Origin of the sequence: Xanthocytophaga agilis, from assembly GCF_030068605.1 — a bacterium.
GTDB lineage: Bacteria > Bacteroidota > Bacteroidia > Cytophagales > 172606-1 > Xanthocytophaga > Xanthocytophaga agilis.
Window position 1 is genome coordinate 1 of record NZ_JASJOU010000024.1, and the last position, 57671, is coordinate 57671.

At 39.6% G+C, this 57671-nt stretch carries 39 protein-coding genes and 1 tRNA gene (1 of these 40 running past the window's edge); 23 read left to right on the forward strand and 17 right to left on the reverse strand.

All coding sequences use genetic code 11. The features are described 5' to 3' along the window. The first annotated feature begins 11 nt into the window (after positions 1-11). The 4 genes from QNI22_RS37920 (at position 12) to QNI22_RS37935 (ending at position 13296) form a co-directional block, all read left to right on the forward strand. Complete coding sequence (locus QNI22_RS37920; protein ID WP_314519532.1) at positions 12-7046, forward strand: T9SS type B sorting domain-containing protein; 7035 nt, start codon at positions 12-14, stop codon at positions 7044-7046. A 387-nt stretch (positions 7047-7433) separates the two neighbouring features. Then, a complete protein-coding gene (locus QNI22_RS37925; protein ID WP_314519533.1) occupies positions 7434-10793 on the forward strand; it encodes a T9SS type A sorting domain-containing protein in 3360 nt (1119 codons plus the stop codon). A gap of 11 nt (positions 10794-10804) precedes the next feature. After that, positions 10805-11824, forward strand: a complete 1020-nt coding sequence (locus tag QNI22_RS37930; RefSeq protein WP_314519534.1) for a T9SS type B sorting domain-containing protein — start codon at positions 10805-10807, stop codon at positions 11822-11824. 53 nt (positions 11825-11877) lie between these two features. After that, positions 11878-13296, forward strand: a complete 1419-nt coding sequence (locus QNI22_RS37935; protein WP_314519536.1) for a PorP/SprF family type IX secretion system membrane protein — start codon at positions 11878-11880, stop codon at positions 13294-13296. Between the two features lie 62 nt (positions 13297-13358). Here QNI22_RS37935 and QNI22_RS37940 read toward each other — a convergent pair whose 3' ends face one another. Next, positions 13359-14372 carry an acyl-CoA reductase gene (locus QNI22_RS37940; protein ID WP_314519537.1) on the reverse strand — a complete coding sequence of 338 codons (1014 nt, stop codon included), beginning with the start codon at positions 14370-14372 and terminating at the stop codon, positions 13359-13361. A gap of 189 nt (positions 14373-14561) precedes the next feature. Here QNI22_RS37940 and QNI22_RS37945 point away from each other — a divergent pair, with 189 nt between their 5' ends. Together QNI22_RS37945 and QNI22_RS37950 are read left to right on the forward strand one after the other, a co-directional pair. Beyond that, positions 14562-14906: a 4Fe-4S binding protein gene (locus QNI22_RS37945; protein WP_313989801.1), complete on the forward strand. Its 345-nt coding sequence runs from the start codon at positions 14562-14564 to the stop codon at positions 14904-14906. Between the two features lie 120 nt (positions 14907-15026). Next, a tRNA-Glu gene (locus tag QNI22_RS37950) sits at positions 15027-15098 on the forward strand. Positions 15099-15260: 162 nt separating this feature from the next. Here the strand turns inward: QNI22_RS37950 and QNI22_RS37955 are convergent. The 5 genes from QNI22_RS37955 to QNI22_RS37975 form a co-directional block, all read right to left on the reverse strand. After that, the gene (locus QNI22_RS37955) at positions 15261-15836 is read right to left on the reverse strand and encodes a TetR/AcrR family transcriptional regulator (protein ID WP_314519539.1); all 576 of its coding nucleotides are present in this window, start codon (positions 15834-15836) and stop codon (positions 15261-15263) included. Positions 15837-15984: 148 nt separating this feature from the next. Continuing rightward, on the reverse strand, positions 15985-16731 hold the full coding sequence (locus QNI22_RS37960; RefSeq protein WP_314519540.1) for an SDR family NAD(P)-dependent oxidoreductase: 747 nt from the start codon (positions 16729-16731) through the stop codon (positions 15985-15987). 32 nt (positions 16732-16763) lie between these two features. Continuing rightward, positions 16764-17726: an NADP-dependent oxidoreductase gene (locus QNI22_RS37965; protein ID WP_314519542.1), complete on the reverse strand. Its 963-nt coding sequence runs from the start codon at positions 17724-17726 to the stop codon at positions 16764-16766. Between the two features lie 395 nt (positions 17727-18121). Next, on the reverse strand, positions 18122-19930 hold the full coding sequence (locus QNI22_RS37970) for a hypothetical protein (protein ID WP_314519544.1): 1809 nt from the start codon (positions 19928-19930) through the stop codon (positions 18122-18124). 247 nt (positions 19931-20177) lie between these two features. After that, positions 20178-21788: a GAF domain-containing protein gene (locus QNI22_RS37975; protein WP_314519546.1), complete on the reverse strand. Its 1611-nt coding sequence runs from the start codon at positions 21786-21788 to the stop codon at positions 20178-20180. A gap of 362 nt (positions 21789-22150) precedes the next feature. On the opposite strand from QNI22_RS37975, the gene QNI22_RS37980 reads away from it, so the two are divergent. The 9 genes from QNI22_RS37980 to QNI22_RS38020 all read left to right on the forward strand — a co-directional run bounded on the left by QNI22_RS37980 (position 22151) and on the right by QNI22_RS38020 (position 39489). After that, complete coding sequence (locus tag QNI22_RS37980; RefSeq protein WP_314519548.1) at positions 22151-25165, forward strand: SusC/RagA family TonB-linked outer membrane protein; 3015 nt, start codon at positions 22151-22153, stop codon at positions 25163-25165. 44 nt (positions 25166-25209) lie between these two features. After that, complete coding sequence (locus tag QNI22_RS37985) at positions 25210-26598, forward strand: SusD/RagB family nutrient-binding outer membrane lipoprotein (RefSeq protein ID WP_314519550.1); 1389 nt, start codon at positions 25210-25212, stop codon at positions 26596-26598. 161 nt (positions 26599-26759) lie between these two features. Further along, positions 26760-28253, forward strand: coding sequence for a P-loop NTPase family protein (locus QNI22_RS37990; RefSeq protein ID WP_314519552.1), 1494 nt, complete (start codon positions 26760-26762; stop codon positions 28251-28253). Positions 28254-29057: 804 nt separating this feature from the next. Beyond that, complete coding sequence (locus tag QNI22_RS37995) at positions 29058-32255, forward strand: SusC/RagA family TonB-linked outer membrane protein (RefSeq protein ID WP_314519554.1); 3198 nt, start codon at positions 29058-29060, stop codon at positions 32253-32255. 26 nt (positions 32256-32281) lie between these two features. After that, complete coding sequence (locus QNI22_RS38000; RefSeq protein WP_314519556.1) at positions 32282-33916, forward strand: RagB/SusD family nutrient uptake outer membrane protein; 1635 nt, start codon at positions 32282-32284, stop codon at positions 33914-33916. 53 nt (positions 33917-33969) lie between these two features. Then, positions 33970-35214 (forward strand): glycan-binding surface protein, encoded by a 1245-nt coding sequence (locus tag QNI22_RS38005; RefSeq protein ID WP_314519558.1) that lies wholly within the window; start codon positions 33970-33972, stop codon positions 35212-35214. 316 nt (positions 35215-35530) lie between these two features. Next, on the forward strand, positions 35531-37927 hold the full coding sequence (locus QNI22_RS38010; protein ID WP_314519560.1) for a glycoside hydrolase family 31 protein: 2397 nt from the start codon (positions 35531-35533) through the stop codon (positions 37925-37927). A gap of 161 nt (positions 37928-38088) precedes the next feature. After that, positions 38089-38682, forward strand: coding sequence for an SGNH/GDSL hydrolase family protein (locus tag QNI22_RS38015; RefSeq protein ID WP_314519562.1), 594 nt, complete (start codon positions 38089-38091; stop codon positions 38680-38682). A 63-nt stretch (positions 38683-38745) separates the two neighbouring features. After that, positions 38746-39489, forward strand: a complete 744-nt coding sequence (locus tag QNI22_RS38020) for an esterase family protein (protein WP_314519564.1) — start codon at positions 38746-38748, stop codon at positions 39487-39489. Here the strand turns inward: QNI22_RS38020 and QNI22_RS38025 are convergent. Further along, on the reverse strand, positions 39481-41214 hold the full coding sequence (locus QNI22_RS38025; protein WP_314519566.1) for a tetratricopeptide repeat-containing sensor histidine kinase: 1734 nt from the start codon (positions 41212-41214) through the stop codon (positions 39481-39483). The two genes, QNI22_RS38020 and QNI22_RS38025, sit on opposite strands and share 9 nt — an antisense overlap. 82 nt (positions 41215-41296) lie before the next feature. On the opposite strand from QNI22_RS38025, the gene QNI22_RS38030 reads away from it, so the two are divergent. After that, positions 41297-41938 (forward strand): response regulator, encoded by a 642-nt coding sequence (locus QNI22_RS38030; protein WP_314519568.1) that lies wholly within the window; start codon positions 41297-41299, stop codon positions 41936-41938. Between the two features lie 86 nt (positions 41939-42024). Here the strand turns inward: QNI22_RS38030 and QNI22_RS38035 are convergent, their stop codons facing one another. After that, positions 42025-42441: a DUF4870 domain-containing protein gene (locus tag QNI22_RS38035; RefSeq protein WP_314519569.1), complete on the reverse strand. Its 417-nt coding sequence runs from the start codon at positions 42439-42441 to the stop codon at positions 42025-42027. Between the two features lie 214 nt (positions 42442-42655). Continuing rightward, on the reverse strand, positions 42656-43381 hold the full coding sequence (locus tag QNI22_RS38040) for a DUF3891 family protein (RefSeq protein ID WP_314519570.1): 726 nt from the start codon (positions 43379-43381) through the stop codon (positions 42656-42658). A 75-nt stretch (positions 43382-43456) separates the two neighbouring features. Here QNI22_RS38040 and QNI22_RS38045 point away from each other — a divergent pair, with 75 nt between their 5' ends. Next, positions 43457-44662: an NAD(P)/FAD-dependent oxidoreductase gene (locus tag QNI22_RS38045; protein ID WP_314519571.1), complete on the forward strand. Its 1206-nt coding sequence runs from the start codon at positions 43457-43459 to the stop codon at positions 44660-44662. Positions 44663-44979: 317 nt separating this feature from the next. Here the strand turns inward: QNI22_RS38045 and QNI22_RS38050 are convergent, their stop codons facing one another. After that, complete coding sequence (locus QNI22_RS38050; RefSeq protein ID WP_314519573.1) at positions 44980-45801, reverse strand: hypothetical protein; 822 nt, start codon at positions 45799-45801, stop codon at positions 44980-44982. A gap of 27 nt (positions 45802-45828) precedes the next feature. Next, positions 45829-46593 (reverse strand): hypothetical protein, encoded by a 765-nt coding sequence (locus tag QNI22_RS38055; protein ID WP_314519575.1) that lies wholly within the window; start codon positions 46591-46593, stop codon positions 45829-45831. Between the two features lie 151 nt (positions 46594-46744). On the opposite strand from QNI22_RS38055, the gene QNI22_RS38060 reads away from it, so the two are divergent. The 5 genes from QNI22_RS38060 (at position 46745) to QNI22_RS38080 (ending at position 51274) form a co-directional block, all read left to right on the forward strand. Continuing rightward, on the forward strand, positions 46745-48325 hold the full coding sequence (locus QNI22_RS38060; RefSeq protein WP_314519578.1) for a phytoene desaturase family protein: 1581 nt from the start codon (positions 46745-46747) through the stop codon (positions 48323-48325). Positions 48326-48350: 25 nt separating this feature from the next. Continuing rightward, positions 48351-49004, forward strand: coding sequence for a bifunctional 4-hydroxy-2-oxoglutarate aldolase/2-dehydro-3-deoxy-phosphogluconate aldolase (locus tag QNI22_RS38065; protein ID WP_314519579.1), 654 nt, complete (start codon positions 48351-48353; stop codon positions 49002-49004). Between the two features lie 88 nt (positions 49005-49092). Then, entirely contained in the window at positions 49093-49866 is a 774-nt protein-coding gene (locus QNI22_RS38070) for a helix-turn-helix domain-containing protein (protein WP_314519581.1), read from the forward strand. 49 nt (positions 49867-49915) lie between these two features. Next, on the forward strand, positions 49916-50473 hold the full coding sequence (locus tag QNI22_RS38075; protein ID WP_314519583.1) for a Crp/Fnr family transcriptional regulator: 558 nt from the start codon (positions 49916-49918) through the stop codon (positions 50471-50473). Positions 50474-50542: 69 nt separating this feature from the next. Then, entirely contained in the window at positions 50543-51274 is a 732-nt protein-coding gene (locus QNI22_RS38080) for an SDR family oxidoreductase (protein WP_314519585.1), read from the forward strand. A gap of 313 nt (positions 51275-51587) precedes the next feature. Here QNI22_RS38080 and QNI22_RS38085 read toward each other — a convergent pair whose 3' ends face one another. Then, entirely contained in the window at positions 51588-52205 is a 618-nt protein-coding gene (locus QNI22_RS38085) for a hypothetical protein (protein ID WP_314519587.1), read from the reverse strand. A 75-nt stretch (positions 52206-52280) separates the two neighbouring features. Next, complete coding sequence (locus QNI22_RS38090; RefSeq protein WP_314519588.1) at positions 52281-53279, reverse strand: hypothetical protein; 999 nt, start codon at positions 53277-53279, stop codon at positions 52281-52283. 171 nt (positions 53280-53450) lie between these two features. Here QNI22_RS38090 and QNI22_RS38095 point away from each other — a divergent pair, with 171 nt between their 5' ends. Further along, positions 53451-54179 (forward strand): hypothetical protein, encoded by a 729-nt coding sequence (locus tag QNI22_RS38095; protein ID WP_314519589.1) that lies wholly within the window; start codon positions 53451-53453, stop codon positions 54177-54179. Here QNI22_RS38095 and QNI22_RS38100 read toward each other — a convergent pair. From QNI22_RS38100 to QNI22_RS38115, 4 genes are all read right to left on the reverse strand, one after another. After that, positions 54134-54871: a BAR domain-containing protein gene (locus tag QNI22_RS38100; RefSeq protein ID WP_314519590.1), complete on the reverse strand. Its 738-nt coding sequence runs from the start codon at positions 54869-54871 to the stop codon at positions 54134-54136. The two genes, QNI22_RS38095 and QNI22_RS38100, sit on opposite strands and share 46 nt — an antisense overlap. Before the next feature lie 895 nt (positions 54872-55766). After that, entirely contained in the window at positions 55767-56723 is a 957-nt protein-coding gene (locus tag QNI22_RS38105) for a HEAT repeat domain-containing protein (protein WP_314519591.1), read from the reverse strand. Between the two features lie 123 nt (positions 56724-56846). Further along, positions 56847-57494, reverse strand: coding sequence for a response regulator transcription factor (locus QNI22_RS38110; RefSeq protein WP_314519593.1), 648 nt, complete (start codon positions 57492-57494; stop codon positions 56847-56849). Continuing rightward, positions 57491-57671 carry the 3' end of a sensor histidine kinase gene (locus QNI22_RS38115; RefSeq protein ID WP_314519595.1) on the reverse strand. It continues 614 nt past the right edge of the window, so 181 of the gene's 795 nt are visible here — the last part of the coding sequence; its start codon lies off the right edge, out of view; the stop codon is at positions 57491-57493. The genes QNI22_RS38110 and QNI22_RS38115 overlap by 4 nt, the downstream gene beginning before the upstream one ends.

The following is a 57671-nucleotide window of genomic DNA, read 5'->3' on the forward strand; positions in this document are numbered from 1 at the left end:
CAATCGGTAGTGTGACATTAACAGCCGTTCCATTGACAGCAACCGTGACAGGCAATGATCCAAGTGGCTGTTCAGCTACCAACGGATCGATTGTGATTACCAATGTAACAGGAGGAACTGCACCATATACATACTCAATTGATGGCGTGAATTATGTGTCAGCATCCACATTCAGCAATTTGTCCAGTGGCAGTTACACTGTCTTCATTCAGGATGCCTCAGGTTGTGTGATCAGTTCGACTCAGAGTCTGGCAGCTACAGGGGGTATATTAAGTGTTCAGACTACAACCATATCTGAATCAGGTTGTTCGACCAAAGATGGTAGTATCACAGTGACCAATGTGGTAGGAGTAGGAGGACCTTATACGTACTATATCGATGGAGTGATTAATCCGGCAGGAGCAAGCAACAATGTTCTGTCAGGTTTATCTTCGGGAGCCCATGTAGTGCGAGTGGTGGCATCGAATGGTTGTGATTACACAGTGAATGTGATTGTGGGTAGCAACTGTTCCAATACATGTACCTTAAGTGCTTCAATCGGATCTAAGAGTAATCCAACCTGTGCAGGCAACGATGGCTCGATCAGTGTGAGTGCGATCAATAACACAGGAACGATACAGTACTCAATAGATGGAGGCACAACATATGTGACAGGTAGTGTGTTCACAGGTTTGAGTGCAGGCAACTACACAATCCTTGTGAAGGATGCTTCAGGCTGTCAGACCAGTGTAAGTGCAGTATTGAGTTTGCCAGCAGCTATTACAGCGACAATAAGTGGAAGTAATCCAACCAGTTGTACTACAACAGATGGTTCAATCACAATCAGTGCTGTTGCTGGCGGCACAAGTCCATACAATTATAGTCTGGATGGTGTAACTTTCACCAATACAACAGGTGTGTTTACAGGTTTAACCGCTGGTAACTATACCATATATGTAAAAGATGCTGCAGGTTGTAGTGCAACATTTGCACAAACGATCACCGCGCCAAGCGGAATCACAGCAACAATTGCTTCTACCAATGAAACAGCATGTAATGCAAACGATGGTTCAGCAACAGTATCTGTATCTGGTGGAACAGCTCCATATGAATATTATATCGGAGGAGTGGCAAATCCAGCAGGTCTGAATAATAGTGTGTTCGTATCTCTGGCACCTGGATCGTATACAATCCTGGTAAAAGATGCAGCAGGATGTGAGTTTACTACAACAACAACAGTAACTAAGTTTACTTGCCCTCCAGTTTGTAATCTGACAGCGACTGCAAGTGGAGCCAATCCAACTAGTTGTACCACAACAGATGGTAGTGTGAGTGTGAGCAATGTAAGTGGTGGAACATTGCCATATCAGTACTCAATAGATGGTACAACATTCCAGTCTTCAGCAAGCTTTACCGGATTAGGTGCAGGAACTTACACGATTACCATTAAGGATGCAGCTAACTGTAGCATCACTCTAACACAGGTGATTACAGCACCGAGCGGAATCACAGCGACTGTTGCTTCTACCAATGAGACAGCATGTAACACAAATGATGGTTCGGCAACAGTAACAGTATCTGGTGGCACAGCTCCATATCAGTACTTTATCAATGGAAGTGTGAATCCGGCGGGTGCTAATAATAATGTGTTTGCATCGTTAGCTCCTGGTTCGTACACACTTAAAGTAGTAGATGCTAATAATTGTGAATTCACAGTGACTGCAACTGTAACCAAGTTTACTTGTCCTACTTGTACACTGGCTGCTACAAACACATCTGTAGCTCCAACTTGTAGTAATGTAAGTGGTGGTTCAATCACTGTGACTCCTACAGGTGGTACAACTCCATATGAATACTCAGTAAATGGCGGCGCATTTGCAGCAGGAACCGGGCAGTTTACTGGACTGACTGCTGGAACATACAGTATCATAGTAAGAGATGCAGCTGGTTGCCAGGTTACATTAACTCCGGTAACTTTTGCTAACCCTGCTATCACATTGTCAGCTACTACAACAAACCCTAGTGCGTGTGGTGTAGATGATGGAACAATCAAGGCAACTGTATCAGGAGGTACTTCTCCATATAGCTATAGCCTGGATGGTACTAACTTCATCAATACAACAGGTAACTTTACTGGTTTGTCTGCTGGTTCGTATATAGTGTATGTACAGGATGCAACGGGTTGTATAGTAAATACCAATGTTACTATCACAGTACCAACAGGTATCACTGCCATGACAGTAACTCCAACTTCTGAAACTGCTTGTGGTAAAATAGACGGAACTATCACAGTAAGCGGAATAACAGGTGGATCTTTACCTTATCAATATTATATCAATGGTGTAGTCAATCCGGATGGTATCAATAACAATACCTTCTCAGGCCTGGCTGCTGCTAACTATACAATAAGAGTAGTAGATGCAAATGGTTGTGAGTTTGTCGCAACTGCAACAGTATCTACGACATGTCCAACCTGTCAGTTGACCGCAACGATAACTTCGGCTAATTCGACAAGTTGTGCAGGTAATGGAACCATCACAATTAGTGGTGAAACCAATGGAACAGCTCCGTATCAGTATTCAATAGATGGAGTGAACTTCCAGTCAGGTGCTTCATTCACAAATCTGGCAGGTGGTAATTATACAGTAGTAATAAAAGATGGCAATGGTTGTACCTTCAGCAAGTCTGTTGTAATTACAGCACCGAGTGGGGTAAGTGCAACAATCTCATCAACTAATGAGACAGCATGTAACACAAATGACGGATCTGCAACAGTAACAGTTTCAGGCGGAACATCTCCATATGAATATTATATCGGTGGAGTGGCAAATCCAGCAGGTCTGAATAACAATGTGTTCGCATCTCTGGCTCCTGGATCTTACACGATCCTGGTAAAAGATGCAGCAGGATGTGAGTTTACTACAACAACAACAGTAACCAAGTTTACTTGTCCTCCAGTTTGTAACCTGACTGCAACTGCAAGTGGTACTAACTCAACTAACTGTACGACTCCAAATGGATCAATAAATGTAAGTGGAGTAACAGGTGGAACACTGCCATATCAGTACTCAATTGATGGCACAACATTCCAGTCTTCAGCAAGCTTTACTGGATTAGGTGCAGGAACTTATACAATTACCATTAAGGATGCAGCTAACTGTAGCATTACTCTAACACAGACGATTACAGCACCGAGCGGAATCACAGCAACACTTGCTTCTACAAATGAGACAGCATGTAATGCAAACGATGGTTCAGCAACAGTATCTGTATCTGGTGGAACAGCTCCATATCAATACTTTATCAATGGAAGTGTGAATCCGGCTGGGGCGAATAATAATGTATTCGCATCGTTAGCTCCTGGGTCTTATACACTTAAAGTCGTAGATGCTAATAACTGTGAATTTACTTCTGCAGTAACAGTAACTAAGTTCAACTGTTCAACTTGTAACATTGCCGCTACATTTGTTCCAGTTGTTTCAACTAGCTGTACACTTCCAAATGGTAGTATCGCAGTGACTGCAACAGGAGGCACAGCGCCTTATCAGTACTCAATCAATGGATCAGCGTTCCAGAATGGAAATGTTTTTGCAGGCTTGAGTGGTGGCAATTACACAATTGTTGTAAAAGACGCAACGGGATGTTCAGCAAGCTTTAATCAATCACTTGCTTTACCAAATGGATTTGGTGCTAGTGCAACTATCTCTAATGAGCAATCATGTAAAGCGAATGATGGACGAGTAACTGTAACTGCAACAGGAGGAATTGCACCATACGAATTCTATATCAATGGTGTACCAAATCCGGCAGGCATCAGCAGTGGCAACTTTACAAATCTTGCTCCTGGTAGTTACACGATCCTGTTAAGAGATGCCAACAGATGTGAAATAACCATTGTATCGACAATCTCTCAGTTTAATTGTACAGGAAGTTGTAACCTAACAGCTCAGGCATTTGCAAGTCCGGTATTGTGTAGTGGTGTAAATGATGGAAGTGCTATCCTGGTCAATGTGTCTGGTGGTAGTGGTAACTATGAGTATAGTATCGATAATGGTCTGACGTATCAGGTGAACCCTCAGTTTACAAGTTTAGGTGCAGGTAATTACAATATATTTGTGAGAGATAGAGCAAATCTGGCTTGTATCGCTTCATTCCCGGTTACTGTTACAAGCAAGTTTAATGTAGCAGGTATCATAATCGTGAATCAGCCGAAGACATGTGGTGATAAAGGAACGATTACCTTTACCAATGTATATGGTGGACAAGCTCCTTATCTGTTCAGTGTGGATGGAACTACCTTCGTATCAGATACAGTCTTTACAAACCTTAATCCGGGAGCATACAAGGCAACTATTCGGGATTCTAAAGGTTGTCAGTTCTCTGCAACAATTAATGTGATAGGAGGACAAGCTATTACAGCTACAGTATCTGAAGGTACACAAGCTTCTTGCGGTAAGTCAGATGGTACAATCCTCATCACAAATGTAAGTGGTGGTTCAGGTGTGTTTGTTTACTCTCTGGATGGAACAAACTTCTCAGGTACTACTACCTTCACAGGATTGGCTGCAGGAGCATATACAGTATATATTAAAGAACAAAATGGTGCTTGTGTCGCTACATTCCCTGTTACTGTGACTACAGGAGAATGTTGTAAACTGACTGCTACTACCTCTTCAACACAGCCAACGGGTTGTTCAAGTTCAGACGGTAGTATCACAGTGAACGTAACAGATGGTGTGGCTCCATTGACCTATAAGCTTAACAATGGTACAGCTCAAAGTAATAATGTCTTCAGTGGATTGGGTAACGGAAGTTATACGATCACTGTGACAGACGCTAACAACTGTACTATTACAGTAACAGCTACATTGGTTTCTCCAAATTCAGTAACGGCTCAGGCAGAACAGGTACAATCAGCATCATGTTATGGTAAATCAGATGGTGCAGCTCGTCTGATCAATGTAAGTGGTGGGTCCGGAAGCTATGAGTATTCAATAGATGGAACAACTTATCAAGCCAGTGTGCTGTTTACAGGATTAAAAGCGAATGTGTATCTGTTATATGTAAGAGATAAAGTGAACGGTTGTGTAGCTTCTTATCCTGTAACGATTACGGAGGCTAGCCAGATAACAGCAACTGTGACTCGTGTTAATCCTTCTACTTGCAGCACAACTGACGGATCAATTTCAATTACAGGTTTGGTAGGTGGAGTAAGTCCTTATCAGTTTAGTCTGGATAGTCTGGCTGGTTACCAGTCAACTGCACAGTTTACTGGCTTAGGTAATGGAACTTACAAAGTATATATTAAAGATAGCCGTGGTTGTATGGCTGTATACACTATGACTCTGAGTTCACCAAATGCTGTAGTGGCCGGTTCTCCTACATTAGTTAACCCAACTTGTCAGGGATCTAACAATGGTGAGATTCGTATGGGTAATATAACAGGTGGAACAGCTCCTTATCAATACTCAATCAATGGAGGCGCATATCAGGTGTCTGGAATATTTACTGCCTTACCTGCAGGTACACACATCGTGAGAATCAAAGATCAGACAGGTTGTGAGTATTCATTCACCTATACACTGACTGAGCCTGCTGCAATCACATTTGATATAGCGCAGACAAAAGAGGCAACATGTACAGATCCAACAGGAACAGTAGAAGTACAGAATCCGACAGGAGGTATCACTCCATACAAGTATAGTCTCAACAATATTGACTTCCAGTCTTCACCAATATTCGAAAATCTGGATCCGGGAGATTATATCATGTATGTACGTGATGCTACCAAGAATACGTGTGCAAGTACGAAACCATTCACAATTCGTGGTGCGAAGAGTGTGGCATACGAAATTGCTGTAAGTAATATCGGTTGTTCTACATCAGAAAAAGGAAGCATCACCATCTATAATATTACAGGTGGAATAGAAACGGGTGCTACAGTAGAATACGGAATCAGTATCAATGGAGGAAAAACATTCCGTTACATTAATACAGATAGCACTACATTTGAGAATCTGGACGCTGGTACATACAATATAGTTATAGAGTATGGATCAGGTTGTACAACAACTGCTCAGGTGGCAACTATCAGTGCAGGATCTCTAACATTCACTGTAAGCTCAACAGCTGCAACATGTGGTGCTAACAATGGTTCTGCAGAAGTAACAGTTGTTAACCCGGTTGCTGGTAAGACATATTACTACTCACTGGATAATGTGAACTTCTTCACTACTCCAATCTTCTCTAACCTGTATTCAGGAAGTTATAAGATGTATGTGAGAGAAAGTATGGCTGATGTTTGTCCGAATATCAAGGACTTCATAGTGGCAGGACCAGATTCAGTACGTTATGTAATACGTCGTCAGGATTGTAACACTGTAATTGTAGATAGCCTGCGTGGTGGTATTGCTCCTTATATCATCCATATTACAGGAGCCAAAACAATCAAAACTGGTGAATTGTTTACAAATAGCTTTACGTTCACTGACTTACCAGATGGAGATTATGCAATGGTTATCACAGACAGTAAAGGATGTAATACATTGCCTTATAACTTCCGTGTAGGAAATGCAATCAGATATAAGACCAAAGTAACAGCTTCTGTAATTGAAGAGCCAACTGGTAAAGTATTGATCTACGATATCACAGGTGGTCAGCCAGCTTATGAAGTGAGTGTAGATGGTCAGACATGGACGAAAATAAAAGATACGTCTATTCCGATAGATACGTTGGTTGAAAAACTGCCTGTTGGATTAGTGACTATTTATGTTCGTGATGCCAATGGTTGTATTCAGTCAACAACAGTAGAGATACCAGAAATGAAGTTTGTTGTACCAAATATCTTTACACCAAATGGTGATGGTATTAACGATACATTCTTTATCACAAAACTACCTACCAATACCTTTGTAACAATCATAGATCGTTGGGGTAGAGTAGTATTCCAGTCTCGTGATTACAAAAATGATTGGGATGGTGGCACATATCCGGATGGTATTTACTACTATACTATTGATATAGCTGGTGAAGAAACGTATAAAGGCTGGGTGCAGATCTGGCGATAAGCGAAAAAAAGCCTGTAAAGAGTGATTCTTTACAGGCTTTTTTCTTTTATGAGTAATTTTTTGCAAAGGGACATTTTAACAAAAAAATGTCATAATACATATAAAGCATGCACAATGCCAGAAGAATATGCGGGTGTGTCTGAAAATATAAATAGTAAACAGAAGAAAGTAACTTAATGATAACGTTTGAGTTAATCGACGAATGCTCGAAAATATTCGATGAATGAAGGGAAAAGTTTGATAAATATTACACTGTACACTAACAATAGAATACAGAAAGCATGCTAATAGAAATATAGCGACCTTTACTTTGCTGGAAAACCTATTTTGTTGAGCAATGCTCTGTCATAATATTTCTCCGGGAGTAAAGTATTATTCGCTACAGCTATGAAAAAAAAATTTACTATTCAGAAGATTTTCGTTTTTCTTCTTTTGAGCTGGATGGTAATTCAGCAAAGCAAAGGCCAAACATCAGTCTTCAAATCCACATCCCGAAAAATCGTGTATGCCTATGAAGGGTTCGATTACTTCGGGAGTGTCAGAGTACCGGGGCAGTTTGGGCAGGCTCCTTCTTCTTTAAATAATCCGCTGACGCCTGGAGTATCCAGAGCAACAGAAGCTTCACAGGCAAGTGCAACGGGATTAAATCTACACAATATCAATACAAATAAATCCAACACCAATTCTGCTACAGCGTTGGGATGGGCAGGAGACTGGGTTGCTTCTAATGGGGCGAGTACTCCTTATGAGCTGAGTACTACTACATTAGAAAATATAGTCAATAGTCCGAATTCTGCTCCTGCCCCAAATACATCCAATGAGAAGTTTAGTCTGATTAATTCAGGATTCTATGCTACAGTTGGTGCCAGTGGCGGAGGGACTATTGGTCGGAGGTTACAGACTAGTACAGGAGGGTATTTTTATGAATATGAGATATTTGATGAAAACAATCAGAACAATCGTTTAGATAACTCCTATACAAATGCCTATTGGTACAATGCAGGTATTAATGCAAGAGATCGTTTTGTGAGAACTTTATCTGAAAGTACTATTCGGACATTGGGTTCCAGTAACGCTGCTATCCATAAGGTTTCAGAGAGAACAGGGCCTTTACCTACCTCAGGTACAGATCCTGAGGGTAGTGGAAACAAATATACTGGTAAGACTTATACAGCCAATACCAGTATTGGAGCCAATGGAAGTACCATCTGGTTAGGCTTTCTAATGCGTTTGAGTAGTGATGCTGCGAATAATGAAGATGCCTTTGTTAATCTTCATCTTAATAATAATCCGTATCAGGTAGATAATAATAAAGTGTCTATTGGGTATTTTGGAACTACTGATCCTGCAAGTTTTGGCATAGGTGCTACCAAGCGTTGGGGTTTACGGATAGGTTCTACATCCTATGTAAGTCCTTTGGCAATAGGTGATGTGGCAGATAGTTCTGCTGTTGTACCAGGTAAATTTACTTTGTTGGTAGTAAGTATAACTTTCAATTATAGTGGCAATAATACAGTGAACTTTTTTGTCATTAATGATAACAGCAAATATTATGATGATATTACGGGTGATGGTATCATTGATGCACCTACACCTATTGGAACATTTTCAGTGCCAGGTGATTTGTCATTTCATTCACTTGCTTATGAAGGTGGAAATACCATTGGAAGAAGTGATATAGATGAAATTAGATTTGCCAGGAGCTATGATTTGGCAGCATTGTCATCGCAAAGTGTTGCAATGGTACGTGACTTGTGTGAAAGCGATATGAATGGTGATGGAGATCCTGACGGGCAAGCAGGAATCAATGTGAATCAGGGGGGTGATTTAGGCTATTCAAATGTAATAGATGCAGATAGCGATGGAAAATATGAGGTATCAGAAGTTCCAGGAACAGAGACAGTAGGTACTACAGGACCATATAATAGTACATATGATGTTTCTAATCCAGGAAATGATGCCACCAGTGCCGAAGACAGAGTTGTATTCATGAATGGAAATAGTACATTATATGGAACTCGTTTTGATGCATTAGCTCCAGGATTTACATATAATATAAACAATAACTCACAACCCAATGATGGGAACTACTATATAGGGACACAAAGCCGGAATCCTTTTGGGCAGGAAGGAGGATGGCCGGTTTGGATTAATGCGTACGATAATAGTGGGGACAAATTGGGTAATATGATGGTTTTAAATGCAGCCTATAGCCGAAATCTTTTCTTTCAGCAGGAGGTTTCCGGTATTTGTCCAGGTACACAATACGAATTCTATGCAGATATTCTGAATTTATTTAACCGTCAGATTAAATCAGTAACTAATCTGTCTGCCTCAAAACAAGACTACAGCTGCGGTTGTTACCCTTCTTTGGAACCAGGATGTGGCCAGTTTAGTGCTGCTGGTACGGATCAGGCTTTGTCTGATGGTTTAGGTGGAGCTACCAGGACTGGAGACTGGGATCTTCCTTCAGGTGTAACAGCTACTCAGGAATGTTTCGGATTGAATCCGGAGATAGAATTCCTGATTGATGGTGTTCCGGTTTATATTCCTCCAATCTCTATAAATAATGATGAGAAGTGGCATAGAGTAGGATTTACATTTATCACCAAAGACCCTCCTTCCGGAAAGATTACCGTTGCTGTACGTAACCGGGCACCTGGTGGCTCAGGCAATGACCTGGCAATGGATAATTTTATTTTCCGCCCATGTGGTCCGCAACTAAATCTTACCGATGCAGTTGTATGTAGTGATACATCTAACCATGTGATAGAATACGTTCCTACTGGAAAAACCTATAGAAAGCCTTATTATCGTTGGGTGATTAAACCTCCTCTTTGCCAATCTAACTGTAATGATTCTATTCCTTCAAAAAGGGTTTATTGTCTGGCAAATTGTGGCACAGATCCCAATGATGACTCAGATAATCCGGATGATGCAGTATATGTAGAAGATCCGGATACTACAAAGTGGCTTGTTGTTGGGGGTAAGGCATTCTTTACAGATGGAGTCGCACGATTGAGTCTGGATACGCTTGATCGCAATACACCTGATTTTTTTACTGTTTTTCCAGGAGGTTTTATTCCAAAAGGGACTCAGATCATGGTTTATTCAGCGAGTGAGTCAGACGCAAATACAACTTCCGGAAATTGTCGGATTGCAGGTGCTCCTGCTACTCTGGTATGTGATTTTCTGACTTTACCAGCTAACCTGCTGCAGTTTACTGCAAAGGTAGAGTCTGACATGGTACGAGTGGACTGGAAAGTTGATAATGAGAAGGGTGTACAAGAATATATAGTGGAACGATCAACAAATGCCAAGGATTTTAGTGCTGTAGGATCAGTTGCTGCAAAAGGAGGAAATAATACTGTGCTGTCTTATTACTTCTATGACCAGAATCCGTTGGATGGTACTTCTTATTATCGCCTGAGGATTATAGATACAGACGGAACCTATAAATTCTCTAAAATAGTATCAGTAGATGTCAATATCTCCTTTGCTGTATATCCTATACCTGCCAGTGATGAGGCCATTGTTGTAATGCTGGATGAAAATAAAAAATCGAGAGATATTCAGATTAGAGTATCCAATACTCTTGGACAAGCTTTACTGGCATCTAATTATACATTACCAGCAGGCTCTCAGGAAATAAAAGTACCTGTTATTCATCTGGTGCCAGGGGTCTATATAATGGAAATAGTTACAGGAACACAGGTAACTAAAAAACGGATTATTATTGCACGATAAGTTATTGCGCTATGCCAGATAATAAGATAGTTCCAATAAGGCGACTTCGATACTTAATAAATATAGGATCGTTTTGCAATTTCTTATTTTTCTTTCTTGTCAATATACTAACAGCGAATGCAGATAACTTGACCGTTAATGGAATTGAAGGGGTTTCTGTGGCGCCATTTGCAGGAGGAGCAATAGGAGTAAGATACAGGAATGCTTCAAATATCGATATTTCCACTTCTACACAAATACTGTGGTCAATAGACTATAGTATAAAAACTGGATGTGGAGGTGGAGAATTAAGAATCAGCCGAGCCTCAGGCTCTCCGGCTCAGCTTCAACTTTCCAATAGTTTAGGTGGGTTCCCTGTTGGCGTTTATACCTATAAAATTAAAGCTAAAAACCTGGTTAGCGGTGAAACTAAAGAAAGTAGTAGATATACAATTACTATTAAAGATCCTACCAATAGTGCACCTGTATTGACTATCCCTAATGATGTAGATACAACACTTGCTGCAGGTCTTACCAGCTTATCTCATCTGGAACTTACAGGAACAGCAACAGATGTTTGTACTGATTCAATTATAAGTCTGAAGTGGGAGAAACTGGATGGACCATCAATACAGAACTATGATGGAGGAAGTGGTAAGCTTATCCTACAGAATGTATCTGTTGGAGTCTATACATTTAAGTTATCAGCAACGGACGATGGCAATCTTACTTCAGAGTCCACGATAACTATTACTATTCAGAAACGGGTTGTTTCTGAGCTGACATGGCAAAAGGCATTTTCTCCTAATGATGATGGTATTGATGATGCCTGGGCTATTTCCAATATTAGTTCCAATGGAGACCTCTATTCTGTTACGATTGTCAACCAGCAGGGGAAAGTGGTAATGGATGCAAGACCACCTTATACTAATGACATTGTATGGGATGGAACCCAGTCTGGAAAGCCACTGCCTGAAGGTGCTTATTATTTTATTATTACCAATAAAGATACTCGTGAAGTGAAAAGAGGGAGTATTTTGATGGTGAGGTAAAAACTAACCAGGAAAAGATGAAATAAAGTTTTACCAGCTTAAGGTTTAGAACGTTGAAATCTGTTATCTTACTATGGAGCCAGATAACCATCAGTGTAAGTATTCTGTTACTGGGTGGCATATCTTTACAGGCACAGGTGTTAAGCCCGAATCCCAACTATTATATCCATACATTTAACAACCTGTATCAGCTTAATCCGGCTATGGCAGGTAGTAATGATGAACTGACAGGTTTTATTACCTATCATCAACAGGTTTTGTCTGGTTTTGAAGATACACCTCGTCATCTCTCTCTTTCTGTTGATGCCCCATTTACCAGAAGTCAGCAGGTTGCCTTTGGTGGAAATATCTATACATTCAGACGCAGCATTATGCAGACAACTGGTTTATCTGGTACGTTTGCCCGCAAACTTATTCTGGGAAAAGACTCACATACATTGCGATTGGGAGTAACAGGTGGTTTCTTTTACAATGCAATAAATCCAGATGGTGTAAACCTGGCTGACCCGGCTATTGCCAGACTTAATGGCAAATTTCAGCCTGACCTTGCCTTTGGAGTGAACTATCAGATAAAAAGTTTTCAGTTAGGGGTGGCATTTCCTAAAATGCTTTCCTTTGCGACGATTGATCAGAGTGGTGACAGGAATACTTCTGCTCTTAAAATCAATACATTTAGCAGTCAGCTATTTTATGCATTATATGATTTTGAAATTAATGAACGATGGACTATCAGGCCATTAGTAATCTATAGATCTATGGCAGATGCTGTATCCGGTTTGGAGGTCAATGCCAGAGTTTTGTATAATGATAAGTTTTGGTTTGGTGGCACTTTCAGACAAGAGTATGGAAATGCAGCTTTTGTAGGATATAAGGCAAAAAAGCTGAGCATTGGGTATGCTTACAAGTTGGCAAATGCCCAACAATACAATTATTCCAATCCAGCACATGAAATACAACTTGGATTGTATTTGGGTAAACTAGGTAAGAGTAAACAATCGATTGCCAGAGGTGGTGCCCGATTAAATATAAGTGATGATTTTGTCGCCGGACGTGTGAGGAAATCAAGATCTGCTTCACCTGCAAATAATTCGGCATCCAGTAAGCTACCTATGGCAAAAGCAGCATCCACATCGAAACAAATGCCTTCCACAGAGAATGAATCAGAAGGAGTAAAACTGGAAACTATACATAAAGGTAGCAGTGCAGAGGATCTGAATATAGGTAACTATCTGGTTATTGGTTCATTTGATACAAAAGAAAAAGCTGAGAGAGAATTAATAAATAGCAAGGAAGATCTGAAGGATCAACCTTACACTCCAAAAATAGGCTTTAACTCATTAAACCGGACTTACTATCTTTATCTGGCTAGTGGCAAGCTGCAAGATCTGATACGGGTAGGAACAGACTTAAAGGCTCAGGATCAATTTGAGAATCTACAAATTCTGAGAATAATAAAACCTTCCGGAAAATAAAGAATTATAGGGAATCACACCTTACAGAGTGAGTGATATCTGTAAGGTGTAATTGTTTTTTGTTAGATAAGGTTAAGTAAAAAAGCCATTGTGTCTACACCATCTGCATAATCAGCAGGACTTGGACATTGGGTTTGTCCAAAAGAATAACTACCTGGATACCAGCTATTCCTAGAAACGATACATTGCAGTTTCTCCTGGTTGACCTGAATCTTTTCCTTAAGCTGTTCTTTGTCAGTATATAATTCATAATAAACTACAGCCATTGGAGAGGTTAATGCCTCATTCGGGGTGAGTAAAAGAAATCCATTGTCAAAATGCGGAATCTGATTTACCAGAAAGACTGCTTTCTGGTAGTCATAGTTATTGGCGTATTTATGATGATGAATAATCGGGCTTAAAGATTCAATACTTTCCAGGAAAGTAGTAAAGTTATATCCTTCAGGAACATATAGTTTCGCAACGTTTCTGCATCCAAGTCCAAAGTATTCTGTTATATCATGACCTAATGCAAGGAGTTCGTCTGTAGTTTCCTCGCCTGTCAGAATTGCGCAGGATGTTCTGTTTTGACGAATTATGTTAGGTTTTTTTCCAAAATAATAATGAAAATAACGGGCTGAATTGTCGCTTCCTGTGGCAATAGTAGCATCTGCTTCTGTTAATCGTTCCACAAACTGAATATAGTCTCCAAAACGGGGTTCAACTTCCAGAACAATTGAGGCAATGGCTTTTATAAGAAATGTATCCTGAGAACTAAGTTTTGCTAACAGTATGTGTCCGCTAAGCAATACACACATAAAGTCATGAAAGCCAACTGCCGGGATATTACCTGCCATTACAACACCGATTTTTTTAGGAGATAGTATTGGAAACGAATAGTGCTCTAGCCATTGATCAAGTTGTTCCTGTTCCAGCATAAACGCAATACCTTGTAAAGATTGCTGTACATTTTCCGGCGTAAACCAGGGATTTTCTGATTTTATTCGAAACTGCCATTCCTGCAATTGTTCTGTTGAAAGAGTACGTAAACGATTTCCTGTTTCTATAAATGCAGCTTTTCTTTCGTCGATGGTCATAAGTACAAGAGCCTTTATGTAGATAGTAGTAGAATCTACTTAATTGATAGATTTGATAGAATGTATTACCTTTGTGAATATATTATGGCAAAATTGGTAACAATTCTGTTTTCAAAACAGTTTTAAGTCTGTATTTTTGTAATTCAATATATTTTAATTAACCATATATAAACGAAGCAACGATATTTTATGGCGATAATGATAACCGATGAGTGCATCAACTGTGGTGCCTGCGAGCCGGAATGCCCAAATACTGCTATTTATGAAGGTGGAGTAGAATGGAACTGGGCCGGTGGAACAGAACTGAAAGAGGTAGAACTGGAAGATGGCTCAGTTGTGGACGCAAAAACAGCTCAGGATCCAATTTCAAATGAATACTATTACATTGTATCTGGCAAATGTACAGAATGCCTGGGTTTTCATGAAGAACCTCAGTGTGCAGCAGTATGTCCGGTAGATTGTTGTGTGGATGATCCAGACTATCGCGAAACTGAAGACGAATTATTAGCTAAAAAAGACTGGCTACATAATTGATAGTCAATAGCATACCTTCACGGCTTCATACTAATCAAAGGAAGCCGTGAAAAAAAGTTTACATCAGACTTGCATTATATAGAATATAGCAGTACATTTGCACCACGATTTAGGAATTACGGTCTATTCGTCTAGGGGTTAGGACGCATCCCTTTCACGGATGAAACACGGGTTCGATTCCCGTATGGACTACATTTTTAAGATTAAGAGCAAACTTTTCCGAGTTTGCTTTTTTATTTTAGCTATTTTTCAATTTTACTGCTTGCGTGGCTGGCTTCTAATTCATCAAGCGGGGTACATTCTGAAATACCAGAGAAGAGCAAATCGTGCCGGCATCGCGGGCGAGTCATAAACTTAAAATTTCAAGACCGAGAGAGTCATTTCGACTACATTCCTGCATTGCTTCTCATTCATTCCAGCCTTTGCCGAAATCACAATACCGCATATTGCATTAATAAGATAGTCCGCTAGTATTTGCAGACTCCCATTGCTCATGTTTCTATTGGTAAGTTGGAGAAAGTGACAAAGAGCATCGCGGCAGTCAGTGTAACTATCGTTAAGGATCTGTCGAGCTTCACTATCTTCAGAGCCAAATTCTACAATCGAATTTACGAGGAAACAGCCACTGGGGTTTTCAGGATGATAACATCCGTCAACAGACATATTAAATATTTGCCAGATACCTGACAGCGGATCGTTGCTCTCTTTTATGATCTTGTCCAACGAAGCTTTTGTAATCTGTCGATATCGTTGTAGTGCTTTGATTAATAGCTCCCGTTTGTCACCAAACGTGGAGTATATACTTGAACGACTTAAGCCTAAGAAACTTACCAGTTGTTCTGGAGAAGTCGAATTGTAACCTTGCTTTTGGAAGAGAATAATCACTTTATCAAGGATGTCCTCTTCTACAAAATTTTTATTGCGTCCCATAGTCAATGCAATCTAAATCAAATTGATGATTCAAAAAAAAATCGGAAGACAAACTTCAGAATTTTCCGACGTTTGCCTTCCTTAGCTTCATTCGTAAGAATGTCGAATGCGTCACACAAACTCATTCATTTCATGTGACCTTACTTATTTATGCTGAAATTCCACCATCGACTGTAAAACTGCTGCCGGTGATATATTCTGCTTCATTTCCAACAAGGAAATTTACCATAGATGCTATTTCCTCCGGTTTCCCGAGGCGTTTTAGGGGTATAGCATTTATATAACTGTTTCGTATCGTCGGATCACTGGGCATCATGTCGGTATCAATCGCACCGGGTTCAACGCTATTCACCGTGATCTTCCTTGGCGCAAGATCCCATGCTAATCCACGACTTAAAGCCGATATTGCTGCTTTGGTTGCAATATATTCAGAGAGGTAGGGACTTCCAATCCGACGTCCACCCACCGATGCAATGTTAACTATACGTCCTCCGTCAGGCATATACTTTTGAACCGCTCGTACTGCTTCCGCTACGGCTCTAATATTCACATCAATCTGACGATCATATTCTGCTACCCTTTCAGAAGCTGTTTCGATTGGCCCGGCTACTGACACTGCTGCGTTATTAACGAGGATATCGATTTTCCCGAACTTAGACACTGCTTCAATGATAGCTTTCTCTACAGATCCCTTAACAGCGCCGTCCGCCTTGATTGCCAGAGCTTTTCCTCCATCGTTTTGAATGCTTGCAACCAATGCCTGCGCAACGTGCTCGGAATTCAAGTATGTAAAAATAACAGTGGCACCTTCGGTTGCTAGTCTTTCTACAATAGCTCGCCCCATACCGCGGGTACCGCCGGTTATGAAAGCAACTTTTTCACTTAGTTTTGACATGATATATTATATTAGATTTGATTTCAATAGATTTAATAATTGGGGTTAACTATAATTTTGCCAGTTGCGTGATTTGTTTCCATTGCTTCGTGCGCTTTGCCTATCTCGTTGAGATGGAATCTTTTTGATATATGTGGCTTTACCGCGCCTTTTTCAAGTAACTTGGCGATCTCCGCCAAGTCTTTTCCGCTTGATTCGACCGCATTATAGAAAGCATGAATTCCTAAATCGCTTGCTTGCTTTTGCCATGACGTCCCTTCAATTTGTGACCAGAGGCTTAACAAGTTTCCGCCCTTTTTTACAACTTTTAGTGATCGCGCAAGATGTCCATCGCGAAGGCCTTCGATTACATAGTCTACCGGCTCGAGAGCGTTTAAAAAGTCAACAGTTTGATAGTCAATAAATTCATCAGCTCCCAGACTAAGAATGAAATCCCGCTTTGATCCAGAAGCAAGTGTTATGACGTAGGCACCGAAGTGCTTCGCAATTTGAACTGCAAAATGTCCAACACCACCACCTGCTCCGGTAATAAACACGCGATTCCCTTTCTGTATTGGTACCTTTTTCAAAGGCTGCCATATTGTTAAGGCAGCCAGAGCGGCAGCGGCAGCCTCGTCGTAGGATACACTTTCAGGTATCAGCGAAATGTCTTTTACTCTCGCAATGACATATTCGGCGTATCCTTTAGCATGGCCGGGTTTTGTATGTGTAGGAAAATTAAGCAGACCGAACACACGATCTCCCAGTTTAAAATTTTCAACGCCCCTTCCTAATCCTGTAATCTCGCCAGCGATATCCCATCCTAAAATTCTAGGCTCTTCACCGTTAAAAATGTAGTTCAAAGCAACATTCTGTCTTGCATAAATGTCCGTTGGATTAATGCTGATCGCGTGAACTTTGATGAGGACTTCGTCCGCATTTGCCACAGGTATCGGGACTTCACGGAGTTGCAGTTGGTCCACTCCGCCATGTGCATTCAATATTATCGATTTCATTTTATTGGAATAATTGTTCCAATAAAAGAACCTGCTTATTGGAACAATAGTTCCAAATTTATAAACTATTAATTCTAGGATACCCTAACAAATGTTAGTGTTTTATACTCGAACAGCTAGCAAATGCTCTACATTGCATCATCCTGGTATGGAAAAGCGGTGCTTAATGGGAGCGCAGCAACACGCCTTTGTTTTATCACCTAGGCTGTGATATACTACAAACAAATGTTATAATTGAACCTATAAATCGCTGAATTTTAGCAAAATTTCAATTATTTCATTCAATAGCATTACCCTTGACTCTACGAAAGTTTACAAACCAGCCTTGAAGGCTGGTTTTTTGTTTTTTACCTGTTTGCACTTTAGGCAGATAATTATTGCTTTGCCTTACAGTTTTACTGACAAATATAGGACGTTGCTTCAAAGAATTTCCTTTCACCTTCAGGACAAGGGTTAGAAGGTTTGGCACTGACTGCTCGCCGGACATACTTTCCTGTTACTTTTATTCTCTGACAATCAGGTGCAGGAATCTGATCGGGAAAACAAATAAACTTTTTAGTACCATCTGATAAGGTAAGTCTACCACCATTGCCGCAATAACAACTAAATGGATGCATTACGCCCTGCAGGCTGTTAAAATCTCCTTCCAAAGTAATTTCAGGTGCTGAAGTTTCTGTGCTGGCTTGTCCGGATAAATCTAATGCAAACAATTCAAGAGAATGATTGGGTGCGTTGCCTTGTACAATCAATACCTGATTATTGATTACCAGAATTTCATCTCTTCGATTGAGTTTAAGCTCTGCTGGAAGTGAATATTCTGGTATATTGATACTGCCATTTGATTGAAGAGATAGCATATAGGGACTATAACCAAAATTAGAATTATCCCAGGAACTTTTGCTTCCTGTCCCAAAAAGAATCAGAATGTTTCCATCGGGTAATGAAGCTGTCTTTATAAATTTTGCATTCTCTGTCTTTGCATTGGTATAGCCGGTAAGCCAGGTTACACCTTCATTCGCCTGAGGCGTCCATTCTCCTCCAAATGTGTAAAAGCCTCCTTTCTCTGAAATACCTTTTGATAAAATGATTTCTTTGGGTACAACATTCCAGGAAGGTGCACTCACTGTTTCAAAGTCTTTTCGTACTTTAATGAATCCTATATTACGAGGATCTTTATTTGCCTCTCCAATGCGGCTACTATTCAATGATTTACTATTAGGATCAGGCTCACCCGCAAAAATTACACAATATCCATCGTTTGTCTCTACAATGCCTCCAAGTTCAGTATATGTCTGATTATCATTTGACCATTTGTAATATTTCTGGCTAGGGCTGCTAATTTCTGCATACAATGGATACGTTTTACTACCATCATAACCACCCGCTTCTGTTCCATGTTCTGTTTTGAATGTATATATAACTTTGGAGTTGATGGATTCTTTGCTAAACTTATGGAGATGAATCCCTCTCGGATAGTTATCTCCAAGATCAATGGCAACAAAATTTCCATCCTGGCTTTGGGTAAGAAAGTTGTCAAATGAGTGTCCTGATGTTTGTCCAAAGTTTCTTATAACAGAAAGAGTTGTCGGATCAAATGCTACCGCAATTCCACCCTGATGATTTAATCCATCTGAACTTTGATTCATGATACGCTCCATTATAAATAGCAAATATCCATTCTGATATTGAAGCGTACCACCATATGAGCTGATATGAAAGATATCTAAATTTTTCTGATCGGACTTTTGTACCTGCTTCTTTAGTAATGTTCCATTGGAAGATGCCTTGGATAGAAAAATCAGGTCATTTGTATCATCATTTGAAAAGGTCTGGTAGGTAATATAATAATAGTTACCAACTGCATCATTGGTAGCTGCTAGTAGGATTGTATTAGCCATATTAGGTAATGGTATGGTCTGAATACTGCTTAGGTTTGTATTGAACTTACTCACAAATATTTTCTGGTTCTGTGTGTCCTGCCAGATTACTTCACTGTTTCCTTCCGGATTTTTTAATAGAAAAAACATCCTTTGCTGAGATGTCTGCGTCTTATTCGCATCTGGCGGAGTACCTGTAACTGTAAATTGATATTTCGTGAGATCACCTAAAGGGGTCTTGAAGACTTTTGTTTCAGATTGAGCCCAGGATAAGCAATTAACCAACAGTAATAAAACCGTTAGTATCCATCTGAAGCTAAGATACATAGTACAGTGTTGATAGAATAGTAAAGAAATAAGTTGGAAGTCGAAGATATTGTTAATGAGTATGTTAAGATAGGAAGAATCATCCTATGGTCAAATCTGGATAGAAGAAAATAGTATATGTGTATATGTAATGACTTGTCTTTCTAAAGAATAGAGTAGGTATAAACAGATACATCTACCTATAAAGATTTTTAATCTCATGGGTAGATGTATCTATTCTTGGATAACTAAATATTGATTCGTAGCTTTATTGGTGTTGGAATTGACTCAGGGTATCCTCCATTTCACGGGTTTTTCGTTCCATCTCTTCCTGAGTAGCAGCGAGTTCTTCCATGTTTTGACGCATCTCCTCTTCCTGGGCTCTTAACTCCTCTGCCTGTAACTGAGACTGAGCCAGCAACTGCTGAATCTTCTGATTGGTTTTCAAAATAGTCAACTCGGCAGCTATGGCATTACAAGCTTCCTGTAAGAAGGTTATCTGATAGGGTTCCAACGGTTGGAAAGAGGCCAGCTCCAGAGCACCTTCTACACCTTGTTCAGATAAGAAGGGAACAATGAGCAAACAGGTTGGATTGGCTGTGCCTAACCCGCTACTGATCCGAACATAGTTTTCCGGGATATCGGTCAGATAGATAATATCTCGTTCCTGACAAGCCGATCCAATCAATCCTTCTCCCCATTCCAGACGTTTTTTCAGGTATTTTCTTCGTTCATAGGCATAGGTAGCTACCACATCCAGATAAAGTTGTTTATCTTCTTCTACCACATGAAAGATAGATCCTTGATTGGCTTTTACATATTTGACAACAAACTGGATCAGTGTTGCATGTAAAGTTTGGTGATCCATATTTTTATTGCGTAGCAACTGACTCAGTTTGGATAAACCCTCATTGTGCCAGTTCTTCTGGGCTTCTTTCTGTGCAGATTCCTTCAGACTGTTACGCATTTGTAGTAAAGCTTGTACAATAGGGCCTTTGCCATTGTACATGGAGGCTTCTACAGAGAAGTTGTTCTGGGCTACCTGGCGGGTAAAGTCCATAAGTTGTTTCTGATTAACAACCAGTTGATGCAATGACCCAATCATACGGGATACCTCATCTTTATTTTCATTGAGTATTACATCAGGTAATTCTCCTTCAGATAATTGTTCCAGATTTGACTTAGCTTGATTAATAGGACGGGTAATAGATTGGATGAGTAGATTTGAGAAAAGAAAGAGAATGATTCCCGCGATCACTATGAAAATAATAATCCCCCATTTGGCTGTATTCTCCTGTGATTGTATCTCCAGGATCAGTGTATGCGATTCTGCCTCAAGATCTTTTTCCAGAGTTTGTGTAGTGTTTATAAGGTTTTGGAATGAAGTAGAGTATTCGCTAAACAAAAACTCTTTAACTTCCTGATACTTTAGCGAATCAGATGATGTGCTGTTCAGTATTTTATCAAAATTGTTCTGGCTCAGAGCGGAAAGATCTTCAACCTTAGCCAGGAATTTTAGTTTGAGTTCCTGAAGCTCAGGAGAAAGGTTTTGATGTTTTTTGACACGATTTGTTGACTCTTTCAGAAGAGCTTGATGATTTTTGAACCATTCTTTTAATTGGTTTGCTCTGTCTGCTTCTGTTTCTGTGTTAATGATAAAGGCAAATCCCAGATGTCCCCGTAGTGCATTGTACAGATGTTTTGTTTCTGCAATTTCTTCCTTTAAGGTATTAAGATGGTCAATCCTGTCACTCATTTGTTCGCTCTTAGCAGAAGTATACCAGAAAACAACTGCTATTACAGAGAAAAAAAAGAGAGATGTATAAACAATTACCAAAAGCCTCCTACCAATAGAGAGGTTTCTTAATAGTGTACGCATACTGTAAAGTATATATGAATAAGAATATTATTAGTTACGAAGTATTGGTCAAAAATAGTGGAAGCCATTTCCAATCACCATCGCTTATCAGGAATATTCATAGACATGTAAGAACTATCTCAAATTAGATAGACTCTGAAGGATTCTTAGTACAGGTTTTGGGAATATCTGGGAAATTACGAAATGTATGCTATTGACTTACTATGGGTTGGGTTTGGGTAGGTGTATTGTAAAAGTATTTAAGTGCAGAAGATATTATGTTAAAATAGTATTTGTATGTGTTAATATTCTGCGGGATTGTATTTTTTCAAAATGATAAATTGCTGGTAGAAACCATTAACCTTTCTTAAAAGTATTTATCTATGAAGAACATCCCGAAAAAATGTATGGTTGGATTACAGTTCCTTTTTCTGGGTCTGTTTGTAATACCGCAGGTATATGCACAGGTTGTAGTAAAGGGTACTGTTAGAACTGAGACAGGAGAGGCTTTCCCTGCCGTTAGCATCTTTATAAAGGGTACAAGCAAAGGAACCAAGACAGACGCTGAGGGAAAATTTAATATTGAAACTCCCGGACCAGAAGCTGTACTGGTATTTACTTTTGTAGGCTATCAGAAAAAAGAAGTACAGGTGGGCAATACTTCTGTACTGGAAGTTACATTAGAGCCCGATATCAGAGCACTGGATGAAGTAGTTGTAACTGCATTGGGTATTAAGCGCGAAAAGAAACAGCTGACCTATAGTACTCAGGAAGTAAAGGCTGAGGAAATTAGCAGAGCCAAGGAAACGGGTGTATTAAACTCACTGACTGGAAAGATCTCAGGTGTACAGATAACTTCTTCAACCGGGCAACCAGGAAGTTCTTCTCGTATTGTGATTCGAGGAACAAGTTCTTTACTGGGTGATAATGAAGCATTGATTGTATTGGATGGTGTACCTATCAATAATAGTCAGACAGGAAATGCCGGACCCGGAAATGGTGTCAGTCGTTTATCGGATATTGATCCTTCTATCATTGAAAGTATCAACGTCTTAAAAGGTTCTGCAGCTTCTGCATTGTATGGATCAAGTGCTGCTCGTGGAGTGGTAATGATTACAACCAAAAACGGAAGTGCATACAAGAAGCCTTCTATCAACTTTACATCTCAGTTTTCATTGGAAAGTCCAATCCTGCCCTCTGTTCAAAGCAAGTATGCACAAGGGACTGGAGGTGTGTATTACAATGGAGAAGACCAGAAAACAAGTTTGTTATGGGGGCCGGAAATTAAAGGATTGACAGTGAATGGGGTGCCTGTACGAAATAAAAATCCAATGAAAGAGTTCTTTCAGACAGGAAAAACATACACAAATTCATTAAGTGCTCAGGGTGGTTCTGATAAATCAAATTATCTGCTTTCCTACTCTTACCTGGATCAGACCGGAACGGTGCCTACTACCAATTACAAACGTCATTCTGCATTCCTGAAATTCCAAAATCAATTATTTGATAACTTAACCAGCACATTTCAATTCAACTATGTAAATTCTACTAATCACCGGATTGCTGAGGGATATGGTCTGGAAAGTCCTTTGTGGACAGTCTTTACCGCTCCATTTACCTGGGATCCGAAACCTGCACTGGATGCAAATGGAAATCAACGTGTATTCCGTTATTCACGTAATAATCCATACTGGGTATTGGATAATATCTACAACGATTCAAGAAACAATCGATTCCTTCCCGTTCTGACATTAACATATAAACCACTAACCTGGTTAACAATCAGTGAACGTGTTGGCGCAGATGTATATACCGAGCAAATCAAGTACTTTGAAGCTCCCAGTGATGTACTAGCTACCAAAGGTGTTATTACAGACCGAAACAATAACTTTCGTCAGTTTAATAATGATTTAATTATTGAGGCACGGAAAAATTTTGGTCCGGATTGGGATGTAAGTCTGTTATTGGGTAATAACCTTTTCTCAACCTATTCTCAAACCTACCAGATTCAAGGTACTGGTTTGACAGTTGATAACTTCAATAACGTTAGCAATGCAGAACGTCAGGTGAGTTATGAAAATTATTCCAGAAAGAGAAAAGTTGGTTTTTATGGACAAACGAATGTAGAATATAAAGGCTTACTGAACTTCTCACTGACAGGCCGTTATGATGGTACATCTGTTTTGGCTAAAGGAAATAATTACTATGCCTATGGTTCGGCCTCTATGGGCTTTATTTTCTCTGAGTTGCTGTCTTCTGTTCCTGCCATCAATTTTGGAAAACTTCGCCTGTCTTATTCTAAGGTAGGGAATGACAATGTGGGTCCTTATAGCCTTACTACACCATATACCACTGCTACAAACTTTCCTTTTAACGGACAGAATGGCTTCTTGATGCAGAATACGCTGGGCAATGCCAATCTGGTCAATGAAAATACGAATGAGTTTGAGGTAGGATTGGAAATGAAGTTACTACAGAATCGTATTGGTTTTGAAGCAAGTTATTTTGATAGAAGACACAAAGATCTCCTGACTCAGAATATTCCTATTGCTCCATCTACAGGCTATAGTTATACAACACTGAATGCTGGAGATATGACTAATAAGGGAGTTGAGGTGTTGTTGAATCTAACACCTGTAAAAGCAGATAATTTTTCCTGGGATGTAACGGTAAACTATACAAAGATTAACAATAAAGTTACCCGTATCTATGGAGGTCAGGATCAATTAAACTTGGGCCAGACGTATGCCTTTGTGGGTGATCCTTATGGGACATTCTATAATTATGGATATAAACGTAATGAACAGGGACGTATCCTGATCGATGATAGTGGATTGCCTTTGCTAAGTTCTGATTATCAAAAAGTAGGTAATATACAACCTGACTGGCTAGGGGGGATTACAAATACCTTTCGTTATAAGGGGATCACTTTAAGTTTCTTCTTTGATATGAAAAAGGGAGGAGATATTATGAACTCTGATCAGCGATATGGATATTTCTACGGCACACCAAAAATAACAGAAAACCGCGAAAACCGTGTGGTGTCAGGTATTCGGGAATCGGATGGACAAGAGAATACTACGGAAGTAACTGGACAGGCTTACTATCAGAGATTAAATACAATCTATGAAGAAGCAGTACAGGATGGTACTTACATCAAGTTGCGAAATGTGAGCCTTAGCTATAACTTCTCAAAGTTACTACTTCAGAAAACACCTTTTGCTACGGCTTCTCTGACTGCAACTGGACGTAACCTGTGGATTTATTCTCCTCATTTTACAGGCGCAGACCCGGAAGTAAACAGTTTTGGTACTGGTAATGATGCGATTGGAACGTATGCTTATTCTGTTCCGACTTCGCGGTCTTTCAATTTTACGTTATCTGTAACGTTTAAATAATCTATCTGACGCAAAATTCTTGTAGCCTAATCTGAAAATTCACAATGAAATATATAAAGCTTTCTTTAGTTGCTGCTTTCCTGATCATTTGCACAGGATGTGATAAGTACCTTGATGTAAATAGTAACCCTAATAATCCTGAAGATGTGCAGGAAAAACTAATCCTATCTCCTGTGGAGTATAATCTTGCGCAAGGTGTTATTGGTGGATGGTCTAGCGTACATGTAAATCACTTTATGCAGACAGTAGCCCTGAATCAGCCAGTGCCTAATGTAGGTACTTATCTGCTGGCTAATACGGATGAAAACGATACATGGTATTATCTCTACACTATCTGTCTGCAAAATCTGCATTTGCTCAACAGCAAAGCAGAAGCTAATAGCAATTTGAAATATGCAGGTATTGCTAAGATTCTAACAGCGTATTGCCTGGGATATGGAACTACTTTGTGGGGTGATATTCCATACTCAGAGGCATTTGCAGGGAGCGGAAATTTCTATCCTACCTATGATAGTCAGGAAGATATTTACAAAACTATTCAGGATTTATTGGATAAAGGTATCGCTAATCTTGAAGCAGGGACCGGACTGACTCCTGGCAGTGATGACTATTTGTATAACGGAGATGCAGACAAATGGATACGAGCAGCCTATACATTAAAGGCGCGTTATTATATGCACTTAACCAAGGCTCCAGGGTATAATGCTGCTACACAGGCAGGTTTGGCCTTGGCTGCTTTGGAAAAGGGGATGCAGTCAAATGATGATGATCTGGAATTTCCTTATCCGGGAGGAGCTGGGACCCAAAATCGTTGGTACTCGAATTTTTTACCTGTAGAAACACTAATAATGTCCGCACATACAGTGAATCTGTTAAAAGATCGTCAGGACCCACGTATCTCAAAGCTGGTTGCACTCTCAGAAGAAGATGGTGTATACAGAGGACGTGAGATAGGAACAGAAGGTATTGGTAGTCTGGGATCTTACTCAATAGGAGGTCAATTTTATGCAGGAGAAGCTTCCTCACTGGTTCTGATTAATTATCGTGAGGCGTTATTTCTGAAAGCCGAAGCTGATTTGCTTACCAGTGGCTATGCTGCTGCTCAGGATTCTTATGCTGCTGCCATTCAGGCAGATATGTCTAAATTAGGAGTCTCTGGCTCGTCTGCAGCTTATCTGGCTAGTAGAGGAACCTTGACTGCCAGTAATGCGCTGGAGCGGATTATGGAAGAGAAAAGTATTGCTAATATCTTTTCTGTAGAAGTATTCAGTGACTGGCGACGTACAGGATATCCTGCTCTCAATTTAGTGCCACATGCCTTATTTACAGCAATCCCCAGAAGATTGATCTATCCAAACTCTGAGATTTCAACAAATCCTCAGCCACAACAAAGTGCAACATTGAAAGATCGTGTATGGAGTGATCCTGAATGATGGAACATATAACCTGGTTTGAAAAGGTTGTCATACATATGACAACCTTTTTTGTTGTATTCAAGTAATTTGGATAGGTTGTAAAATGATTTTCTTTACTAATGAACTGGTTGTGTTTTTATTGAGTTAAATTGAGTCGTAATTAGTGAAAACGCAGGTTTATGGCTCGAATTGTTTCCTTCTGGATAAAAATAATATGTGTTTTGGGTGTAATAAGTATTGGAAAGTACTACCCACTAAAAGCACAAGTGAAAAGTGTATTACACCTACACCCACAGAACTCACACTATTTTTTGTATCAGAACAGACCGATGGTTTTGGTAGGGTCAGGTGAACATTATGGCTCTGTTATAAATCTTGATTTTGACTACAAGAAATACTTACACACTATTGCTAACGAGGGTTTGAATGTGACAAGAGTATTTATGGGTGCCTATGTGGAGAAACTGGGAGATTTTGGAATCACCCGAAACAATATAGCACCACGGGAAGGCCGATTACTATTGCCATGGGCACGAAGTAAAACACCTGGTTATGTATTAGGCGGATATAAATTTGATCTGACTACCTGGGATCAGGACTACTTTGCCAGATTGAAGGACTTTATGACTGAAGCAGCCCGACTAGGTATTATGGTAGAGATCAATCTGTTTTCGTCTTATTATGAAGATGGATGGAAATACAGTGCGTTTAACAGAATAAATAATGTCAATCACACTGACACTATTACTTCTAAACAGGTAAACACATTGGCGAATGGAAATATTCTGGGGTATCAGGAAAAGTATGTACGTAAATTGGTACAGGAACTGCTGCCGTTTGGAAATTTTTATTTTGAGATTCAGAACGAACCATGGTGGGATCAATCTGAGGAAACTTTTGTGTGGAATGAATATGGAGCCCCTAAAGACTGGTTTACTCAAATTCAGATTGTATCACAGAAGTCCAGAGAATGGCAAAAGAAAGTAGCACAATGGATTAGAGAGGAAGAACAAAAACTCTCTGCCAAACCACATTTGATTTCTCAAAATATAAGTAACTTTTATTACCCTATTGCTGACACAGATTCCAATGTATCTATCTTTAATTTTCATTATGCATTGCCTAAAGCGGTAACAGATAATTATTATCTGAATAAAGCGGTTGGTTTTAATGAAACAGGATTTGCAGGTAGAGAAGACAAAACCTATCGTCGACAGGCTTGGCGATTTTTAATGGCAGGTGGGGGCTTATTCAACCATCTGGATTATTCGTTTTCCGTTGGGAACGAAACAGGACAGGATACTTCCTATAAAGCTCCAGGTGGCGGAAGTGTCATGCTTCGTAAACAATTGAGTATATTGAAACACTTTTTTGATAGAATAGGATTTATCAACTTATTTCCGGATGCTTCAGTGGTACAGACCGCCCCCGGAGCTGTTACTTATACATTAAGTGATAGAAAGTCGCAATGGGTAATCTACTGGGAGTCTATGACCCCTCATATGTATGACCTTACAATTAATCTCCCTAAGGGTGTCTATGAAGCAGAATGGTTTGATGTAACTACTGGAAAGTCCATACAGAAAATTTCTACTGGAAGTGGAAAATTATCTGTTCCTGGTAATGGGGAGGATAGGGTAGTTGTGATACGCAAAAGCTCTATAGGTAAGTAGAGAATGTAATAAGATTCTATATTTATGGCTTAGCCTATGCTATTGGTTTGGCGAAATGATACACAAAGCCCTACTCACTACTATGCTTATTCCGGGCATTCCAGTGCAACTGATTCGTTAAAGTTTTATCAAGGCCCTTATACATTTGGGCGAGACATGAAAAACATATACATACATATTGAAATAACGAAATAGGTAATTGGTTGTGCTTATCCCCAAAGCTTCTGTTAAACCGAAAAGACAGATGTTTTGGGGATTCTTTTTTATGCAGTTTAATTGATCTGGCAAAAATCGCTATCCTATCTCTATTTACCTGCTAACAGATAAAACAAATCCAAGGAAAAAGATTTTTATTCTTATATTTTTTCTTCTATCAAAAGAATAATAGGCATTTGTTGGATAAGAAAAACTGCCTTCAATGCTTGTATAAAGCCTTTCCTTTCAAAAACTCAGGGTTTTCCCTGAGTTTTATTTTCAGGGATTTTCCCCGATGTGTAAAGTGCAATTGTAACATAATTTTGTACCATTAATTGAGGGGTATAAACGTTGATAAGAAACTGATATTTTCCCGGCCTCTGGTATTTTCCAGTATAGAGCCGGGACTTTATCCTATCCATTCCAGCAGCGATGTACCAACCTTAATCGCATCGGGCCTGACTTTACTCCACAAAATGTCTGGTATTACTCCTGAATGGATGCACTTTATGCTTAAGCTATGATTGGCACTTCATTAAGCAGTTTCAATTCTTGAAATGCAAGGTTGTTTTACCCATTCAATCACACTATTAAATGAACACTTGTATTATGGCGAAACTATTTACACACTCTAATTCTGGAATCAGGAATCTCTTATTTGCCACTTCTGGTTATTATTGGATAACATGGGTTCTTCTTTTGACTGGACTATCCGTGATTTTTTCCGAAGTACAGGCACAATCGGCTAAAAGAACCATCAAAGGAACTATCCAGTCTGCGATGGATACTAAAGAAATTCCGGGAGCCAGTGTTCTGGTAAAGGGAACTTCTATTGGAACCACTACAGACGCCAAAGGGGAATTTACAATTGAAGCCTCAGACAATGATGTATTGGTTGTTTCTTTTATCGGATATGTCACTCAGGAAATCAAAGTAGGCTCTCGTACTACGATTGATGTGCTTTTACCTGAAGATATTTCTATACTGAATGAAGTGGTTGTTGTGGGGTATGGAGAGATGAAACGCGCAGATCTGAGTTCTGCTCAGACTACTATTGCTGCAAAAGATCTGGAAAAGACCGTGAACACAACCTTGGAGCAGGCTATTCAGGGTCGGGCAGCTAATGTATACATTACACAAAATACTGGTCAACCGGGTGGTGGCATTTCTGTAAATATTCGGGGAATAAGTTCAGTGAATGGAACAACAGAACCGTTATATGTCATTGATGGGGTTCAGATATCAGGGGCAGCAGGTGGATCATACGGACAAACAAGTTCTATTAACCCGTTGGCAGGCCTCAATCCAAGTGATATTGAAACTATTGACATTTTACAGGGCCCCTCAGCTACTGCTGTCTATGGTTCACGAGGAACAAATGGAGTTGTATTGATTACTACCAAACGAGGTAAATCCGGTAAAATGAAGGCAGGTTATGCCTTTACTTACTCGCTACAAGACCGTCCCAGTTATTTACCAACTCTGAATCTGAGAGAATATGCTGAGATGGTAAATGAATATCGGTCTTTGACAGGTAATACACCTGTTCCTGAATTTCACGATCCATCCTTGCTTGGAGAAGGCACTAACTGGCAAAAAGAGTTATTCCGTCAATCTCCTTTGGTAAAACATCAGGTAAGCTTAAGTGGAGGAAATGATAAGACTACCTATTACATGTCAGGAGAATATTTTAAACAAGAAGGTGTGGTGGCTGGATCTGCCTTTGACCGATATGCTTTCCGATTGAATGTAGATAATCAAACACGTAAATGGTTAAAGCTAAGCACTAATATTGCTCTGAATCAGACTAAGGACAAAGTTAACTCCACACAAAATGATCTGATAAGTATTGCTATAGAGCAGGCTCCCAATATAGCCGTACGTAATGCGGATGGCAGCTGGGGTGGGCCTGTAAATGCACAGTTCTCCACATCCAATCCGATTGCGTTGGCGAGCCTAATTGATAACCGGATTCGCAGAATGAATGCGCTGGGAGGTATCAGTGCAGATATCAATATCTGGAAAGGATTGGTGTTTCGTACTTCATTGAATGGAAATGCTCAGTTTAGTAACGGATATACATTTACACCTACCTATAAAATGGGTAGTATTACAAATAATACGGCAATTTCTGATAAGTCTGCGGGAAACTCGCTTTACTGGAACTGGAATCAGTTAGTACAGTACAACACACAAATTAAGAAACACTCGATTGGGGTGATGCTAAGTCACGAAGCACAGGAAAGCTGGTATGAAAACCTGTCTGGTGCTCGTTCCGGATTTTTAACCAATAATCTGACGGAGTTATCTTTAGGCGATGCAAAAACAGCTACCAATACGAGTACAAGAGGTAGTTGGGCTTTAGAGTCCTACCTGGGACGGTTAAATTACTCTTTTGCTGACAAATATTATTTCCAGGCTGCTTTTAGAGCAGATGGCTCTATCAACTTTGGAGCAAATAAACGTTGGGGATATTTCCCTTCAGCATCTGTGGCTTGGCGCATTTCACAGGAAGCTTTCATGAAAAACCTTCCAGTAGTGAATGAATTAAAAATCCGGTTTGAAACAGGAACTACCGGGAACTCTGGAGGAGGACAAGGATACTTAGCTAAACTAACTTCTTATACAACTACTTGGGGCGCAGGTTTTCTGGCAGGAAACTACTCAAATGAAAACTTTCAATGGGAGCCTACTCTTACCTATAATTTAGGCCTTAATCTAAGTTTGTTTGACAGCAGAATTCAAGTTGATGGAGATGTGTATCTGAGAAAAACAGATAAGCTGATAATGAAGACTCCATTACCTTATTACATGGGTACATCTGGTCAAGGGTCTATCACCGCACCTTTTGTGAATCTGGGTTCTATGGAGAATAGAGGATATGGCGTTACTATTACCACTGTAAATATCAATAAAAGTGATTTTAGTTGGAGAAGTAGCTTGAATATATCGGGGGTAAGAAACAAGCTTACCAAGCTATATTCAGAGAATGCCTACCTGGATAGAACCTATTGGTTTATGACAAACTTCCTGACTCGTTCGCAGATAGGGCAGCCCATATGGCAATTTTATGGTTATGTAAAAGAAGGTATATTCCAGAATCTGGATGAAGTTAAGAATTCTCCTATTCCTAAAAACAATACAGTAGCACAAAGCAGCACCTGGGTTGGGGATGTAAAATACAAAGATTTAAATGGGGATGGTATTATTGACGGACAGGATCAGAAAATAATTGGCAATCCATGGCCTAAGTTCACAGCAGGATTTACCAACACATTTAATTACAAAGGAGTAGAGTTGATGGTATTACTGACAGCTTCCTATGGTAATCAAATCTTTAACTATGTGCGATTCAAAAATGAAAACGTAACCCGTATCAATGTTGGTCGCAATCTTCTGAAAGGAGCAACCAATTATGCTCGGTTGGAAACTGACGATGAAGGAAATCCTTATGTATCAAATGCAGGAACCACTCATCCTCGTATTGTGGCAAGTGATGCCAATGGTAACGGAGACAGAGCTACACAGGATTACATAGAAGATGGATCTTATCTGCGTGTCAAAAATGTGCAGCTTAGTTATTCACTCCCTAAATCCCTTTACTCAAGAATTTCAGGATTAGACGGAGTTCGTATAGCACTGGGAGTTCAGAACTTAGCCACTTTTACCAAATACAAAGGGTATGATCCAGAGGTAGGCGCCTATGTAGGAAATGGCTCAGACCCTAACAGTACAGTAACAGGTGTAGATTATGGTCGTTATCCGCTGACTCGCATGTATACTTTTAACCTTGGTATTGATTTCTAATTCTGGATTCTCTGATTTCTACATGTATGAAAAATATTCACAAGTTTATATATCCGGCTTTTACTGCATTTGTATTCTTGCTATCAGGTTGTGGCAAAGATTTTCTGGAAAGAACACCTCAGGATTCGATTGTAGATGAAAACTACTATCAGACAGACGATCAAGTGTTGATGGGAACGGCTCCACTGTATAACACTGTCTGGTTTGACTATAACGACAAAGCTTCATTTGCTGTTGGTGATGCACGGGGAGGTACACTATTTTCGGGTTCTAGCTGGACTTCTCATGTGCGTTTTACCACCTCATCTACAGAAGATGAGGTATTGTATAGCTGGAGAGCTTTCTTTAATACAATCGGGCAGTGTAATACGATCATCCGAAATGTCAATAAGTTTGCGGGAGCAGCAGTATCTGAATCAATTAAAAAACATGCGATTGCAGAAGCCCGTTTTATGCGTGGTCTGGCTTATTCCTATCTTGTACGTAATTACCAGGCTGTGCCTATTATTACAGATAACACTGCATTACTAACGGATACAACACTTACACGTAATACAGTCGAGTCTGTTTGGGAATTTATTATCCGGGATTTCAGATATGCTGCTCAGAATCTGCCTGTTACACCTGTAGCTGAAGGACGTATTACAAAATGGTCTGCCGAAGGAATGTTAGCCAAAATGTTTCTGACAAGAGCAGGTTTAAACCACTCTGAAGGAAGTCGGGATCAAACCGACCTGGATAGTGCCAGATACTATGCCAAAGATGTAATTGACAATAGTGGTGCTAAGCTGGTAGCAAACTATGCTGATTTGTTTAAAACTGCGAATAATAACAATGTGGAGAGTTTGTTTGCCTTGCAATGGGTATACAATGGAGAGTGGGGAACACAAAATACATTACAGGCTTATATGGCTTTTAATTCCTCCATTACAGGTTTTTCGGATGGATGGGGTATAGATCATGGCGCCACTGCTGACATTCTGAAAGAATATGAAGCAGCAGACTCTATCCGCAGAAAGGCAACGTTTATGTTTCCAGGTGACCGATATAATTATGTCCATCAGGTTGTGACCAATCCTGATGGGACGCAAAGTACAGAGGAGCTAGTTGTCACAAATGGAAATCGTGCCAATGTAAAGAAATATGTAGTAGGCTTAAGCTCTGACAATGATGGTAAGGTTGCTTTTATGCGTACAGCTATCAATACATATATGTTACGATTGGCAGAAGTATACCTGATCTATGCAGAAGCTGTTATGGGAAATGCAAACTCTACTAGTGATGCTGAAGCACTCAAGTACTTTAATGCTGTACGTACAAGAGCCGGATTGACAGCTAAGACATCCATCACATTTGATGATATTTTTCATGAGAAGCGTATTGAGTGTGCCATGGAAGGTGTACAATGGTATGAGTTTGTGCGGTTGTACTACTTCAATCCTACCAAGGCATTGAATATACTCAGCAACATGGACAAAGGGAACTATACGATTACGCATGTACAAGGATCTGTTCCTCCCAAATGGAATATTACCTATAATCCTGTGTATTATAGTGTAGATGCGGCTCATTTCTTTCTGCCTTATCCGGAAGTAGAGCTTACTCAGGCTCCCAATCTGCGTAAGGAACCTGTTCCCTATACATTTACCGAGGATTTGTAGGTCTTACTATTCCTTTGATTGACTGTTTCACAGACTGTAATTTATACGCTATCATGAAAAATATATCTATTCATATACGAACCCTCCTTTACTGGAGTGTTCTGCTCACTATCATGGTGTCTCTCAATGCCTGTAAGGATGAAGAATTGGGAGCACCTGTTATCAAACAAGTTCGAATGCTCGATCCTGCAACAAAAGATAGTACATTCACGCAGACATATCCTGGTACACTGATTGCCATTCAGGGTGAGAATTTAGCTGGTGCAAAAAATATCTACTTTAATGGCTATGATGCGTCCTTTAACCCGGTTTATAATACTAACCAAACCATCATTATAACTATTCCGGCAGAGGCTCCGACAGAAGCTACAGAATCTTCTGTTCCCAATACATTGCGGATTGTTACTACACACGGTGAGACCACTTTTTCCTTTACATTATTACCTCCTAAGCCTGTTATTAGTAGTATCTACAATGAAAATGAACTTCCCGGATCGAAGATGACTATTACCGGAGCTAATTTTTATCTGGTAGAGAAAATTACTTTCCCTGGTAATGTGGAGGTAACAGAGTTTACCGTATCGGAAGATGCAGAGGCTATTGAAGTAACAATTCCTGCTTCATTGACAACAAGTGGATCTGTAAAGGTTACGACTAAATATGGAGAGGTAGAATCTAGCGCACCTGTTAATTTTTATACCGGCTCTGGTGTACTATGTAATTTTGATGATGTGAATACATTACTCTGGGGATGTGCTACTTCCAGTGACGATTCTAAGTTTCCAGGAGGTCATGGTAATTATGCATTGATGGAGTTTGCTGGTATTGGGGCTGGCGATGGTGGCTGGTGGAACACTAACCGATCCATTAATACCGGCTCTGCTCAATGGGTAAGTGCCGAAAATCTGAATGATGGGATTGCCAGCTATTCTTTGAAGTTTGAAATCTATATTAAAGAAGAATGGAAAGTTGGAAGTATTTTGATTGCGAAAGATGGTAACTGGAACAATTATATGGCTCGGTATGCTCCTTGGAGTGGAGGTGATAATAGTTCAAGCAGTACTGCTTATACGACCACTACCGGTTGGCATACAGTAACTATCCCTCTCACAGATTTTAAGAAAACCAAAGATGGTTCGTATGATGATAGTGGTAGCTCACCAACCTCTCTTACTCAAGTGCTGGGTGAATCGGGAACTGGTGGTATCAACTTCTACTTTATTAATGACGGAAGTGAGACTGTAAAGACATTTTCTGCAGCAGTAGATAATATCAGAGTAGTTAAGAATATCCAGTAATACGTTCAGTCTTTGGGTCTTGATTATAAACGTTTGTCCTGTTGTAGAGACTATGTGCTATAACAGGACATTTTTATAGGATCAGATCTGAATACCTATTGTTCTAATGCCAGGCAAATCAGTTAAATATGAATGGACTATACCTAGTGTAGAGTTGTGTATAGTCTGTCCGGTTAACAGATGTAAAGGGTGTTGTACTGCATAAGCTTGTCTCTCAATAATATCTCTATCTCCTAAAGAGGTTCCATTAGAACAAACAGAAAAATATAAATACAATCTTTACTTATTATTCTATTACCTATTTATGGAAAAGCCAGTGAAAAGAAACCGATTCCGGTTTGTTGCAGGCGTTTTTGCATTGATGAGTAGTCCATTAGCCAATGCACAGACTCCTTTTATTCTCAATGACCCCGTCGATATTAGCAAAGACTTTAAAGACTATACCAATACATACTTTCTGGCCGATAACCTTAAGACCTTTGATCCTGCATCCCTATCGGGTACCATAACCTGGAAGCGGGCCAGATACACTACCCGACAGGCCTTTGACAATACGATGTCTGGCTTAGATCTGGCACCACAGAATGAATTTCCAGGTATTGAATATGCGGCAGATCCGGTACTTCCATTCTCTATTCAGTTTGTATCACCCAAAACTATTCGGATTCGTGCCACATCCGGACCTCAATACCATAAAAGTGAGCCTTCACTGATGCTGGTAATAGAACCAGCGACGGATAAATCGTGGCAATACGCTAAAGTAGCAGGTGGACATCAATACAAAAGTGCCTTCGGACGAATTGTGATTAAAGAAAATCCCTGGAAAATAGAAGTGTGGGATGCACAGGGACGGTTGTTGACGCAAACACGCCATCAAACAGATGGAAAGAGTTCATTTACGCCTACTTTACCCTTTTCATTTGTGCGACGGGCTTCTGATTATTCCCGAAGCATAGCAGCCGTATTTTCGCTGATGCCTGATGAAAAGATCTATGGCTGTGGCGAGTCGTTTACAAAACTGAATAAGTACGGACAGAAAGTGGTGTTATGGGCCGATGATGTCAATGGGGTAGAGACAAACGAAATTTATAAGCCTGTTCCGTTCTTTATGAGTAGTCGTGGGTATGGTATGTTTATGCATACATCTTCACCAATTACCTGTGATTTTGGAGCTACCTTTAATGCGAACAATGCACTGATGATTGGAGACGATGAACTGGATCTGTTTGTGTTTCTAGGAGAACCCAAAGACATTCTGGATGAGTACACAAACCTGACAGGCAAGGCTGCCATGCCACCCTTATGGTCATTTGGATTGTGGATGAGCCGTATTACCTATTTCTCTGAAGACGATGGTCGTAAGGTTGCGAAACAATTGCGTGAAAATAAAATTCCTTCGGATGTTATTCACTTTGATACAGGTTGGTTTGAAACAGACTGGCGTTGTGATTACCAGTTTGCACCTTCCCGCTTTAAAGATCCTGTTGGGATGATTCAGGACCTAAAGAAACAAGGTTTTCATACCTGCTTATGGCAGTTGCCCTATTTTGTACCCAAAAACAAGCTATTTACTGAAATCGTAGACAAAGGTCTGGCTGTGAAAGATGGCAAAGGCAATATCCCTTATGAAGATGCTGTGCTGGATTTTACGAATCCAACTACTGTTCAGTGGTATCAGGACAAAATAGGAGGGTTATTAAAACAAGGTGTAAGTGCTATTAAGGTTGATTTTGGTGAAGCGGCTCCTTTGAATGGTGTTTACTCCAATGGGCGTACTGGTTTCTATGAGCATAACCTGTATCCTTTACGCTATCAAACGGCTGTAGCTGATATTACCAAACGAATCAATAATGAAAATATCATCTGGGCAAGAAGTTCTTGGGCTGGTAGTCAGCGTTTTCCGTTGCACTGGGGAGGGGATGCTGAATCTACAGATATGGGTATGGAATCTGAATTGAGAGGTGGACTATCATTGGGGTTGTCTGGATTTTCGTTTTGGAGTCATGATGCAGGCGGTTTCACTACCAAAACCCCTGAGGAGCTTTATCGTCGGTGGTTGCTAATGGGACTCTTCTCTTCTCATACTCGCTGCCATGGACAAGCACCTAAGGAACCATGGGAGTATGGTAAAAATTTTAATCATTACTTTCGTAAGGCAACGGAAATGCGATATAAGTTAATGCCATATATCTATGCACAGGCAAAGCAGGCAACAGAAAAAGGATTACCTGTATTACGAGCTTTGTTTGTCGAGTTTCCGAATGATCCGGGAGCATGGCAGGTTGACAACGAGTATTTGTTTGGTTCGGATATGCTGATTGCACCGCTATTCGAAAGCGGTTTGCGTAGCCGTAATGTATATCTGCCACAAGGTCAGTGGATCGACTACCAGACAGGTAAAGTATATGCAGGTGGCTGGCATACCATTGAGGCAGGAGAACTGGATATTATCCTACTGGTGCGTGATGGAACTGTGTTACCACATATCAAGCTGGCACAATCTACTGCTGAGATGGATTGGACAAATCTGGATCTGGTAGTGTATTCAGCCAGTGGAAACACTGCAAAGGGGATAGTTTGTTTGCCAACAGATAATGTGGTGAAAACAGTAAACCTGACCAGGAAAGGAAATGCTTTTGTAGTGGATACAGATCCTCTTAATGGGAAAGTGAAGTGGAAAGTAAAATATTATACAGAGTTATCCGTTAATTAGTCTGAGCAGAAGTACATACTATACCCCAGGGAGTTATCTATGATAATTGCTCTGGGGTTTTTAGTTATTTTTCTATACTCTTTTGTGAGAAACAGTTTTTTCATGGAGCTATTGTTTGGCAATAATGTAACTTTACTGACTGATCAATACGCTATTGAATTATGTTCTGGTTTGAAGACGAAGTAAAATCGCTTGAAAAGAAAAAGTTTCCCGATCCTCTTAAAAAGAAAATTGTATTTTATGGCAGTTCATCTGTACGGTTGTGGGGGGATATTGCTGCTAGTTTTCCCGGTCACAATATTCTGAACCTTGGCTTTGGTGGGTCTACTCTTGCCGCTTGTGCCTGGTATTTTGAACGTGTGGTAGTTCCTTATCATCCGCAAAGTCTGATCATTTATGCAGGGGACAATGATCTGGGTGACGGAAGGCATCCGGAAGAAGTACTATTGTTTTTGGTAGCACTGATGGAAAAAGCCTCACTCTCTCTGAAAGATGTCAATGTTTCCTTTTTGTCTGTCAAGCCGAGTATTGCCCGCTGGGATATTATAGACCGCATTCGCTATACCAATCAGATTATACAAAAAGAGATTCATGCCCGTTCCCAATGGCATTACATTGATGTATTTACGCCTATGCTGGATGCCAATGGATATCCCCGGAAAGAACTTTTTCAGGATGACGGATTACATCTGAGTGTGAAAGGCTATCAGGTATGGCAGGAAGTTATTGGCCAAAATTCACATATTATTTTTTAATGATTCATTAATAATGCGTTAATATACAATTAGTTATATTCGGATGTTAATTTATCCGAAAAAATGAACCGCGAATACCATCAATGGTTTAGTCCACATCTGAACCGCACTATGGAATTATTGGTTCTGGGAACATCCGGAACACGCGTATTGGTATTTCCTGCACGCATGGGGCGATTCTATGATTATGAAGACTGGGGTTTGAGTGAAGTACTGAAGCCACATCTGTGCAATGGAGAGTTACAGTTATTTTGTGTGGATAGCATTGATGGAGAAAGTTTGTATAACTTCTGGGCCGATCCTCCACATCGGATTCGCCGACACCTGGCATATGAGCAGTATGTGCTAAAAGAGGTACTGCCTTTTTCTGAGAAAAAGAATCCCAATTCTTCATTGATTTCACATGGATGTAGCTTAGGTGCTTTTCATGCGGTTAATATTGCCTTCCGGCATCCGCAACTTTTTGATAAAGTGATTGCCTTTAGTGGAAGATATGACTTGTCTGTACCTGTAGCAGAGTTTAGCAGTTTATTTGGCGATTACTATGATGAGGAGATCTATTTTAATACGCCCAGTCACTTTCTTTATAATCTGCAGGATGAGTATTGGCTGGAACATCTGCGACAGATGGAGATTGTATTGACCTGTGGCAATGAAGACCCTTTTCTCGAAAATAATCGATCATTCAGTCAGTTGCTATGGCAAAAACGGATCTGTCATTCCTATTATGAATGGCAGGGACGTGCACATAAACCCCATTACTGGCGTCAGATGATAGGTGTATATCTGCAGGCGCTTTTATGCTAGAGGAATATGAATAGTAACAGATGTACCTACGGCTGGAGCGGAATTAAGCCATAGCATACCTTGTAGGTATTCTATTCGGGACCGAATATTCCGCCAGCCACTTCTTTCCGGAGCGACGGTTTTTTCATCAAATCCTACCCCATCATCTTCTATTGTGAGGCATAGTATATCTTCCTTCTGATATACAATCTCTAATAGTATTTCAGAGGCTTCAGCATGTTTGAGTGCATTGGTGAGTAGTTCCTGAACGATTCGGTAAATCATTAGATTTTTGTCGGGTGTGATAGGGGTAGGAGAACCAAAATGCTGGAAGATAATCTGTGGAGATTCTTCTTTTTGTTTGATAATCAGATCTTCCACCGCACGTATCAAACCGAATTTTTCCAAAGTATTGGGTTGAAGGTTGCCAGAGATGGAACGTACTTCTCCACAGGCATCGTCAATCATCTGAACGACCTTCTCTCTGGACATATTGGGATGTTCTATACACATCTTTATACGGGAGAGAAGCGTTCCAACTCCATCATGTAACTCCTGCGAAATGCGGGAACGTTCGCTTTCCTGACCTTGTATCAATGCACTAAGAGTTTCTATTTGAAGGTTCTTCTTGACTTTCTCATCCCGTAACTGATTTAAGTGAACCTGGTTGGCTGCAATGTATATGGATGCTCCAGTCAGACATACCGCCAATACAACAATGATGATATAAAATTGCTGCCGGGATTGCAGACGGTCCAATTCTGATTGAGTAAGCTTTTTTTCAAGAGCTGCCTTCGCCAGCTGTTCTTTCTGACGGCCAATAAGCAAATAGTCTTTAAACGAATTGATATCTCGTTCTATTTTGGAATTATAGGCATAATCAGCTGTTTCCTGCATTCTAAGCATATACTGAGTGCTTTTTTCATAGTCTTTCAGATCCATGTAAGCATATCCCAGACTTCGGTATACTTCCCTGCGTAGTTGAAGGAGCGTGATATTGGATTCGGTTATTTTCAGACTTTCCATAAGGGTAGGGATGGCTTCAGTAAACTGGCCCATATCTTTATAGGAACGACCTTTGTAATAGAGAGACAGGGCTTCCAGCCATTCGATATGTGCTTGCCGGGCTATCTGGAGACTTTTATCAGCATAGGCAAGGGCCTTGGCATTATTAAAAATGTGACCATATAAATCAGCCCATGCCGCATCCGTTCTTCCCTGAAATAGTGGGATTCTTAACTTGTTGTTTAATTGATCTGCTCTTTGCAGCATTTGGGTGGCTTCAGGAATGAGACCTTCCTGTACATGCACATTGGCTAAATTGATCAGATGTCCAATTTCTTTCTGTGGAATATGGCTGCGCTTGAAGTAGGCTACTGACTGTGTTATATATTCTTTGGCAAACTGACGAAACAAGGGCCTGTCCATAAAGTAAATACCCAAAGCTCCCATCGCCTCATAGTAGTTCAGCGAATCGCCTTTGAGACGAAACATTTCCATACTATTGCTGTAGCTATAGACAGGAGACTCTTCAGGATCATTCCACTTTTCCTGATTCTTGGCATAGGCCAGATAACAGAATGCTATCCCAAGTGTATCTTTTTGTTGCTGAAAGTCACGAAGCCATCGGATTAGTTCTTCCTGATTGTAATTCTTTTCAGGGTCAGGATAGGGAGTTTGTGCAATAGCTACACAGTACAGGAAAATTCCACAACTTATACCTATAAGCAGAACGATCCTCCTCATAAAGTGAAAATAAAAGATTAAATTTTTTGGTGAAAATATTATATTTTTGCCAGCTTTCTACACTGTTTTCCAGGATTTTCGCATGATAAAGGTTTTATTGGCCGACGACCACAAGATGTTCACAGAGGGGATTGCCTCCTTTCTTTCTCAGGAGTCTGATATTGAGGTGGTTGGGTCTTGTCAGGATGGGGCTCAGGTATGGAGTGCCTTACAGGAAAGCTCTATAGATATAGTGTTGCTGGACATCAATATGGGTAAAGAGAGCGGATTGGACATCTGTAAGCATATTGTAGAAGGATTTCCGAAGACAAAGGTATTGGCAATCTCCATGTATAGTGAAGAAAGTTTTATTCGTAAAATGTTCAAGAACGGAGCTTCCGGATATTTATTAAAGAATACTGGAAGGGAAGAGTTGCTTAAGGCTATACGTACCATTTTTGGAGGCAACACGTATCAGAGTGCAGAGGTAATGGAGATTGTGTTGAAAGGAATGAACAGACAGAAGCAACAGGAAGGAAATATCTATAATGTGCGTTTCTCCAGAAGAGAAAAGGAGGTTCTGGATTTAATTGCAAAAGGATTGACTACCAAAGATATTGCTAAGCAGCTATTTATCAGCGAAAAAACGGTGGAGACACATCGGAGCAATCTGCTGGCAAAGCTAAATGTACACAATGTAGCCAGTCTCATTAAAGTGGCTGTACAGTATGGATACTTATCATAGTACTGGAATAAAAGAGTATTCTATAAAAATAAACCCAGCCAAACAGGCTGGGTTTATTGTATGTAATTGGTTTCGCTAACTGTTAATTACTTAAATACTGTTGCAAACATTTCCTGTGCTTTAGCTCCTACTAAAGGCATTGGTTTTTCTTCACCATTAATAGCTGAAATTAGTCCGAAAATCCAGAAAACAAATAAGCCAAGACAGGTAACAAGCCAAACTAGTTGTCCTAGTATGGGTATCCATGCAACAAAACCAACTGCAATACCTATAATTATTAATAGTAACATCTGACGTAAGTGAAAGGCTCCTAGTGATGTCTTATTACTACTGTGCATAATCAATGCAATGATGAATCCAACAAGAGTTAAGTAGCTTATGATCGCAATAGTTTTACCATCGTCAGTAACAGGAACGATTTGGTGACTTGGTTGTTCTTCCATGTTTGTAAAAGATAATAAGTGGATAAATGTAAATAGTTTTATAGTAATGTTTTCTTGCATAGTCCCTGTTGTAAATTTCTGTAAGTCAAAAACTTATCAACTTGTTATGCTTTTAAATGTTTATGGTGATATATATAAAAGGTAACCATGTTTTATGATTTTTTTTTATCCAAGAATAGACGCAACCTATTTTTTGAATGGAAGAAGTAGCCAATCGACGGGTTGAGTGCTACAGTCAGGTCTTACCATTCAAAAAAGTAAGAAGCTTATAGAATTATCGGCTGAATGTCCAGGTATCTACTTCTACTTTTGCTTTTTGCAGAGCGGTTGTAAATGCAGAAAGAGAAGAAAAAGAAAGTTGAGTAAGGATGCGATACTCTACTTCTATGGTAAACGAATGGTCGACAAAGGGCCAGGGGTCAACATGTAACATCCCTTTTTTATCCTGCCAGAGCTGATGGTGTATTCCATCAGGGCCCGTACTGATTTCAACCAGACGTTGTTCTGGTTGAATCTGACTCATACATAGAAGTAAAGACAATGCATCACTCCATTCCAGCAGACGGTAGCTTTTATTGGCAGTCTGTTTGGTAATATTCAGTTCTTTTATAAGCTGTTTTCGAAGAGTTTCCTGCTGTTGCAGGAACTGATCCAGTTGCGGATTGGTATGGCGTTTGGATGTATACAGAAATTCCAGATGCATAGACGTTAGTAATGCATTCCAGCGGCTCTTGGAGGCTGAAATCTCCATAACATTTTGGTACTGTTCCACACTAAATTCCATCAACTGAAAATGCTTGGGTGCACCAGCCTCAGTGAGATTTTCACTGGTAAATGATTCGGCCAGTCCATCGTCATGCTCTGCAATCGCAACCAGTGTTTCAGTCCAGTAAAGTGGTGGTTCTGAGAATTTCCAATGAGATGCGATTTGAGCTGCCAGAAGGCCATGTGCTCGCTGATAAATTATCTTCCAGCCATTTTCTATAGGACTTACTAACATAAAAGATTTTAACTTTTGCAAACAGTATAGGATAAATACTAGTTAAGAGAAAATAATTGTACCTCTTAACTATATATGGATTTACGTAGCGAAACACCTTTTTGGCTTATAAAAGATGGATTTATAAAGTCTTACAACAGTCTGAAACACAATACCAAAACTGAAGTACTTATTATAGGGGCAGGAATTACAGGAGCTTTGGTAGGATATCATCTGGCTCAGGCTGGAGTTGAGGTCACTTTAGTAGATCGCCGTCATGTTGGAATGGGGAGTACATGCGCCAGTACAGCTTTGTTGCAGTATGAAATCGACACACCTTTGTATCAGTTGATCCCCATGGTTGGAGAGAAACATGCTGTACGAAGTTATCATTTGTGTCTGGATGCAATTGATAAAGTAGGAGACATTGCTTCTACAGTTGGAGAGGGCAAAACTTTTCGTAACCGTAAAAGTTTTTATTATGCTTCCAGTACACGACATGTAGCTGCATTAAAAGAGGAGTATGAACTTCGTCGAAAACATGGCATTGCACTTAGCTGGCTTGATAAAGATGAGATTGCTGACAAATTTCATTTTTCAACACCTGCTGGTCTACTTTCCGATAAAGCGGCAGAGGTCGATGCCTATCGTCTTACGCATGCTCTTTTAAAGAAGATTGTTGCTATGGGAGGCAAAGTGTATGATAAAACAGAGGTTAAGGATATACACTATGCATCCAATCATGTACGAATAACAACCACAGAAGATTGTACCATTGAAGCAAAACGATTGGTTATAGCAGCAGGCTATGAGTCACAAAAGTATCTGAAACAACCTGTTGAAAATCTAAACTCTACCTTTGCTATCATCAGTGAACCTATGCCTGATGAAGCGATATGGTATGGAAACTGTCTGATCTGGGAGACTGATCGCCCTTACCTGTATATGCGAACTACAGTAGACAAACGAATTCTGGTTGGCGGGAGAGATGAGCCTTTTTACAATCCGAAACGCAGGGATGCTTTAATTCCTCGTAAAAGTGAAGCGTTAAAAAGAGCATTTGAAAAGAAGTTTCCTTCTATACGCTATCAGATTGATTACCAGTGGGCTGGTACTTTTACTGAAACGAAAGACGGATTGCCTTACATAGGCCAAAGCCCCGAACGGCCGCTAACCTATTTTGCCTTAGGATTTGGTGGCAATGGGATTACATTTAGCCTGATTGCTGCCGAAATAATCCGGGATTTGTACATGGGAAAGAAGAATTCAGATGAAGCTATTTTTTCTTTCAAGAGGCATTAGATGTTTTAAAAGAAGGCTTAGCTTAATTAGAAAGTTGTTAGTCCAAACTCTGTTCGATACTGTTTACTTAACCTGTGTTATCCAACGAAAAGTTAATTTACAAAGAGAGCAAAGATAACTTCAATCGTGTGTGGTCGTGTAGGTGCGTAGGCAATCCTTTTCCCGCGAGGTTGGCCTTTGGCCTTGCGGGTGGAAGGATCGGGAAAAGGTGCCCTTTTTTGCTTCATTTTTTGGCAAGCAAAAAATGAAGAAGCTACAAGAAGAGAGAAGATCAGCATTTTGAAAATACATGATTGAAGAAGTTATTGCCTCCTATTTTACCTAATATACCCTCCAAAATATTTCTCCAGCGAAGCTTTATCATACTTGTCTTCTCCTCTCCAGGATTCTGCAAAAATCCAGTCACCTTTTCCTCTGCTGGGTCTGTTATACGAGGCAGGTTTTAAAATATCGATACACGCCAGTATCTCTATGAGAACTTTTCGTTCATCTTTGGTGGATGGTATAACAGAGGCTAGTTTTTTTTCCAGAGCACCCGGATAGTCTGTAGGCTGGCTGCTTTCAATAATCTCCAGCATAGATCGAAAGATGGTAATGTCTTCTGCTGTGGGCTCTGGTATTTCTGCCAGTTGAAATTGTTGTAAGTCAAAAAAAGTGTATTCCAGATGTCCATGTCTCACACCTCCCCATTTGATTCTTTCAAAGTTGAGCACATTGAGATCTATATGTTTATAAAATTCGTCTCCTATTATGCCATACTTCAAATCTCTACAGATACCACAGGTATAACTTGTATGAGTTACTTTTCCTGTATTGTCATAGGATTGACCAGAAATAACCTTTGTATAGATGTGTGGTGGTAGTTGCTGAGCAATAAAATAAGAAGCAATGCCTGAACGCCAGTCCAGACGTCTTGTTGACAAACTACTCAGAAATGCTTTGACTACTTTGTCTATTGAAATCACAGAAAGTAGTCCATGTATCTGTACTAGGCACTGGTCATGTGAAATAGTCAGAGGATCAAACATTAATCCTTTGGATTTGGCATAGTCAAAATCGTCGGGATCTGTATATACCCGACTGACCCATCCGTTTTTCCAATAGGTTTTAAAGAGAAAGTTCTTTGCTTTTTTGTCCATAGAAAATTGCTTTTCTCAAGAGAGTTGTTATTCTGGTCCATCGATCTGTGGCTCAGGATCTAGTTTGAATTTCTGTGTTTTGGGATTAAATGCGACTGTCAGATAACCACCCATTCTGCCAATATCATTCCATACAAGAAATTCTTTTTTGTGGGGATTATAGACTTCTACATTGTCATAGATAATGGTTTTGACATTTCCGGTTTGGGTCTCAACAGCTGAAAGATCAATGACCTGGAAGAGAGTATTATCTTTCTTGTTAATGATCTTAAGCTTGTCCATATGGACTCTGTCTTCCCCTGGTTTTTTGGAGTAAATGCCTATGAAATAATAATTTTCCAGCGAATTTGTCTGGAGAACTTCATTATTGACAATGGCAGATTCAGGGGTGAGTTCTATCAACTTTGACACATAGTTGAGGTGTAATGGGAAGGTCTTTTGAGTGGAAAGATTTTTCCATACTCCTGTACTCCTCTTCTCAGAAAACTCAAATTCAAACGTAATTCTTTGTTTTTGGTCGTTTGCCTCATACAATACTACCTTTTTGGTCTGCCTGTTGAGCTTTCCTTCCAGTCGTATGGGGGTGTTATACGCATCGTACTTATAGACGCCAATCAGATTAAAATCTTTTTTGTCTTTCTCCCCAAAAAAACCATCCCGTACTTGTATGGAAAGTGTAATGGGATATTTACCAATGCTTCCTTTGTAAGTATAACATTCATACCAGCCCGCTTGCACTTGTGTAATACAAAGGAAAAGGATAAACAGAAGGCTTAGAATTGTTTTTGTCATAGTAATGAATTAATAAGATGATCTCCAGATCTCTCTCTGTTTTCCCCTTTTGTATAGACCCTGGCCAAAGATAGAAAAATAAAATCTCCACTAAGATACTTTTACAAATCGCATCATTTCCTCTATTTTTAGGCCGATCATTTTACTTTTTATGTTTGTATTAAAAACGAGTTACGATGTAGTGATTGTAGGAGGAGGTCATAACGGCTTGGTATCAGCCTGCTATCTGGCTAAAGCCGGTAAAAAAGTGTTGATTATAGAGAAAAATGACTATATCGGAGGAGCCACCACCTCTCAACAAATATTTCCTGATTACGATGCCCGTCTGTCCCGCTATTCTTATCTGGTAAGTTTGTTTCCTGAAAAGATTGTCAAAGATCTGAACCTGCGTCTTTTGTTAAGAAGGCGTAAGATTGCTTCCTATACACCTTTTAATGAGAATGGAAGGTACAATGGGTTATTGATCAGCAACGAGAATGAAGAACTGACACAACAACAGATAGAGTCTTTACATCCAGGAGACTATAAGGGATATCAGAAGATTCAGGGAGTTAATCACCTGATGGCCGAGAAAATCTGGGATTCATTTTTACAACCCTTGCAAAGCCGACAGGAGTGGGAAAGAAGATTTACCACAGCAGATGAACAATCTGCATGGAAATGGCTGATAGAAAAGCCAATAGGGGAGTTGATCGAATCACATGTGCAGCACGATATTTTAAGGGGAGTATTGCTGACGGATGCGAAAATTGGCGCTTTTACACAGGCACATGATGAATCATTGCTTCAAAATCGTACCTATCTGTACCACGTAATAGGAAATAAAACCGGCGAGTGGCGTGTACCTTTGGGTGGAATGGGTAATGTAGTACAGGCATTGATATCCTGCGCAAACCAATACGGTGTCAATATGCTGGCAAGTGCTAATGTAACAGATATCAGAAAAGGCAGTGCATACCATACTGTTGCATTTACACAGAATAATGTGGCACAGGAAATAAAAGCTTCTTATGTATTAATTAATGCTGCACCCCAACAACTAGCTGACTGGATGGGAGATTCCTATACTCCTGATCCGGAAGATGAAGGTACAGCTTTTAAGATCAATTTTTTGCTGAAAAGGTTGCCTGACTTAAAGCAGCCAAACATCTCTGCTGAAGATGCGTTTGCCGGAACGTTTCATATCAATCAGTCATACAGTCAGATGGCGCAGTCTTATCGGGAGGCAATGGCTGGAAAGCTACCACAGGTATTGCCTGGTGAAGTATACTGTCATACATTGACAGATAGTACCGTTATGTCGCCTGAAATGACCCGGATAGGTTTCCATACCCTGACCTTGTTTGGACTTGATTTACCCTATCGGTTGTTTACAGACCGAAACATTGCTACCAAAAAACAGGTGATAGCAAGTTATATTGCTGGAATTAACGAATACCTGGAAGAACCATTGGAAGCTTGTATTGCAGAAGATATGTATGGAAAGCCTTGTATAGAGGCTAAAAGTGCACTGGATCTGGAGCGGGAACTGGGAATGCCACAAGGCAATATTTTTCACAATGCCTTGAGTTGGTTCTTTGCAGAGAACGCAGACGAAAACCAGACCTGGGGGGTAGAAACAAATCACGAACGTATTTATCTGTGTGGCTCAGGTGCTCGCAGAGGTGGTGCTGTTAGTGGTATACCCGGACATAATGCCGCCATGAAGATACTTTCTGAGAAACGTAAGTAAATGATTATATTATAGATCTTATAGTATGAACAATACATTTTCCTGGGATTTATTTTATCAGATGCCTATTGTAGGCATTTTGCGTAATTTTCCCACTGAAACCATGGATGGCCTGGCTTTTTACTATGCAGAGTCTGGCCTTACCAATCTGGAGATAACCATGAACTCAGAAGGTGCTGAGTCTACAATTGCTTTTCTGTGTCAGAAATATGGAACCCGGTTGAATATCGGAGCGGGTACAGTATGCACTCTGGATGATCTGGACAAGGCATTACATGCAGGAGCACAGTTTATTGTGACACCTATTCTGGATGAAGACGTAATTAAAAGCTGCGTTGCCAAAGGTGTACCTATCTTTCCGGGAGCCTATACGCCTACTGAAATTTATCAGGCATGGAAGTGGGGGGCTAGTATGGTAAAAGTGTTTCCAGCTTCCCGGTTAGGGCCAGAATTCATTAAAGAAGTCCTGGCGCCTCTGAATCAGATCAAACTAATGCCTACAGGAGGCGTTAATCTTGAGAACTGTATTACATTTCTGAAAGCTGGAGCAAAAGGTCTGGGTATGGGAGGACAACTTTTTCCAAAAGAATTGATTCAGCAACGGGAATGGGAACAAGTAAGTGGTATATTCAAGCAATTTGTAGAGAAAGTTCAGGCTTTTCAAGCTGTTCAGACATAGAACGGATCTGCGGAGTTTTCTGTTGGACATATGTAGACCTCTGAATTGTTTGCTATACCAACTCCAATCTTACTTTTTGATCTGAGTTATGCATATTCAACGATACTTCCCAAGAGAAGCCTTAAAGCCTTTCATTAAGCAGTTTGTACTTATTGAGAGTGAGCATATGCAGGAGAATAGGATACTACCTGATACTTCTATTGTACTGGCATTCCGTTGTAAGGGATTGGTAAAAACCAGAGAAGAAAGTGAGAGTATTGTTTTACCTTCCTCTGTTATTACAGGTATTCGGACGGCTTCGCGTACAATGCACTATACGCCACAGACGACCAATCTGCTGGTAATCTTTAATGAATATGGAGCATCTGCTTTTTTCAAAGATCCTTTGTTTGAACTAGCAGGCATCAGTACATCACTAGATAACCTGATACCTGCCTGGAAGGTGAGAGATATTGAAGCACAACTGGCAGAAGTACAGAATACTATACAACGTATACGAGTTGTAGAACAATTTCTGATGGGTGAATTAAAGGTTCGTGAGCCAGATCTGCTTATCCTTAATTCATTGCAAAAGATCCGGCTGGCTCAAGGAAATATACGCATCAAAGAACTTGTACAGGATGTGCCATTAAGCCGTGATCCTTTTGAGAAACGGTTTCGACGTGTGGTAGGTACCTCTCCTAAGCAATTTGCCTCTATTGTTCGGCTACGTAATTTTATTACGACCTATTCATCGGCTCAAAGCCTTACCGAAGCCGCTTATGACGCAGGTTATTTTGATCAGTCACACTTTATTAAAAGCTTTCGTTTGTTTACAGGTCAGGCTCCTCACGACTTTTTCAGATCAGCATCGTTTTGGTAACCACAACTTGTTTGTTTTCTCTTAATCCCATTTTATTGTGTTAGAAGCTTTGCAAAAGTATGTCGATCAGATTGTTAAGCTGGATGCTACTGACTGGATTGCTTTCAGCCAACTGTTTACTGAAAGTATACTGAAACGTGGAGAGTATTTTGCGGAAGCAGGGCGACAAGAATATCAGATTGGATTTCTGACAAAAGGTGTGGTTCGGGCGTTTTATCGTAACACAGAAGGGCAGGAGTACAACAAGACCTTTTTTACTGATAATGAATTTATAGGTGCCTATGCCTCTCTGGTTATGCAAGTCTCTAATCAGATTAATCTGCAGGCATTGACAGACTGCAGTATACTGGTGGCAAACTATAATGAGGTAACAACTCTGTTTGAACATCACAGAACAATAGAGACATTTGCCCGTAAGATGGCAGAATATTTTTATGTATATAAAGAAAAGCGGGAGATAGACTTGGTATTATTACAGGCCGATGAACGGTATAAACGCTTTCAACAGGAATATCCGGATCTTGAAAATCAGATACCACAATACCATATTGCTTCCTATCTGGGAATTACCCCTACTCAGCTAAGCCGTATTCGGGCAAAGAAATAATTCCTTTACATATGTAAATGCACAAGCCTGATACATATAGGAGCTTTGTATAAACAGGCAAATAACTATATGCAGCTTACAGGCAATAAAATTCTTATTACAGGAGCTACCAGTGGTATTGGAAAGGCTCTAACTCTGAAGTTTCTGGAACTGGATAATCAAATCATTGCAGTTGGTCGAAATCGTGACCGGCTGAATGAACTTGCTTCTATGAGCAATCAGATTATCCCTTTTGAATGCGATGTATCTCAAACTACTGATCTGGATAGACTGGTAACATTTGTAGAACAGAAGCATACTGATACAAATATTCTGATCAACAATGCAGGAATTCAGTACAATTATGATTTTGAACAAGAGCTACATCTGATCAATAAGATTGAATATGAAGTAGAGGTTAACCTGCTTGCTCCCTTGAAACTAACTGCTTTGTTATGGCCGATTTTACAACTTCAACCAAATGCAGCTCTGGTAAATGTATCTTCAGGTTTGGGTATTGTACCAAAAATGCAGGCGCCGGTATATTGCGCTACAAAAGCAGGAATACATATTTTCTCAAAAGCTTTACGTGATCAATCTGATAAAATCCGGATCTTTGAAATCATTCCACCTCTGGTGGATACCGAAATGACCAAAGGGCGGGGCAAAGGCAAGATTTCGCCTGAAAAGTTAGTAAATGAATTTATTCGGGCATTCGGCAAAGATCACTTTGAAATAAGTATTGGAAAGGTTAAACTGCTCAAACTGATAAACAGATTGAGTCCGGCTCTGGCAGAAAAGATCATGAACAGAGGAGTATAGTGTAATCTTGCTTTGTTTTATACGTTTTCTATTTTTCTGGAAGTAGCATCTTTCCTTTATTGTCCTTCTGAAAGAATCTCTTGACAAATAGAGCCATGTTTGGTTTTAGAGAAAAAAAATGCTCTCTGATCGGAAAGGCCGCCGGTCTTGTCACAAGATTCTTGCAGAAGGACAAAAGGGGAGAAAGTATTTTTATTCTTGCTCTACCCACATTGAGTGTTTGCTGCGTTGGTACAATGAGAGCCATGTTTAGGTTGCTGATTGCCAAACTCCATGCTAATTAGATAGGCTTGCGGGTTACTGTTAATTGTGACTACTTGTTATTTAACACATCCGATATCTTCAAGTTCGCACAACTACCTTTGTAATAGCTTGGAAGAAGATAGTTTTTTTCTTTACCATCCCTTCCTGACAGAGTAATGTAGACAGGATGTAACATATAATTTTCACCAATGGATAACGGGTGATCCCAGTCATAGGTGTATATTGGGTAAAACGAAATGACAAAGGTATTCCCTCTTTTCGACAAATTATCTAATTCAAAACTATCTGACCAGATGCGGGAGATTGTTAAATTACTATCATTTATGATCTGAACAAATGCTTTTTCTTCTAATGCCCGATATAAATTATCATATATCTCTATAGTGAAAAAGGTGATAACTATAATCGCTAAAGGTTGTAGTGTCTTTGTCCATCTGGACTTGTATTTGAAAATGAATATGATGCATAGAATCAGTGTTGCCAAACTAAAGAGGAAATAAGCTAGAATTGTAAAGAATGCAATGATTTCTATCTCAACTGATTCTGCAAAGTAAGTCCGTTTATAAAACCAATAAAGAAAAATACTACTGCCTGTAATAAGTGGAGATAATGCTGTGATGTAACTTATCCGCAAAAGTGTAGCTCCTTTGGTGTAGTTCTCGGACATGGGTTATACTACCTGTTATATATTTTGCTAATACTACTTAATTGTACTTTCATATTAGTAGTAACCTCCATTCTGTTACTTTGACTTTCTGAGCGATAATTGGCATCCTATTTCAACACTAATCAGATGTTCGTAAGCCAGCTGAGGCTTTGTATCAAATCTCAAAAGTGTAGGGCGGTAAATAAGTCCGGCAAAGAGGTACTTGGAAAACATATGATATCCATTTAGAGTAACTCCCAGTGAATGACTTGTTTTCTTTACCGGATCACGGGTAGGAGGTGGAGGTGAAAACCGATCATAGTAGCGAAAGTCCCAGGTATTTCTGGAAAAGTTGAGACCATACCCATACACAAAACGTTTCTTACAATAATTGTTTGTCAGGCTCAGATAGGTAGAGGTGATAAGTTGATATTCTCCACTAAGATCTACAGCTGCGGGTATAGGTAAAAAAAAGTCTGCAGCAGCATTGGCAGTTAGTCGCAGATATCTGTTTGTCTGGTAATAATAGTTAATGCCAATAGCCGCACCCCAGAAACCTGTATTTGATTGACGTTTTTCCTGAGCAGGTTTTAATGAAAAGCTGTTTATATAGGGTGTGGAAAATGTTAGATCTATGTGGCCTTTAGGTATGGAGTAGTCTTTCGCAAAGTAATTCTTCCAGCTTTTCACTGGGCCAGATTCAATGGTTGTTGTTGAGTCTTTGATCCTTAAATAGACATGATTGCCATAGTAAAATCGTTTAGGGTTAGTAAGGTCAATGAGATAGGCTGCCGGAGCAATATAGGTCCATACTAGATTTCCGTAGATAAAATGTGGGTTGAGAGACGATTTGAGTGTATATAAAGCTGTTGTGGAATCAGTTATCAGCTTGATAGGTAAATCTTCTTTGGACCTTTTTACCTTGACTATGGCAGGCAAATTATAGGTAGTCTGGTTAACAACAGCTTTACTGTTCTGAACATCAGAAGTAATGGTAAGATTATATGTTTTCTCTTCAATAATGTGGTACAGGATGCCAGAGTCAGAAGTATCAGAAAGAAAAAACCTCTCATAATGAGTTAGTAAGATATACAAAGAATGTAGCCGATTCTTTTGAGAGGAGTAATATAATGTAACTGTCGGGTAATTTACTTAAATTCTATCAGAGGTGAAATTTCTGGCAGCAAAATAAACTGACTGGATCAGGCATACATTCTGATTGTAATTCTGTCGTTCCTATAATAAAATCCGAATTCTTACTGCACAATGATGCTTATCCTATATCAATTATTCTTTTTGTTGTGTATTAATGAGTCTACACTTGTTCCGGAGAAGTTTTTTTCGGTAAAAGATTTAAAAGACGAGTCTTTGTATTCACTGTCTGTTCAACATGATCCAACAAATGATAATGTTATTATTTCCCTAAAAGGAAATAAGCAATCTGCTATAACTATAACAGGAGTGGCTGAGATATGTACCAGTTCTATTGTGAATAATCATTTTCTGAAGCTGGAATACCGAATAAGGGCAGGAAGTGGTATCCATTGCAGAAAGACAGGTATCTATCAGATTTGTAATGGTATGTTATACAATAGCTTGTATATACGTTCTCAATATATTGAATATATCAATACCACTTCTGAATCCAATGTTGTATCAAAGACAAGTTATCACATCAGCTTAAAGATTGTAGAACAGGAGAAAATATTTTCTTTGATCCTCACTGAACATCTTATTGGAGAATCAAAAAGAAATAGGAAAACGTATAGCCCTGTCAAGCTGCGACTCAACCTGGAGAAGGGTGTTTTTTATACTGACACTATTAATCTTACTGGTAAGTACACTTTTAGAAATAAAGCCAATCACATAGATACCTCAACTTATAAAAATCAGAAGGTATATGTGATTAAGTTAAACGGCACCTGTTATATGCTATTCAGACAAAGATACTATGTTAGTGATAACAGATTACTTAACAGCTTTACTGAGTTATAACTTTTAATAGAAGTTCTTGAGTAACTATCGTTCTGAAAAAGAATCTTTTTATACGAATGCGTTGTGGTTTGGTTTTGAGATGAGGAAAGACATGAATTTGCTCGTGGTAATGGAGTTACACTTGTACTAGGGGTTGCTAATACAGGAACTTGTGATTGTGTTGGTTCTATTGAAACTATTTTCTTCTCTGCCTGTATTTTCTTCACAAAGTGTAATGCCTTGAATAGTTCAAAATCCATACACTCATATTGCTCTTCCTGCTCGAGTCTTTTCCAGATATCGTAGGCTGTTTTAATTCGAATGCGAACCTGATCCCTCTTCAGCTCTTTCAATACATACTTAGTAGCATTATCCTTGTCTTTTTTCTTTTCTAAGACAGCTAGGTGATACTCATTGCGTTTGTATTTCGCATTGACTTCTTTATACTCTTTTTCCGCTTTTTTGAGTTGCTTGTTGCGTTCCTTCGAGGCAGCTTGTACTTCCAGTTTCGCTTTTTGCTCAGTGGCATGTGCCAGTAAAGTCATCAGAAGGGTTTGATTGGCAAGTGATTGTTCTTCATCTTCTTGAATAGCTTTGATGCGGTGTGCCATCCGAAATAATTCCAGGTTCAGACGGGCTTCTTCTGCCATCAGGCGGTAATATTCAGATTTGTATTTGCGAATAGCAGTTGTATTAGTATGATATCTTGCCATATATCCGAACAAAGTTTAGAGTGGTTTTTTGTTACTTTAGTGGTTTGTTATGAACAGATAAATTTTTAAATAAGTTTATAATGTTGACTAATATTTAATAAAATATTTTTTCGTGCGAGTTTATAGCTGTGTAGTAGTTTATTAGGAGTTGTTTGTCGAGTAGATCCTGTAGCTGATATATTGTATTGTTGTTCCATTTACCTTTGTTCAATGCTACAAACAGAACCTGAGCAAGTTATGAGTTACTACTAAGTTGGAGAAATACATCCATGATAGAGCAGATCCACCTTCCTTTAGACAAAGGAAGAGCATTGGTGTGTACAACCCTGCAATCCGTTGAGCTACAAAGTAAAGGTGTTGTACAGTACAAGGTTGTTTACAAATAATATAAAGTAGCCCGAAATAAATTCTTATATATGGACTATATATTTCTGTCAAAGATATATCGCATAAGTTTGCTAGTATTAGCCTTTTTGCTTCTTGTTTTACCTGGAGTTGGTTCGCATAGGATAAGTTTGACTAATCCGGAAACCCGCTTTTTATTCGGAAGTGCTGTTCTATGTTTTTTACCGCTTGTATTTATTCTCTGGTTGAGTGGAGAAGTACATTACGTGAATTTCTGAAAATGTTTGTCGTGGTTTTACAAGTAGGGGTAGTGATATTACTACTATCTTTCATATATTTTCTTTTTACTTCTTCTAGTGATCCTGTTTTTCGCTATTTATCAAGTTGCATTTTGGGAGTACTTATCATTGCTGCTATACTTCTGATAAAGCAGGTGCTAACAGAGTGGTAACATCCTGATTTTTGAGTTGAAGGATTCAATGAGAAAGAGTTATATCTGTTCGAGTATCTATGGCCTGATGGATAGTATTAATCTGCTTGATTTTATTATTTAGAGTTGTTCAATAACTTTTTCTAGTGCTCCTCTTACAGAAGGAATAATTGTACACCCACGTGGGTCTGATAGGTCAGTACCTAGGCTCATTGGGCCTTCGGGTGCTTTTTTTGCTAATTTCAGCAGAGTTTCTTTGTAGGCTATCGGCTTAGATGCTGCCAAAGCCCATATACAGGTGACCTTGATAAAAGTATCATTTTTCTTATTTTCTATCATTCCAATCAGGGCTTCCTGTGTGGGTTGCGAATGATACCATGTTAAGGCTCTGGCTGCGGAAATCTGGTTATGAGGGTTTTTTGAATTATGTAGAAAGGGAAGGATCTGATCGTTGTAATCTGTCAATTGAAGATGAAAGATGCATTCCAGAGCTATATGTTGAAGTGAAGCTGTTGCCAGATCTTTTTTTTCGAAACTAGCAGGTGGCAAATGGAGAGATTCGTTTATGAAGTTTTTAATATATGTTTGATCATAGGTTAGTCCATGTGCATGACGAAATAGAGCGATTGTTGTACCTTCGTATATATCGGGAGATATTGGTACTTTGATAAAACTATGGCGATAGGTTGCATACACATAACCATCTTTTACAAGTGCGTACCCAGATGTGGGAGTTGAGATACCCATATTTCCTTTTTCATCTTTTTTTAGAAAAAAATAACAGCTATCCACCTTACTCCAATCAAGTTCATGGTCATCATGAGCGGACCGACTACAATAACGAAGCAGGTAATAATGAGTAATTTGAACCTGCTCTGGTAGTCTATTACCTGCCAGGTTCTTTACTATTTGAATGGCCATTCCTTTTTCTGAGTCTATTGATAATACCTTACCAAGTACAAAATTATCTGCTTCCCGCATAATCTGATCCTGCCAGGGTTCTTCCCAGGTTGTTGCCATGCTGAAAATACTTATCCAGAGAAAAAGAAACAATGTTACGCAAGCAGATTTTTTCATAGTAGTACAAAACGTTTTAGTGAGGTGGTTAATGAATCTGTAAGCTAGAATATGGTTAGCCTTTTTGAGAATTATTCAATCCTAGATCTGAATAGAGCTTCTGTTTTAAGGAATTAAGTTTCATCATGTAAGAGAAATATCTACCAGATTCAGGATTACTGCTTTTCTTACGAGTCCAGCTGTGTTTTTTACATCCAGTTTTAAGCATATATTTTTTCTGTGTCCCTCTACTGTCCGTTCACTGATGAAAAGCTTTTCTCCGATTTCCTGCATGGTATATTCCTGACAAATCAATTCCAGAATTTCCTTTTCCCGTGAGCTTAACTGCATTGATGGCATGGACTTTCTGTTCTTGTTTTTTAGTCCGGCAAGCAATGATTTGGATACCATTTCATTTAAATACATTCCTTTCTCATACACAGTTCGTATCGCTAGTTCCAGTTCATCTCGTTTTACGTCCTTGGGAAGATAGCCATTGGCATCTTGTTCCATCATGTAGCTAATCATACGAGGTTCTGTATGCATGGAGAGCACAATGATCTTGGGTTTGGGATTCTGCATCGAAACGGTTTTAAGTGTTTCAATACCATTCATATCTTTCATCTCTATATCCAATAAAATAACGTCAGCAGTCGTAATTTTTAGCTGGTTGATGAGATCTTTTCCACTTTCAGCTTCCAGTGTCAATTGCACACCCTCCATACTGTCTATAATCATGCGAATGCCTTCACGAAATAGACTATGGTCATCTGCAATGCCTACATTAATCATAATTCATGGGATATAAATTTGTGAATATCCATTTCCATAAGAAGATGAATACCTTTTTCTGGCTTAATTATTTTCATTTTTCCATCCAACAAATTCAGACGGCTTTCAATGCTTTTCATTCCCAATCCACTGTTGGTGTTATCTGGTTCAAAACCAATGCCATCATCTTTATATGTA

Bases quoted from the DNA above. Each gene is read 5' to 3' on its own strand.
- QNI22_RS38005 (WP_314519558.1), top strand. From the start codon at position 33,970: ATGAAAAATATATCTATTCATATACGAACCCTCCTTTACTGGAGTGTT.
- QNI22_RS37975 (WP_314519546.1), bottom strand. From the start codon at position 21,788: ATGCGTACACTATTAAGAAACCTCTCTATTGGTAGGAGGCTTTTGGTA.
- QNI22_RS37985 (WP_314519550.1), top strand. From the start codon at position 25,210: ATGAAATATATAAAGCTTTCTTTAGTTGCTGCTTTCCTGATCATTTGC.
- QNI22_RS38025 (WP_314519566.1), bottom strand. From the start codon at position 41,214: ATGAGGAGGATCGTTCTGCTTATAGGTATAAGTTGTGGAATTTTCCTG.
- QNI22_RS38055 (WP_314519575.1), bottom strand. From the start codon at position 46,593: ATGACAAAAACAATTCTAAGCCTTCTGTTTATCCTTTTCCTTTGTATT.
- QNI22_RS37990 (WP_314519552.1), top strand. From the start codon at position 26,760: ATGGCTCGAATTGTTTCCTTCTGGATAAAAATAATATGTGTTTTGGGT.
- QNI22_RS37980 (WP_314519548.1), top strand. From the start codon at position 22,151: ATGAAGAACATCCCGAAAAAATGTATGGTTGGATTACAGTTCCTTTTT.
- QNI22_RS38015 (WP_314519562.1), top strand. From the start codon at position 38,089: ATGTTCTGGTTTGAAGACGAAGTAAAATCGCTTGAAAAGAAAAAGTTT.
- QNI22_RS37930 (WP_314519534.1), top strand. From the start codon at position 10,805: ATGCCAGATAATAAGATAGTTCCAATAAGGCGACTTCGATACTTAATA.
- QNI22_RS38000 (WP_314519556.1), top strand. From the start codon at position 32,282: ATGAAAAATATTCACAAGTTTATATATCCGGCTTTTACTGCATTTGTA.
- QNI22_RS37995 (WP_314519554.1), top strand. From the start codon at position 29,058: ATGGCGAAACTATTTACACACTCTAATTCTGGAATCAGGAATCTCTTA.
- QNI22_RS38045 (WP_314519571.1), top strand. From the start codon at position 43,457: ATGGATTTACGTAGCGAAACACCTTTTTGGCTTATAAAAGATGGATTT.
- QNI22_RS37940 (WP_314519537.1), bottom strand. From the start codon at position 14,372: ATGACCATCGACGAAAGAAAAGCTGCATTTATAGAAACAGGAAATCGT.
- QNI22_RS38030 (WP_314519568.1), top strand. From the start codon at position 41,297: ATGATAAAGGTTTTATTGGCCGACGACCACAAGATGTTCACAGAGGGG.
- QNI22_RS37955 (WP_314519539.1), bottom strand. From the start codon at position 15,836: ATGGGACGCAATAAAAATTTTGTAGAAGAGGACATCCTTGATAAAGTG.
- QNI22_RS37965 (WP_314519542.1), bottom strand. From the start codon at position 17,726: ATGAAATCGATAATATTGAATGCACATGGCGGAGTGGACCAACTGCAA.
- QNI22_RS38020 (WP_314519564.1), top strand. From the start codon at position 38,746: ATGAACCGCGAATACCATCAATGGTTTAGTCCACATCTGAACCGCACT.
- QNI22_RS37925 (WP_314519533.1), top strand. From the start codon at position 7,434: ATGAAAAAAAAATTTACTATTCAGAAGATTTTCGTTTTTCTTCTTTTG.
- QNI22_RS38050 (WP_314519573.1), bottom strand. From the start codon at position 45,801: ATGGACAAAAAAGCAAAGAACTTTCTCTTTAAAACCTATTGGAAAAAC.
- QNI22_RS37960 (WP_314519540.1), bottom strand. From the start codon at position 16,731: ATGTCAAAACTAAGTGAAAAAGTTGCTTTCATAACCGGCGGTACCCGC.
- QNI22_RS38095 (WP_314519589.1), top strand. From the start codon at position 53,451: ATGATGCTTATCCTATATCAATTATTCTTTTTGTTGTGTATTAATGAG.
- QNI22_RS37945 (WP_313989801.1), top strand. From the start codon at position 14,562: ATGGCGATAATGATAACCGATGAGTGCATCAACTGTGGTGCCTGCGAG.
- QNI22_RS38040 (WP_314519570.1), bottom strand. From the start codon at position 43,381: ATGTTAGTAAGTCCTATAGAAAATGGCTGGAAGATAATTTATCAGCGA.
- QNI22_RS38085 (WP_314519587.1), bottom strand. From the start codon at position 52,205: ATGTCCGAGAACTACACCAAAGGAGCTACACTTTTGCGGATAAGTTAC.
- QNI22_RS37970 (WP_314519544.1), bottom strand. From the start codon at position 19,930: ATGTATCTTAGCTTCAGATGGATACTAACGGTTTTATTACTGTTGGTT.
- QNI22_RS38105 (WP_314519591.1), bottom strand. From the start codon at position 56,723: ATGAAAAAATCTGCTTGCGTAACATTGTTTCTTTTTCTCTGGATAAGT.
- QNI22_RS38110 (WP_314519593.1), bottom strand. From the start codon at position 57,494: ATGATTAATGTAGGCATTGCAGATGACCATAGTCTATTTCGTGAAGGC.
- QNI22_RS38100 (WP_314519590.1), bottom strand. From the start codon at position 54,871: ATGGCAAGATATCATACTAATACAACTGCTATTCGCAAATACAAATCT.
- QNI22_RS38035 (WP_314519569.1), bottom strand. From the start codon at position 42,441: ATGCAAGAAAACATTACTATAAAACTATTTACATTTATCCACTTATTA.
- QNI22_RS38080 (WP_314519585.1), top strand. From the start codon at position 50,543: ATGCAGCTTACAGGCAATAAAATTCTTATTACAGGAGCTACCAGTGGT.
- QNI22_RS38065 (WP_314519579.1), top strand. From the start codon at position 48,351: ATGAACAATACATTTTCCTGGGATTTATTTTATCAGATGCCTATTGTA.
- QNI22_RS38060 (WP_314519578.1), top strand. From the start codon at position 46,745: ATGTTTGTATTAAAAACGAGTTACGATGTAGTGATTGTAGGAGGAGGT.
- QNI22_RS38070 (WP_314519581.1), top strand. From the start codon at position 49,093: ATGCATATTCAACGATACTTCCCAAGAGAAGCCTTAAAGCCTTTCATT.